Annotated in this window: 65 protein-coding genes, 5 tRNA genes and 1 other RNA gene (1 of these 71 cut by a window edge); 32 read left to right on the forward strand and 39 right to left on the reverse strand. The window is 56.4% G+C overall.

The genetic code is table 11. The features are described 5' to 3' along the window. Window positions 1–2,577: MEMAR_RS02690 family S-layer glycoprotein (locus tag M0R30_RS11170; RefSeq protein ID WP_292546886.1), on the reverse strand; the 2,577-nt coding region annotated here is incomplete at its 3' end. 574 nt (window positions 2,578–3,151) lie between these two features. Here M0R30_RS11170 and M0R30_RS11175 point away from each other — a divergent pair. Next, window positions 3,152–3,877, forward strand: coding sequence for a thymidylate synthase (locus M0R30_RS11175; RefSeq protein ID WP_292546888.1), 726 nt, complete (start codon window positions 3,152–3,154; stop codon window positions 3,875–3,877). A 77-nt stretch (window positions 3,878–3,954) separates the two neighbouring features. Then, window positions 3,955–4,027 (forward strand) — tRNA-Gln (locus tag M0R30_RS11180). Between the two features lie 74 nt (window positions 4,028–4,101). On the opposite strand, the gene M0R30_RS11185 is transcribed toward M0R30_RS11180, so the two are convergent. From M0R30_RS11185 to M0R30_RS11200, 4 genes are all read right to left on the reverse strand, one after another. After that, window positions 4,102–4,818 (reverse strand): DUF1614 domain-containing protein, encoded by a 717-nt coding sequence (locus M0R30_RS11185; RefSeq protein ID WP_292546890.1) that lies wholly within the window; start codon window positions 4,816–4,818, stop codon window positions 4,102–4,104. Then, entirely contained in the window at window positions 4,811–5,434 is a 624-nt protein-coding gene (locus tag M0R30_RS11190) for a fibrillarin-like rRNA/tRNA 2'-O-methyltransferase (protein ID WP_292546892.1), read from the reverse strand. Before M0R30_RS11190 ends, M0R30_RS11185 begins: the two co-directional genes overlap by 8 nt. Continuing rightward, entirely contained in the window at window positions 5,431–6,294 is an 864-nt protein-coding gene (locus M0R30_RS11195) for an NOP5/NOP56 family protein (protein ID WP_292546894.1), read from the reverse strand. The genes M0R30_RS11190 and M0R30_RS11195 overlap by 4 nt, the downstream gene beginning before the upstream one ends. A gap of 61 nt (window positions 6,295–6,355) precedes the next feature. Then, entirely contained in the window at window positions 6,356–7,570 is a 1,215-nt protein-coding gene (locus M0R30_RS11200; RefSeq protein ID WP_292546896.1) for a tripartite tricarboxylate transporter permease, read from the reverse strand. Window positions 7,571–7,657: 87 nt separating this feature from the next. Here M0R30_RS11200 and M0R30_RS11205 point away from each other — a divergent pair, with 87 nt between their 5' ends. The 3 genes from M0R30_RS11205 to M0R30_RS11215 all read left to right on the forward strand — a co-directional run bounded on the left by M0R30_RS11205 (window position 7,658) and on the right by M0R30_RS11215 (window position 9,553). Next, window positions 7,658–8,347 carry a uroporphyrinogen-III synthase gene (locus M0R30_RS11205; protein WP_292546898.1) on the forward strand — a complete coding sequence of 230 codons (690 nt, stop codon included), beginning with the start codon at window positions 7,658–7,660 and terminating at the stop codon, window positions 8,345–8,347. Window position 8,348: 1 nt separating this feature from the next. Further along, window positions 8,349–9,434: an RNA-guided pseudouridylation complex pseudouridine synthase subunit Cbf5 gene (locus M0R30_RS11210; RefSeq protein WP_292546900.1), complete on the forward strand. Its 1,086-nt coding sequence runs from the start codon at window positions 8,349–8,351 to the stop codon at window positions 9,432–9,434. A 35-nt stretch (window positions 9,435–9,469) separates the two neighbouring features. Next, window positions 9,470–9,553 (forward strand) — tRNA-Ser (locus tag M0R30_RS11215). Between the two features lie 508 nt (window positions 9,554–10,061). On the opposite strand, the gene M0R30_RS11220 is transcribed toward M0R30_RS11215, so the two are convergent. From M0R30_RS11220 to iorA, 3 genes are read right to left on the reverse strand one after another with little or no spacing between them, the layout of a single operon-like run. After that, window positions 10,062–10,778 carry a site-specific DNA-methyltransferase gene (locus M0R30_RS11220; RefSeq protein ID WP_292546902.1) on the reverse strand — a complete coding sequence of 239 codons (717 nt, stop codon included), beginning with the start codon at window positions 10,776–10,778 and terminating at the stop codon, window positions 10,062–10,064. Continuing rightward, window positions 10,779–11,363 carry an indolepyruvate oxidoreductase subunit beta gene (locus M0R30_RS11225; RefSeq protein WP_292546904.1) on the reverse strand — a complete coding sequence of 195 codons (585 nt, stop codon included), beginning with the start codon at window positions 11,361–11,363 and terminating at the stop codon, window positions 10,779–10,781. Continuing rightward, complete coding sequence (iorA, locus tag M0R30_RS11230) at window positions 11,360–13,129, reverse strand: indolepyruvate ferredoxin oxidoreductase subunit alpha (RefSeq protein ID WP_292546906.1); 1,770 nt, start codon at window positions 13,127–13,129, stop codon at window positions 11,360–11,362. Before iorA ends, M0R30_RS11225 begins: the two co-directional genes overlap by 4 nt. Before the next feature lie 134 nt (window positions 13,130–13,263). Between iorA and M0R30_RS11235 the strand changes: the two genes are divergently transcribed. Further along, window positions 13,264–13,337 (forward strand) — tRNA-Ile (locus M0R30_RS11235). Between the two features lie 141 nt (window positions 13,338–13,478). Here the strand turns inward: M0R30_RS11235 and M0R30_RS11240 are convergent. Beyond that, window positions 13,479–14,009, reverse strand: coding sequence for a hypothetical protein (locus M0R30_RS11240; protein WP_292546908.1), 531 nt, complete (start codon window positions 14,007–14,009; stop codon window positions 13,479–13,481). A 170-nt stretch (window positions 14,010–14,179) separates the two neighbouring features. Here M0R30_RS11240 and M0R30_RS11245 point away from each other — a divergent pair, with 170 nt between their 5' ends. From M0R30_RS11245 to M0R30_RS11265, 5 genes are all read left to right on the forward strand, one after another. Further along, window positions 14,180–14,635, forward strand: a complete 456-nt coding sequence (locus M0R30_RS11245; RefSeq protein ID WP_292546910.1) for a metal-dependent transcriptional regulator — start codon at window positions 14,180–14,182, stop codon at window positions 14,633–14,635. A 34-nt stretch (window positions 14,636–14,669) separates the two neighbouring features. Continuing rightward, window positions 14,670–15,476 (forward strand): CbiQ family ECF transporter T component, encoded by an 807-nt coding sequence (locus tag M0R30_RS11250; RefSeq protein ID WP_292546911.1) that lies wholly within the window; start codon window positions 14,670–14,672, stop codon window positions 15,474–15,476. A gap of 3 nt (window positions 15,477–15,479) precedes the next feature. Further along, on the forward strand, window positions 15,480–16,391 hold the full coding sequence (locus M0R30_RS11255; RefSeq protein WP_292546913.1) for an ATP-binding cassette domain-containing protein: 912 nt from the start codon (window positions 15,480–15,482) through the stop codon (window positions 16,389–16,391). 87 nt (window positions 16,392–16,478) lie between these two features. After that, complete coding sequence (locus M0R30_RS11260; protein WP_292546915.1) at window positions 16,479–17,129, forward strand: energy-coupling factor ABC transporter permease; 651 nt, start codon at window positions 16,479–16,481, stop codon at window positions 17,127–17,129. Further along, window positions 17,126–17,407, forward strand: a complete 282-nt coding sequence (locus M0R30_RS11265) for a hypothetical protein (RefSeq protein WP_292546917.1) — start codon at window positions 17,126–17,128, stop codon at window positions 17,405–17,407. The genes M0R30_RS11260 and M0R30_RS11265 overlap by 4 nt, the downstream gene beginning before the upstream one ends. Before the next feature lie 27 nt (window positions 17,408–17,434). On the opposite strand, the gene M0R30_RS11270 is transcribed toward M0R30_RS11265, so the two are convergent. Further along, window positions 17,435–18,736, reverse strand: coding sequence for a MiaB/RimO family radical SAM methylthiotransferase (locus M0R30_RS11270; protein ID WP_292546919.1), 1,302 nt, complete (start codon window positions 18,734–18,736; stop codon window positions 17,435–17,437). Between the two features lie 94 nt (window positions 18,737–18,830). Here M0R30_RS11270 and nadX point away from each other — a divergent pair, with 94 nt between their 5' ends. The 3 genes from nadX to M0R30_RS11285 all read left to right on the forward strand — a co-directional run bounded on the left by nadX (window position 18,831) and on the right by M0R30_RS11285 (window position 21,158). Next, complete coding sequence (gene nadX, locus M0R30_RS11275) at window positions 18,831–19,589, forward strand: aspartate dehydrogenase (RefSeq protein WP_292546921.1); 759 nt, start codon at window positions 18,831–18,833, stop codon at window positions 19,587–19,589. A 21-nt stretch (window positions 19,590–19,610) separates the two neighbouring features. Beyond that, on the forward strand, window positions 19,611–20,459 hold the full coding sequence (gene nadC, locus M0R30_RS11280) for a carboxylating nicotinate-nucleotide diphosphorylase (RefSeq protein ID WP_366513130.1): 849 nt from the start codon (window positions 19,611–19,613) through the stop codon (window positions 20,457–20,459). A 123-nt stretch (window positions 20,460–20,582) separates the two neighbouring features. Then, window positions 20,583–21,158, forward strand: a complete 576-nt coding sequence (locus M0R30_RS11285; protein WP_292546922.1) for a HEAT repeat domain-containing protein — start codon at window positions 20,583–20,585, stop codon at window positions 21,156–21,158. Between the two features lie 97 nt (window positions 21,159–21,255). Here M0R30_RS11285 and M0R30_RS11290 read toward each other — a convergent pair whose 3' ends face one another. Continuing rightward, entirely contained in the window at window positions 21,256–21,627 is a 372-nt protein-coding gene (locus M0R30_RS11290) for a hypothetical protein (RefSeq protein ID WP_292546924.1), read from the reverse strand. A 71-nt stretch (window positions 21,628–21,698) separates the two neighbouring features. On the opposite strand from M0R30_RS11290, the gene M0R30_RS11295 reads away from it, so the two are divergent. Next, on the forward strand, window positions 21,699–21,944 hold the full coding sequence (locus tag M0R30_RS11295; protein ID WP_292546926.1) for a winged helix-turn-helix transcriptional regulator: 246 nt from the start codon (window positions 21,699–21,701) through the stop codon (window positions 21,942–21,944). Then, window positions 21,941–22,249 carry a helix-turn-helix domain-containing protein gene (locus M0R30_RS11300; RefSeq protein WP_292546928.1) on the forward strand — a complete coding sequence of 103 codons (309 nt, stop codon included), beginning with the start codon at window positions 21,941–21,943 and terminating at the stop codon, window positions 22,247–22,249. The genes M0R30_RS11295 and M0R30_RS11300 overlap by 4 nt, the downstream gene beginning before the upstream one ends. Window positions 22,250–22,311: 62 nt before the next feature. Here M0R30_RS11300 and M0R30_RS11305 read toward each other — a convergent pair whose 3' ends face one another. Next, window positions 22,312–23,985 (reverse strand): phospholipase D-like domain-containing protein, encoded by a 1,674-nt coding sequence (locus M0R30_RS11305; RefSeq protein WP_292546930.1) that lies wholly within the window; start codon window positions 23,983–23,985, stop codon window positions 22,312–22,314. Window positions 23,986–24,047: 62 nt separating this feature from the next. On the opposite strand from M0R30_RS11305, the gene M0R30_RS11310 reads away from it, so the two are divergent. From M0R30_RS11310 to M0R30_RS11320, 3 genes are read left to right on the forward strand one after another with little or no spacing between them, the layout of a single operon-like run. Further along, window positions 24,048–24,665, forward strand: a complete 618-nt coding sequence (locus M0R30_RS11310; protein ID WP_292546932.1) for a uridylate kinase — start codon at window positions 24,048–24,050, stop codon at window positions 24,663–24,665. A gap of 42 nt (window positions 24,666–24,707) precedes the next feature. After that, window positions 24,708–24,869, forward strand: coding sequence for a zinc finger domain-containing protein (locus M0R30_RS11315; RefSeq protein WP_292546934.1), 162 nt, complete (start codon window positions 24,708–24,710; stop codon window positions 24,867–24,869). A 3-nt stretch (window positions 24,870–24,872) separates the two neighbouring features. Then, on the forward strand, window positions 24,873–25,130 hold the full coding sequence (locus tag M0R30_RS11320) for an elongation factor 1-beta (RefSeq protein WP_292546936.1): 258 nt from the start codon (window positions 24,873–24,875) through the stop codon (window positions 25,128–25,130). A 57-nt stretch (window positions 25,131–25,187) separates the two neighbouring features. Here the strand turns inward: M0R30_RS11320 and M0R30_RS11325 are convergent, their stop codons facing one another. The 7 genes from M0R30_RS11325 to M0R30_RS11355 form a co-directional block, all read right to left on the reverse strand. After that, window positions 25,188–26,147, reverse strand: coding sequence for a malate dehydrogenase (locus M0R30_RS11325; protein ID WP_292546938.1), 960 nt, complete (start codon window positions 26,145–26,147; stop codon window positions 25,188–25,190). An 11-nt stretch (window positions 26,148–26,158) separates the two neighbouring features. Next, an RNA gene (ffs, locus tag M0R30_RS11330) (signal recognition particle sRNA) lies at window positions 26,159–26,469 on the reverse strand. An 86-nt stretch (window positions 26,470–26,555) separates the two neighbouring features. Continuing rightward, a complete protein-coding gene (locus M0R30_RS11335; protein WP_292546940.1) occupies window positions 26,556–27,587 on the reverse strand; it encodes a hypothetical protein in 1,032 nt (343 codons plus the stop codon). A gap of 106 nt (window positions 27,588–27,693) precedes the next feature. Beyond that, a tRNA-Ile gene (locus M0R30_RS11340) sits at window positions 27,694–27,768 on the reverse strand. Window positions 27,769–27,773: 5 nt separating this feature from the next. Beyond that, a tRNA-Asn gene (locus M0R30_RS11345) sits at window positions 27,774–27,846 on the reverse strand. Between the two features lie 101 nt (window positions 27,847–27,947). Then, complete coding sequence (locus M0R30_RS11350; protein ID WP_292546942.1) at window positions 27,948–28,235, reverse strand: hypothetical protein; 288 nt, start codon at window positions 28,233–28,235, stop codon at window positions 27,948–27,950. Window positions 28,236–28,262: 27 nt separating this feature from the next. Next, window positions 28,263–28,529, reverse strand: a complete 267-nt coding sequence (locus M0R30_RS11355) for a hypothetical protein (RefSeq protein WP_292546944.1) — start codon at window positions 28,527–28,529, stop codon at window positions 28,263–28,265. Window positions 28,530–28,590: 61 nt separating this feature from the next. Between M0R30_RS11355 and M0R30_RS11360 the strand changes: the two genes are divergently transcribed. The 5 genes from M0R30_RS11360 to M0R30_RS11380 all read left to right on the forward strand — a co-directional run bounded on the left by M0R30_RS11360 (window position 28,591) and on the right by M0R30_RS11380 (window position 32,995). After that, entirely contained in the window at window positions 28,591–29,718 is a 1,128-nt protein-coding gene (locus M0R30_RS11360) for a Xaa-Pro peptidase family protein (RefSeq protein ID WP_292546945.1), read from the forward strand. Beyond that, window positions 29,715–30,590: a type II methionyl aminopeptidase gene (gene map / locus M0R30_RS11365; RefSeq protein ID WP_292546947.1), complete on the forward strand. Its 876-nt coding sequence runs from the start codon at window positions 29,715–29,717 to the stop codon at window positions 30,588–30,590. Before M0R30_RS11360 ends, map begins: the two co-directional genes overlap by 4 nt. Window positions 30,591–30,633: 43 nt before the next feature. After that, window positions 30,634–31,908, forward strand: a complete 1,275-nt coding sequence (locus tag M0R30_RS11370) for an ATP-binding protein (RefSeq protein WP_292546949.1) — start codon at window positions 30,634–30,636, stop codon at window positions 31,906–31,908. Between the two features lies 1 nt (window position 31,909). Beyond that, on the forward strand, window positions 31,910–32,632 hold the full coding sequence (locus M0R30_RS11375) for an MBL fold metallo-hydrolase (protein ID WP_292546951.1): 723 nt from the start codon (window positions 31,910–31,912) through the stop codon (window positions 32,630–32,632). 87 nt (window positions 32,633–32,719) lie between these two features. Further along, window positions 32,720–32,995 (forward strand): DNA-directed RNA polymerase subunit L, encoded by a 276-nt coding sequence (locus M0R30_RS11380; protein ID WP_292546953.1) that lies wholly within the window; start codon window positions 32,720–32,722, stop codon window positions 32,993–32,995. 162 nt (window positions 32,996–33,157) lie between these two features. On the opposite strand, the gene M0R30_RS11385 is transcribed toward M0R30_RS11380, so the two are convergent. From M0R30_RS11385 to ilvC, 3 genes are all read right to left on the reverse strand, one after another. Then, window positions 33,158–33,772, reverse strand: a complete 615-nt coding sequence (locus M0R30_RS11385) for a translation initiation factor IF-2 subunit beta (RefSeq protein ID WP_292546955.1) — start codon at window positions 33,770–33,772, stop codon at window positions 33,158–33,160. Window positions 33,773–33,898: 126 nt separating this feature from the next. Continuing rightward, window positions 33,899–34,384 carry an NAD(P)H-dependent oxidoreductase gene (locus M0R30_RS11390; protein ID WP_292546957.1) on the reverse strand — a complete coding sequence of 162 codons (486 nt, stop codon included), beginning with the start codon at window positions 34,382–34,384 and terminating at the stop codon, window positions 33,899–33,901. Window positions 34,385–34,543: 159 nt separating this feature from the next. Further along, window positions 34,544–35,533: a ketol-acid reductoisomerase gene (ilvC, locus tag M0R30_RS11395; protein WP_292546959.1), complete on the reverse strand. Its 990-nt coding sequence runs from the start codon at window positions 35,531–35,533 to the stop codon at window positions 34,544–34,546. 92 nt (window positions 35,534–35,625) lie between these two features. Between ilvC and mptA the strand changes: the two genes are divergently transcribed. The 5 genes from mptA to frhB all read left to right on the forward strand — a co-directional run bounded on the left by mptA (window position 35,626) and on the right by frhB (window position 40,576). After that, window positions 35,626–36,621: a GTP cyclohydrolase MptA gene (mptA, locus tag M0R30_RS11400; protein ID WP_292547084.1), complete on the forward strand. Its 996-nt coding sequence runs from the start codon at window positions 35,626–35,628 to the stop codon at window positions 36,619–36,621. Window positions 36,622–36,921: 300 nt separating this feature from the next. Next, the gene (gene frhA, locus M0R30_RS11405) at window positions 36,922–38,289 is read left to right on the forward strand and encodes a coenzyme F420 hydrogenase subunit alpha (protein ID WP_292546961.1); all 1,368 of its coding nucleotides are present in this window, start codon (window positions 36,922–36,924) and stop codon (window positions 38,287–38,289) included. A gap of 10 nt (window positions 38,290–38,299) precedes the next feature. Next, complete coding sequence (frhD, locus tag M0R30_RS11410) at window positions 38,300–38,836, forward strand: coenzyme F420-reducing hydrogenase, FrhD protein (protein WP_292546963.1); 537 nt, start codon at window positions 38,300–38,302, stop codon at window positions 38,834–38,836. A gap of 43 nt (window positions 38,837–38,879) precedes the next feature. Next, the gene (gene frhG / locus M0R30_RS11415) at window positions 38,880–39,638 is read left to right on the forward strand and encodes a coenzyme F420 hydrogenase subunit gamma (protein ID WP_292547086.1); all 759 of its coding nucleotides are present in this window, start codon (window positions 38,880–38,882) and stop codon (window positions 39,636–39,638) included. Between the two features lie 11 nt (window positions 39,639–39,649). Further along, window positions 39,650–40,576, forward strand: coding sequence for a coenzyme F420 hydrogenase subunit beta (frhB, locus tag M0R30_RS11420; protein WP_292546964.1), 927 nt, complete (start codon window positions 39,650–39,652; stop codon window positions 40,574–40,576). Between the two features lie 550 nt (window positions 40,577–41,126). On the opposite strand, the gene M0R30_RS11425 is transcribed toward frhB, so the two are convergent. From M0R30_RS11425 to M0R30_RS11460, 8 genes are all read right to left on the reverse strand, one after another. Beyond that, the gene (locus tag M0R30_RS11425; protein ID WP_292546966.1) at window positions 41,127–41,561 is read right to left on the reverse strand and encodes a hypothetical protein; all 435 of its coding nucleotides are present in this window, start codon (window positions 41,559–41,561) and stop codon (window positions 41,127–41,129) included. Further along, window positions 41,551–41,871, reverse strand: a complete 321-nt coding sequence (locus M0R30_RS11430; RefSeq protein WP_292546968.1) for a hypothetical protein — start codon at window positions 41,869–41,871, stop codon at window positions 41,551–41,553. The genes M0R30_RS11425 and M0R30_RS11430 overlap by 11 nt, the downstream gene beginning before the upstream one ends. Before the next feature lie 82 nt (window positions 41,872–41,953). Then, window positions 41,954–42,352, reverse strand: a complete 399-nt coding sequence (locus tag M0R30_RS11435) for a NifB/NifX family molybdenum-iron cluster-binding protein (RefSeq protein ID WP_292546970.1) — start codon at window positions 42,350–42,352, stop codon at window positions 41,954–41,956. Between the two features lie 353 nt (window positions 42,353–42,705). Beyond that, complete coding sequence (locus M0R30_RS11440) at window positions 42,706–42,849, reverse strand: hypothetical protein (RefSeq protein WP_292546972.1); 144 nt, start codon at window positions 42,847–42,849, stop codon at window positions 42,706–42,708. Between the two features lie 2 nt (window positions 42,850–42,851). Further along, window positions 42,852–43,280 (reverse strand): DUF134 domain-containing protein, encoded by a 429-nt coding sequence (locus tag M0R30_RS11445; protein WP_292546974.1) that lies wholly within the window; start codon window positions 43,278–43,280, stop codon window positions 42,852–42,854. Beyond that, window positions 43,264–44,148 carry an ATP-binding protein gene (locus tag M0R30_RS11450; protein ID WP_292546976.1) on the reverse strand — a complete coding sequence of 295 codons (885 nt, stop codon included), beginning with the start codon at window positions 44,146–44,148 and terminating at the stop codon, window positions 43,264–43,266. The genes M0R30_RS11445 and M0R30_RS11450 overlap by 17 nt, the downstream gene beginning before the upstream one ends. Continuing rightward, window positions 44,145–44,996: an ATP-binding protein gene (locus M0R30_RS11455; RefSeq protein WP_292546979.1), complete on the reverse strand. Its 852-nt coding sequence runs from the start codon at window positions 44,994–44,996 to the stop codon at window positions 44,145–44,147. The genes M0R30_RS11450 and M0R30_RS11455 overlap by 4 nt, the downstream gene beginning before the upstream one ends. Before the next feature lie 61 nt (window positions 44,997–45,057). Further along, on the reverse strand, window positions 45,058–45,393 hold the full coding sequence (locus M0R30_RS11460) for a NifB/NifX family molybdenum-iron cluster-binding protein (RefSeq protein WP_292546981.1): 336 nt from the start codon (window positions 45,391–45,393) through the stop codon (window positions 45,058–45,060). A gap of 148 nt (window positions 45,394–45,541) precedes the next feature. On the opposite strand from M0R30_RS11460, the gene tsaA reads away from it, so the two are divergent. Further along, a complete protein-coding gene (gene tsaA / locus M0R30_RS11465; RefSeq protein WP_292546983.1) occupies window positions 45,542–46,045 on the forward strand; it encodes a tRNA (N6-threonylcarbamoyladenosine(37)-N6)-methyltransferase TrmO in 504 nt (167 codons plus the stop codon). A 4-nt stretch (window positions 46,046–46,049) separates the two neighbouring features. Here tsaA and M0R30_RS11470 read toward each other — a convergent pair whose 3' ends face one another. Beyond that, entirely contained in the window at window positions 46,050–46,376 is a 327-nt protein-coding gene (locus tag M0R30_RS11470; protein WP_292546985.1) for a NifB/NifX family molybdenum-iron cluster-binding protein, read from the reverse strand. A 236-nt stretch (window positions 46,377–46,612) separates the two neighbouring features. On the opposite strand from M0R30_RS11470, the gene M0R30_RS11475 reads away from it, so the two are divergent. Then, a complete protein-coding gene (locus tag M0R30_RS11475; RefSeq protein ID WP_292546988.1) occupies window positions 46,613–47,095 on the forward strand; it encodes a DUF2124 domain-containing protein in 483 nt (160 codons plus the stop codon). 466 nt (window positions 47,096–47,561) lie between these two features. On the opposite strand, the gene M0R30_RS11480 is transcribed toward M0R30_RS11475, so the two are convergent. From M0R30_RS11480 to M0R30_RS11510, 7 genes are all read right to left on the reverse strand, one after another. Then, a complete protein-coding gene (locus M0R30_RS11480) occupies window positions 47,562–47,909 on the reverse strand; it encodes a hypothetical protein (RefSeq protein WP_292546990.1) in 348 nt (115 codons plus the stop codon). Window positions 47,910–47,944: 35 nt separating this feature from the next. After that, window positions 47,945–48,838, reverse strand: a complete 894-nt coding sequence (locus tag M0R30_RS11485) for an Mrp/NBP35 family ATP-binding protein (RefSeq protein WP_292546993.1) — start codon at window positions 48,836–48,838, stop codon at window positions 47,945–47,947. Window positions 48,839–48,883: 45 nt separating this feature from the next. Next, window positions 48,884–50,479 carry a methyl coenzyme M reductase system, component A2 gene (gene atwA / locus M0R30_RS11490; protein ID WP_292546995.1) on the reverse strand — a complete coding sequence of 532 codons (1,596 nt, stop codon included), beginning with the start codon at window positions 50,477–50,479 and terminating at the stop codon, window positions 48,884–48,886. 8 nt (window positions 50,480–50,487) lie between these two features. After that, on the reverse strand, window positions 50,488–50,646 hold the full coding sequence (locus M0R30_RS11495; RefSeq protein ID WP_292546998.1) for a DUF5320 domain-containing protein: 159 nt from the start codon (window positions 50,644–50,646) through the stop codon (window positions 50,488–50,490). A gap of 162 nt (window positions 50,647–50,808) precedes the next feature. Continuing rightward, complete coding sequence (locus M0R30_RS11500; protein WP_292547000.1) at window positions 50,809–51,183, reverse strand: DUF134 domain-containing protein; 375 nt, start codon at window positions 51,181–51,183, stop codon at window positions 50,809–50,811. A gap of 79 nt (window positions 51,184–51,262) precedes the next feature. Next, on the reverse strand, window positions 51,263–51,547 hold the full coding sequence (locus M0R30_RS11505) for a hypothetical protein (RefSeq protein ID WP_292547003.1): 285 nt from the start codon (window positions 51,545–51,547) through the stop codon (window positions 51,263–51,265). Window positions 51,548–51,588: 41 nt separating this feature from the next. After that, the gene (locus tag M0R30_RS11510) at window positions 51,589–51,825 is read right to left on the reverse strand and encodes a hypothetical protein (RefSeq protein WP_292547005.1); all 237 of its coding nucleotides are present in this window, start codon (window positions 51,823–51,825) and stop codon (window positions 51,589–51,591) included. A 174-nt stretch (window positions 51,826–51,999) separates the two neighbouring features. On the opposite strand from M0R30_RS11510, the gene M0R30_RS11515 reads away from it, so the two are divergent. After that, window positions 52,000–52,851: an MBL fold metallo-hydrolase gene (locus M0R30_RS11515; protein WP_292547007.1), complete on the forward strand. Its 852-nt coding sequence runs from the start codon at window positions 52,000–52,002 to the stop codon at window positions 52,849–52,851. Window positions 52,852–52,893: 42 nt separating this feature from the next. On the opposite strand, the gene M0R30_RS11520 is transcribed toward M0R30_RS11515, so the two are convergent. Next, a protein-coding gene (locus M0R30_RS11520) for an RNase J family beta-CASP ribonuclease (protein ID WP_292547009.1) crosses the window boundary here: on the reverse strand, window positions 52,894–53,965 show its 3' portion. The gene runs 266 nt beyond the window's last position; only the last 1,072 of its 1,338 coding nucleotides appear in the window; its start codon lies beyond the right edge, outside the window; the stop codon is at window positions 52,894–52,896.

Below are 53,965 nucleotides of genomic sequence, written 5' to 3' on the forward strand. Positions count from 1 at the left end.
AACTGCATCGACGTTGATTTGGGGTTCCTCGATAAGGAACTGGAGCTTGGTGTAGGTATCGTCGACGTTTGCGTCGTTGATGCCCTGTGCAAGTGCTTCAGCTGCATCGGAGCCCTGGAGGCTGTTTTGTCCGAGGAGCTTGAAGATCGTAGTTGTGGATGTCGTGTCGCCGCTGTTGATGAGCTGCTTGTTGTAGACGTAGCCCGGGTTTGGCGTGGTGTCAAGTGCGTGGAGAGCGACATCGAATTCGCCGTTCTGCATCGGGTGCTGGACAACCACGAAGTACTGGCCGCTTGAAAGAGTCTTGGTGTCTTCCTGCTTGACTTCGTACTTGAACGAGGCGTCGGAGTTGACGGATGCAGACTTCAGGACTGCATAGTTCTTACCCATGATCCAGATCTGGACACTTGATGGGTCACCCTGTGCGGTACCTGAAATGTAGATCCTGTCACCCTTGGCAACCGTGGACTGGGATGCGGTCGCGGAGACGAAAGGCTTCTTGAGGATAACGGAAACAGTGCCGTATGCCGCATTTGCAAGGTTCTTCTTGTTGTACGGCTGGCTCACTGCGTAGACCGTGTAGGTGCCTGAATCGAGTGCGAAACTGGCGGTTCCCCACTTCCATGACCAGGTGTTGTCACCGTTGACTTCGACTTCCTTGAAGTCTGCCTTCACGTTGGTGGCGACACCGGGGTCCAGGGATCCTGCGTTCCTCGGGTCCTTATCCGCGGGATCAATCATTGCACCGTCTTCGGGAAGGTTCGGTGCGATCATGAACAGGTAGGTCTTGTAGGTCTCGGTGTTGGTACCGGAGAACTTGATCTCTTCGCCGAGGTAGTAGGACTGGTCGCCTGCTGCCACGATGGTGACTGCGCCCTTTTCGACGTTGATATCAACTTCGTCGCTCTTGTAGGCGGTACCGAAGAGGTTTTCAACACGGATCGTGTACTTCTGTGCCTTGGTCCAGTTGTTGGTGGTCCATTCTACAGTCCGTGTCCCTGAGTTCGAGGTCTTGATGTATGCGTAATACCGGGTCCTGTTATAGGAATTAACGGTGGTCTTGTTCCTTGCAACATCGTCCCAGATGGTCTTAGTTGCGCCATTCTCGTAGGCGTAGTCACCATACGTGTGCGTACCCTGAGATGCTAATACTGCATCATCGAAGTTGACGTCAGCCTGGTTGTTGACGACCTGCGGGGGCATGTCATCATAGCCGCCGGTCATTGCACTGGTACCCTTGACCCACATGTAGTAGTCGGTAGATGGCTTACCGGTGACCGTCACGGAGAACGCCTTGGAACGGACGACTGAGTCCTTGTTGGCCTCGATCTTGACCGTGTCAGAGACGAGACTAACGGTACCGGTTGCCGAGATTGTCTTGCCGGTGTAGTCAGCGCCTGCGTTCTTGTAGTTGTCCTTCATGCTGTTGAGCAGGGATTCTGCCCAGATGCTGTAAGTGCCAACCGGGTAACTGTACTGGCCGTTGTTGTCGACTGCATCGGTAACCCAGTAGTTGTCCTTGTCCCCGAATCTCCATGGCTGTTGGTTGACAAACTGCTTGGTAATGCTGGTTGCATTGTACAGTCCATCCTGCGCACCAACGATCAAGCTGCTGTACGTGGCACCTGCCTCGTCCTTCACCTTGATGGTGATGTATCCGTCAGTTGCGGTGGGGCCGTTTACGGGTGCTGCACCAGTATGCAGATAAGCAGTCCAATCGGTTGTACTCATCATTACTATACCATCGTCGTCTGCCGTGTAGTTCCCAGCGGTGAACGGATAGTTTTCGCTGTCGGGTCCTACGGTAGATGCGTTATAGTAGTACGCATAGTATGAGGTAGTAAAGTTCCAACCGTAAGTCATCTTGTTGAAGACAGTACCGTTGTATACTTTGTACATATTACCTGAAATTAATTCAGAATACGAAGCGTTGGCATAACCCGTGGAGTTCTTGTTCCAGCTGGAAGAGGAGCCGTCAGGCATATAACCACTACCGCTCGTGGAATCCGCGACACCATCGACAAGGGACGAGATCGTGTTGTTCCTCTGGGAAGCCAGCGTTGCCGGGTGCATGTTGGTGTTGACCTGAACGGTCAGGTGCTGACCCTGCGGGACCTGCAGACCGGTTACATCCTTGGACTGTACCCAGTCCCAGACGGCGACTGAAAGGGTCGGGTCCTGGACGTTGAACAGCGCGTTGTCGGACGGAGTCTTGCCATCTGCTGCGAGCACATACCAGTTTCCGGTGTACCCTACAAAGTCCGTGTCAGCGACCTCGAAGTCCTTGTACGTGTTGTCAAGAACGAGGGTCTTGGTCGGTGATGAGGTCGTCAGCCCTGCTGCCGATGCCCACCAGCCAATGGACTTTAACACCGGGGCATTATCAAGCCCATAGTTGGTTTGTACTGAGTTCAGTGCGTGAGTCAGGTTGAGACTGTCCTCACCGATAAATACGGTTGCACCAGCTTGAATAATCGTTCCGTTCGCGTTGGTTGAAGTTACTGCCGAGACCGGCATAACTGCAAGAAGTACGAACAGAGCGACTGCAACGAGTGCAATAGATAATCGCTTAGTCATGTGTTCAATTCCTCCAAAGTTTACATCATACATTGCAAGCCGAGAACCGCGTTCGACAAATGCCGAATAACGATTCTGCGAGCCCCATACTCCGTTTAGACGGAATATGAAACAGTATTTGTAAAAGTGCCAATATATCCTTTGTGGTTGTTTTTACAGGGTAATCGGGGCATGAAAAAGCGCTGTTTTCCAATTCTGAGCCCTCAATCCGGGTTTTTTGTCCTGCATTCAACCCCTTTTCACACATGAAGCACTGCAATACCTGCTATGCCACCGGTATATATCACGCGCATGACCCTATAATATTCTGTAATACTATTATACACATTACTGTACATACTTACGCATTGGTTTTTTAAGCATTGCTTTTATTGGGATTTGCCTATTTGAATGGACAGAGCCATTGGACCGTTATCGATCCATACTTTGTCACATTCCACATATATCGCATTGCTCAATCTCAGCATTCTAAGTAACCCAACATTCCAAGTAGTAGGTTTATGAACCTGCTATAGATTCAGGTTCATGACCACATTTCAACAGTTATACAATCTGTTATAACAAATACTTGGATATGAGAGTGATCCGTGCACCAAGCATCGGGAAGGCACACGAGCAGGTCATCCAGATGATCCTGGAGAAAGGCTGGGTGCTCACCACGGAAGATGCCGAAGCAACCGTCGAATTCGAAGAGATTGCCATGCAGGTTGATACCCCCCTTGCAGAACCGATGGTGAGCCCGCACTCCCGGTTCCAGCAGAAGTTCGTGGAGCAGTACGCAAAGGACCTGCTGAACGGCTCGCATGCCTCATTTGAGTATGACTACCACGGCCGGCTCTTCGACTGGGGCGAACGGCTCTCCGTCGATGGGCAACCGGTTCATGTCGACCAGATCGCGTACATCGTGGAAAAACTCCGCTCGTCATCAGTGTCGCGGCGGGCGATCGCGATCACGTGGAACCCGGTCATCGATGAAAAACTCGATGATTGCCCCTGCCTCCAGCTTGTCCAGTGCGTGCTGCGGGACGGGAAACTGGGCATGCGGGTGATCTTCAGATCGAATGACATGCTGACGGCTGCCGGTGCAAACATGTACGCCCTCGTCCAGCTCCAGAAATCCATAGCTGACCAGCTTGGCGTCCCGTGCGGGACCTACACCCACATCTCGCTCATCCCCCATATCTATTTCATCCGCGACATGCACGACATCGAACCGTTCTGCGACCGGGGCAAGCGTATCCGGCCAGTGAAAGAGGTCTGCAGGGCCTGCCAGGGCTGTGACCGGGCAAAGTCCGTATAACCATAATCCAATTGGGTTGGGGCGGCGTTTGTCCGTCACCTTAATTAAGCAACAGCGGCAAAAAATATGGGTCACATAGCCCGGTAGTGTAGCGGTCAATCATGGGGGACTCTGGATCCCCCGACAGCAGTTCGAATCTGCTCCGGGCTACTTCTTTTCGCAGAGTTTTGTATTACGGTGATTCCTGCATTGATACCGACAGGCATAACCCTCGGAAATTCGCATCATGCAATAAGGGCTGAAAGGATACATGCAAGGAATATCGCACCGAACATCCCCGAACCGCCAATGCTGACCTCGGGTATTTCCATATCCCGGATACGGGGGATCTGTGCGATACCCGCACCTATCAGCGTACCCGCAGTACCAGCCACAAATGCCGTCACTCCCGCAGAAAGCCCTGCCCCACCGGCCAGCAGGAGCCCGCAGAGAATCGCGACAAGCCCGGGGATAAACAGGGGCGCACGGAGGCCGTAACCGGGTATCGAACGCGTGGCCAGCCACGCAACAACGGCAACGATAACGATACCGATTGCAACGGGCTGGAGGATTGCCATACCCAGAACGGAGGTCGCACGATAGAGCAGGTAAACCGATACTGCAACGGGGATCAGTGCCCCTCCGAGGTTAAGCGAGACCACGGTCTCCCAAGCCGACTGGTGTGCAAAAGGGTTCGCTGCATCCGCAAATGGCAGTGCCGCATTATCGACCCGGATCATATCACGCCTGATCCGGTACAGGGGAATATTCACGAAACTCCCAAACAGCATCAACAGGACTACGGCAAGCGCCGCGATCCACGAGAACCCGAGACGGGTGAATGCCACACCCACGAGCCCGAGGAAGAGGAGCGGGATCATGAGAATGACCAGCCCGATAAGAAGGATCAGGGCAATGACCGAGAGCGGCCCGGCCGAGTACATCCGGACGCCATTACTCATGACTCATCACCCTTCCAGGTTTTGTGCAGACAATGGCCGCATGGTCCTTGTGGTACGGGGAGAGCCAGACACTCTCCACAACCTCAAGCCCGGCTGTTGCGAGGTCTGCGATCGTATCGTGGAACACCTCTTCAGGAGTCTTACGGATATCCACGCTCCGGGTCTTGAGCATGAGAATCGCATGCCCTCCCGGCCGGAGGAATGCGCAGTTCCTCGCGAGGATTGCCGCTTGGTCCGGCTGTGCCACATCCTGGTAGAGCAGGTCAACTCCTTCGACAAGCGGGGCATACTGCTCCGGCCGCGACGCGTCCGCCATGATCGGCACGAGATTCTTTCGCCGGCGTGCCACTTCCAGCAGGTCCTGCATCGGCCTTGGGGCAAACTCGACTGCGTAGACCACCTCCACGTAGTCGGCCACGTGCGAGACCGTGGTCCCGTTCGCCGCACCGAGGTACAGCACCCGCATATCCGCGGTCAGTTCCACCCCTTTGCCCGCGTAATAGAGCGCCGCAAGCTTGCTCCGGAACGGGTCCCAGACCCGGGCGCCGGCGAGCATCCGTTCGCTGTACACCCCTCCTTCACCCTGCGATACCAGTACATCCCCAATCCGGATCATGGTTTATCTCCTGCGCCCAATCGATCGATGCGTGCCTGTGCGCCGTCGAGGAACTCTGGCACCAGCACGCCACGGAAGTAATCGAGCCGGGCGGCAATCGCCAGTTTCCCGGCAAGCGCACGGGCAACCTTTCCCCGCAGTTCCTTTGGCGCATTATGCACCCGCCGGTGCTGGAAGATGATCCCGTGCTTGGGGGAGGGGGACTTTGTCCTCAGGTGGGTAAAGAGGGCGGTCCGGGCCCCGAGCACCTGGATTGCACTTGCCGGAAGACGGGAGAGCGGGAGGAGCCCGCCCGCGTTGGACAGGAGCCGGGCAGCGACCAGTCCCCCAATCAGCGCACTGGTATTGGGCATCACCTGGTTTGCCCGTGACGAGACCTCCCGGGCAAGATCGGTCCTCGCTGCTGCCAGCTGCTCAACCTGCTGGGCAACCCTCCCGAGTGCCCCCCGTTGTTTCTGGGAGATGCTTTTCACCAGCACGTGCGCCGGTGTCCGGTGATACTTGCGGGAGAAGGCCGGGTGCCGGACCTGGTGCCACTCCGCCACCCGCTCCGACAGCAGGTTGATCATCTCATCCATCCCGTCGAGCGTCCGCACCATCTGGAGCAGCTCGGTATCCTTGCCCGCATACTGCTCACGGATATCCTGCTCGGCAGCAGCAAAACAGAGATCGCGGAGTGCCGAGAAGTACCCGGAACGGTCGCTGCACACACCGCATGCGACGGCATCCTTCCATGCCAGGGGGATGAACCCGTCCATCGTGGCCCGGAGGGTGCGTATGCGCCGGGCGCGGGCAGCAGCATCACCGGTAAACGGCGTGCATACCTCCCCGTCAACGTCCCCGAACCAGTAGGATTGCATGAAAAAAGATGGACGCCGGCGGCAATAAAGATCGCATATCACGGGGGTATCCCGACACCCGTCATACCCATGCAATACCAAAAGAATACACTATGACGGGGACCATGATCGCGCCCATGCAATAAACCCTCGGCAGGTTTATGAAATGGGGCACGAGTCCAAGCGCCGTTGCAAGGACGAGGACAACAAGGCCGAACGGGCCGGTGAGAACTATGCAGAGGATGACAACAAAGAAAATCACCGCCCGGTTTAAAGCGAAGCTGTCGATGTTGCCGATCCGGCAGGCAGAGCGGGAGAACCAGATCGTAATGCCGTACGCTGCGCACGCGGCAAGTACTCCGGCAACCATCAGCTCGCTCATAGAGGGGAGGGTAAGTTCAGAGAGCGCTGCCATCACCCCGTTCCGCATCCGGGACAGGGCAAAGAGGGCCGCAAGCCCGATGAACGCGTTCGCCGTGTTTGCTGCATTGGTCGCAAGGATGTATGCCCGCCGGTCCTTCTCATATCCGATAACAGATGCAAGTACACCGTTGGCCGATGCCGTCGACAGCCCGGGAAGCCATCCTACGGCAACACCGGCAACCGTTCCGAGCAGTGATGATTTCACCATGGTCCGGTCATCCATCCGTATTCCCTGGAACTGCTGAGCCGGAACAATCCCCCGCGATGCCGTCAGGAGCACCGAGATCCCGAAGAGCCCGGTGAGGAGCGGCATCAGGATCGCGCTGCCTCCCGCAAGGGTGTGCCACCCGAGGAAGGCATACCGCAGGGCAAACAGCCCGAGAATACCTGAAACGAAGAAGATTACAAGTCCCCAGCCGGGCGCCTCGCTCGTGGCGACCATATAGCCCACCGTTGCGATCAGCAGGATGCCGATCCACCAGTCGAAGTAGGGCTGGAGTGCAGGCAGAAGGAGAAAGCAGAGGATCGAGAGCGGGACTGCGATGATCATCGCACAGGCACTCCCGAGCGCCGCGATCCGCACTGCTTCCTCGCCATTGCCTTCGAGGCAGAGGGCATGTGCCGGCAGGACGGCAAGGGAGGTGTCTGCGTCAGGAATCCCAAGGAATGTCGAGGGGACCGCATCGACAAACGTATGCGTGATCAGGGCGGCAAACAGGGTGCACGCAAGTGCGACCGGTCCGAGCACTGCAATGAGGGCGAGCTGAAGGCCCAGGAGGATGCCGGCAAGGGTGTTTGCATGCACGCCGGGGATGATCCCGCTGATGGTACCGAGGATTATGCCGAGGATAGTGCCAAGCAGGATCTCAATCATTGGTTAAATATATGAAACTGCGGATATAAGTCAACCGAAATGCATACCATCATCATATCGCGAATACTATCACGAAGCAGCATCCCCATGAAGATTGCAGTTACCCGCCTGAAAGGAAAGGAGAAGAGCGATGCCTCGCGCTGCAGCGAGTACGGCCATTCGTGCTACAGCGTCCACCCGCTCCGCTCAGAGATCCATGAGGACGAGATCGCGCGATTCATCGAAGAGGCAGAGAGCGGAACGTTCGACTGCATCTTCTTTACGAGCGCCCTTCCGGCAAAGATCATTGCCCCCCGCCTTACCTCCCGTTCGCGGGTAATCGCGATCGGCCCCCAGACGGCAAAGGAACTTCAGGAACACGACATCACATGCGAAACCCTGCCGGGTTTCTATTCGCGGGACTTCGTGCCGTACCTGGGCGACTGGATCAAGGGAAAACACATCGGCATCCCACGGGCAGACGTGCCCAATCCAAAACTCCTCGGTGCAATCACGGCAGCGGAGGGGATCGTGCACGAGTTCCGGTGTTACGGGCTTGAACCGACCGGGGAACCGCTCGATCTCGGGCAGGCCGGCGCGGCCCTGTTCACGAGTGCGATGTCCTATACCAAAGCCCGCTGGACTCCCCGCAGCGGCCTCCTCGTGATGGCTATTGGCGACATCACCGCCGCAGCCATGCGGGCAGGAGGAACGGTTCCCACGGTTGTGGGGGATGGATCGCTCGAGGGATCATTAAAGGCACTGAATGATTATCTCGCACGATTGGGAGGACACTGATATGGAGCTCCATACCGCACTTCAGGGACAGGAACCAGTCCACCTCTGGAACAAGGCGGGGATCATCGTTATTGATAAACCCCGGGGCCCTTCCAGCCACGAGGTTGCTGCATGGGTGGGGAAGATGCTCGGGTGCCAGGTAGGTCACTCGGGCACACTCGACCCTGCCGTATCCGGCGTGCTGCTCATCATGCTCGGCAACGCCGTCCGTCTCGCCCCGCTCCTCCTCCAGCACGACAAGGAGTACATCTGCCTGATGCGGCTGCACGGCGATGTTGACCGGGAACGGATCGGGAAACTCGCAGAGGAGTTCACCGGCAGGCTGTACCAGCGCCCGCCCCGGAAGAGCGCGGTCAAGCGGAACCTCCGCATCCGGGAGATCCAGGAGCTCGAGATCCTCGATGTTGACGGCCGCCTCGTCCTCTTCCGCGCCCGGTGCGAGGCCGGCACCTATATCCGGTCGCTCTGCCACCACATGGGGCTCGCACTGGGCGTTGGTGGGCATATGCAGGAGCTGCGGCGCACGCGGTCGGGGACATTCACCGAAGAGTCGATGTACACACTCTACGATGTGCAGGACGCGGCAGTCGCTGCCCGCGATGGCGACCGTTCTGCCCTCGAAGCCATGGTTGTGTCCGTCGATGCAGCGGTCCCGGAGCTGCCGATCGTGGTTGTCCGCGACGCAGCGATCGATGCGCTCTGCCATGGTGCCTCGCTTGCAGGAGTCGGCGTGGTCAGCTGCATGGAGTTTGGCAAGGGCCAGACTGTTGCCGTCCTTTCGGAGAAGAAGGAGTTTGTCTGCCTCGGGCAGACACTGGTGCCCTCCGTTTCGTTCAAGCCCGGTGACACCGGGCTCGTCATCGCACCAACCGCGGTCTTCATGGCACCCGGCACCTACCCCCGCGGATGGACCAAGTCTGACAAGGTCTACCCACCAAAGTCGGATAAGAAGAAAGCCAAGAATAAAACGGGAGGGATACAGGGCCCGCGTCCAGCGGGAAGGCAGGAGCGGCGTTCGGACCGAAAACCGTTCGGTAAACCCGGGCTAAAACCTGATGACCGGGGCCAGAAGAAGAGATACCATTAAAAAAAGCCCCGGCTAACAAATAGGATACACTTTTTGCTGAGGTAGTCTAGCGGTAGGGCGCAGGCCTGGAAAGCCTGTGGTGCGAAAGTGCCTCGGGGGTTCAATTCCCCCCCTCAGCGTTTTGTTGTTTTCTGGTACTGGAAGGGGGGGTACCCCCTCCCCCCACACCTTTGCCATAACCAGGCATGGTGTTTCCCACCCCATTCCGTCGGAGAACGTACACACTTGTGCATCATGGAGGGGGGAGGGTAGTCACCCCTCCCTTAGTGGTAGGGATCCCCCCTGCCCCCACGTTAAAATCCGGAGGGGGGTCTCCCTACCCACCCCTCATGCTCCGGAGGGGTACCCACCCCCCCTTGGTTGCACGCACACGGGCAGCGGTTCTCCCGGAACTTCAGACGGAGAGGCAATTTTCCTGCGGAAATGAGTTCGCAGACACGGGGGGTAGTCCCCCCTCCCATACCCAGGGGGGTGGGTACCCCTCCCCTCAGTGGCGGGGGGATCCCTGGCGCCGGATCCGGCCCGGGATCCCGGAAGGGGTGGGTACCCCCCCTTTTGCGTTCAGACCAAAAAAAGGCACATTTCGGAACCGGATCCATAACATCCGGTGAATCGTTACCGCTGCATTCAGCGTTTTTGGAGGCACTCGTTGGCAAATGCAAGATAGTCCGGCACGATCTCGAACCCGAGGAAATGCCGGCCTTCCTGCTGCGCCACGACGGCCACCGTTCCGGAACCGAGGAACGGGTCAAGGACGAGGTCGTCGGGGTTGCTGGAGTACATCAGGATCTTCCTGACCAGTTCCGGGGGGAGTTTTGTCGGGGTCTTCTTCCTGCCCTTCCAGTACTCCCGGTTGATCACCCAGACGTCCTCAGGATAGTGATCCATCTTGTTGAAGGTGTACTGCTTCGGATCCTTCACCACGAAGAGAATATGGTAATGGCTGGTCACGTACTTCTTCTTCGTGAAGACACCGAACTGGTATTTCCAGATCAGGTGGTTGATCGTGGTCAGCCCTGCTGCATCAATTCCTTCAAGGATATCCCGGAGCCGGTTCCAGCCGGAGAAGAGGTACATGCTGCCGGTCGGGGCAAGCACCCGGGCCGCTTCCACCATCCACGCACGGGTGAACTCCCCATACTCTTCCTCCGGAATTTCCCTATACCCTTCGATGACGTTCGACCCTTTCCGGTTGTAGTTGAGCCGCTGGGCCCGGAAGTCGATGGCAAACGGGGGATCGGTGACGATCAGGTCAATGGAACCTTCGGGAATCTTCGGGAGAAGTGCGAGCGCATCACCCTGGTACAGGGTGTCCTCCCGGAATGCGCCCAGCTTCTTCCTCATTCAGTTCTTCCCGCCGGCAGCCCGTCCCATCCCGAATGCCTTCGCGTTGATCTCGATCGTCTTTTTGGGGACAAGCCGTTTCACCGATTCAAGGAGCGTCTCTGGTTTGAGGGGTATCCACTTGGATGCCGCCCCGAGCATCACCACATTCTGGGAGAGGGGGCTCCCTGCTTCGGTTGCGATCCGGTCTGCATCGAGGAGACAGAGTGCGTGGTTCTTCAGCGCAGCAATGATCTCCTCTTCCGTGGGGGCCGCAAGCTTCTGGGTATAGACCGATGTCGGGAGCACGAGGTGCCGGTTCACGACAATCTTCCCGTCTTTTTTCAGGAAGTGGGAATAACGGAGCGCTTCGAGCAGGTCGAACGAGATGAGCAGGTCAGCCTGCCCGGGCGTGATGAGGGGGCCGTACTGGCCGTCGATGCGGATGTGGCTCTCCACCGAACCACCGCGCTGGGCCATGCCGTGGGTCTCCGCGCCCCTGACCTGCCGGCCCTCGATGAGGCAGGACTCCCCGAGGATGTTGGATGCAAGGATCGTGCCCTGGCCGCCGATACCGACAATCAGGATGTCGTAACTGCCGGTCATTTCTTCCCCTCCCGTATGATCGCCCCGACAGGACAGAGCTGGGCACAGACCGCACAGCCGCTGCAGAGCTCGTTGATCCGGGCTTTTTCGTCCGCAAATTCGATTGCGGGGCAGCCGAACCGCACACAGGTACCGCACCCGGTACAGGCATCGGGGTCAACGGTATACCTCCCACGCTTTACACCGGCGCGACGGGCGGAGATCACGCACATCTGCCTGGCAATGATCACTTTCACACCAGTGCGTTTCTTCGCCTCCTGAAGTACGTTCACCATATCGGTGAGATCGTATGAGTCTACGGTCTCCACGAACCTGACCCCGCAGGCGCGGCAGACCGCGTCAAGTGAGACAGGGGGTGTCTCCACGCCGCATGCGGTAAGACCGGTATTCGGGTTTGGCTGGTGGCCGGTCATTGCCGTGATCCGGTTGTCGAGGATGACCACGGTCATGTTTGCCCCGTTGTAGACCGCGTTCATCAGTCCCTGTATGCCGGTGTGCAGGAACGTGGAGTCGCCGATCGTGCAGACTACGTCACGGGTCTCGCCGGAATGGGCGATACCGCTCGCGACCGTTATAGACGCACCCATGCATATGGTAGTATCGACGACACCAAGCTGGAGTCCGAGCGTATAGCACCCGATGTCGCTTGGGTAGATTGCATCCTTGAACACTTTCCTGATCGCGTAGAATGCCCCGCGGTGCAGGCAACCTGCACAGAGGATCGGGGGCCGCACCGGCAGGTTCTGGACCGGCACGGATGGCACGAACGGGTTCTTCTTCAGGAATCCTGCCTTCTCCATGATCATTGCAACGGCAGCCGGGGATAACTCTCCCTCGTAGGGCGCGTATCCGTTCTTCTTCCCGAAGACCGGGACACCGCCCGCGACCTGCCGGACGGTCTCCTCGACCTCCGGAGCAAGTTCCTCAATCACCAGTACCTTCTCGTGCTTCCGGACAAACTCCCCGAGCCATTCCTCATCGAGGGGGTAAGCTCCGATCTTCATGAAGGAGACCCCTTCAGGCAGGAGTTCCTGTACGTAGGACGATGCGATACCGCTCGCGATGATCGCCATCTTGCCCCGGATTTCGTACCGGTTAAACCCCTTCTCGACCAGCCGCTTCCGGATCGCCGGCTGCTTTTCGTTGAGTTTCTTGTGGAGGACGCGGGTGTGGGCCGGGATCACCACATACTGCCGCGGGTCCTTGTGGAACTCGCCTTTGCGCGAGCCTGCAACAACAGGCCCCAGTTCAACATCGCCTTTCGAGTGGCAGATGCGGGTCGTGGGCCGGAAGATCACAAGAAGGCCGAACTCCTCGGAAAGTTCGAATGCCGACCGGATCATATCATGGGCTTCCTGCACGCTCCCGGGGTCGAGGCATGGCACCCGCGCAAAATGCGCATAACAGCGGGTGTCCTGCTCGTTCTGGGAACTGTGGGCGAAGGGGTCGTCCGCGCTCATGATGACGACGCCCCCGGTCACCCCGGTATAGGCGCTCGTCATCAGCGGATCGGCCGCCACGTTCAGCCCCACGTGCTTCATAGTGCAGAGTGCGCGGACCCCGCACCAGGCCGCGGCGAGGGCGTTTTCCAGCGCCACCTTTTCGTTTACTGACCATTCGAGATAGTACGACCGTTCCGGCTGTGCCCGCAGGGTGTCGATGACTTCGGATGACGGCGTGCCGGGGTAGCCGCAGACAAAGTCCACACCCGATTCCAGGCAGGCATGCGCTATTGCTTCATTCCCGAGGAGATATTTTCGTTCCATGATCCCAGTTCCGTGTACTTACCGTGATTTTTTTACACATATCCCTATCTAAAGGTGTTTGTAGTTCGCTTGTGGATTCACAACCTATAAAAACTCTGATGGAGTAGTAATTAGGGTAAAATCAGGCAACAATCGGGCCCGTAGCATAGCCAGGTGGTGCGCCCGGCTGATAACCGGGAGGTCATGTGTTCGAATCACATCGGGCCCATCTTCGTTTTTCGCATTTTTAATAAGAATGCCACTTCCCGCATCTGGAATGATTCGTGTCCTGATACGACGCATTCAGGTTTCCAGTAGGACTACGTAACGAAAGAAGAGCAAAAAAGGAGATACCGGTTGCCGGTTCAACTCACGCTTTTTTTGCAAACACGTACCCGATCACGGTCTCAAGGGAGTCGAGGAGTTTCTCTTCTCCCTGGAGATAGTCCTTCATTGCCCGGTAAAGCATGAACATGACATCATACCCGTACTGATCCAGCGCCTTTCTTGCATCGATCGGGTTGAGATAGGAATCGGTCAGGAACCCGTCGAAGCTGTACATCAGCTCGAAGAAGTCCCCCTCCGACGAGAGGACGCAGAACTGGTCGGTGACGGTCTTTGACGGGTTGTCAGGACGGAAGGCGACAGGCTCGGATTTCCCGAGGATGATCATCTTCTGGGGATAATACGCAGGGTCGTAGATCTCTCCCTTGGTATCCTGTTTTCCCATCTTCAGCATGTTGAGACCCACGATCTTCACGACGGACAAAGAAGAAACAGCCATCTTTTTCAGGAGATTCGCATCGTTCTCTTTCAGTTGCACGGTCAACGCCTTCTCGTTCTCGTGCGATTTTTCGATCTTCTTCATCAGGGCCTCAAACCCTTTCTCAATTTCGTCCATTATCGTTCACCATGTTCCGTGACATATATGCCGGGAGATAAGAAGTGTTCATGCGGCGGCTATTAAATCACTCGTTTCCGGTTTTTCCGCATTATCCGGTGATGATCCCGGACAGGACAGAATTTGGGGCGAGGCCAAACTTTATTCTGGATGCCATCAAATCCACGTACATGAAAGCCGAGGAGGGACTCGAACTTACACCGAGGAAGGTGGAATACCTCAAGTTCCTGTCCGAACAGGGAGGTGCCGTCCGGACAACCGCGATCGCTTCGCACTTCGGCGTCGATCCCTCCACGATCACCAAGACCATCGGGGAGCTTGCAGACGCCGGGTACCTGTTGCATACACCTTACCATGGTGTCACCCTTACCGACAATGGAAAGACATACGCAGGATTCCTCGTCAAGCGCCACCGCATCTTAAGCCTCATATTCGTAAGGAACGGCCTCTCCCACGAACAGGCCTGCTGCGAGGTGTCGCGCTTCGAGAGCTTCATCTCCCGGGACGCCGTCGACACCATGTGCCGGGCAATGGGCCATCCACAACAGGGCATCTGCGGTGAGATCACCCACGATGACGGGTGCATGGCCACCGTAAAACACCACAAAGGGGGAAGGGACCAATGAAGAACGCAACCGGGGGCCTGTCATGAGTGCGGCAATGATCTCTGAACATATCCCTGACATCGATCTCATCACGACATATGGGGAACGACAGGACTCCGCGGTCTCCCGGGCGAGCCCGTGGACGAAGTTTATCCTGCTTATCCTTATCGTCATGATGATCACGCTTACCAGCAATCTGGTGATCCTCATCGCCATGTATGCTGCGATCCTCATCGCCTGTTTCATGACCGGCCTCCCCATGAGAAAGATCCTTGCATGGTATGCCATGCCGGTTGTTTTTGTACTCTCGCTCGTGGGGATTATGGCATGGAACCAGCCGGGGGTCCCGGTGCTTTCGTTTACAATAGGGGGTTTTGTCCTCACGCTCACAGACCTGGGCATCCTGCTCGTCATCACCCTGCTCATCAAAGCCCTGATCTCGGTCACCTTCTCGCTCTTCTTCCTGATGACAACGAAGTACGCCCACTTCTCCGCCATGATCTCCCGGATCTTCCCATCCCCGCTCGACCAGATCTTTCTCCTCGCGTACCGGTTCCTGTTCCTGACCCTCGCCATGGCCGCATCCATACTCAAGGCAGTGCGGTCCCGGGGCGGGGGCCTCGTCCGATCCATTCGCGTCCAGGGGGGCCTCTTTGCCGGGGTGTTCGGCCTCGTCTTCATACGCTCTTTCGAGCAGGCGGAGCGGGTCCAGAAAGCGATGACATCGCGGGGATATAACGGCACATTTGCGGCACATACCGCCATCCCGAAACCCCGTATTGCAGAATACGGCCTGCTCTGCATATCCGGCCTTGCCGTGATTATGATGATGTGGCTGGTACCACACGCCGGGGGGTGGTGAGCAATGACGATCATGCGCCATGACCCGAACCACCAGCACTGCAACCATGTCGATCCCGGACGGGAACTGATCCACGTTGACTGTGCAAGCCACATCTATCCCGACGGGAGTGTCGGGATCCACGAGATGTGTTTCCATGTCATGAAAGATGAGATCGTCGCCTTGTGCGGGCCGAACGGGTCGGGAAAATCCACGCTGATCGAGCACCTGAACGGTCTCCTCCTCCCTTCAGAGGGGGACATCGTGATCAACGGCCGCTCGATTGCCCGGGGTGAACGTGCCGACCTCTGGAAAGAGGTAGGAGTCGTGTTCCAGCGCTCGGAAGACCAGCTCTTTGCCCCCACGGTCCTTGATGATGTGATGTTCGGGCCACTGAACCTGGGATTATCACCGGAAGAGGCAAAAGCGGAAGCCATGAAAGCGCTCGAAGCGGTCGGAGCAGCGGACCTTGTCCACAAGTTGCCCAACTACCTGAGCGGGGGGCAGAAACGACTGGTCTCCATTGCCGGCATCCTCGCCATGAAACCGCGGATCATAGCGCTGGACGAACCTACATCTGACCTCGACCCGGTCCACAGCGCGATGATCGAGCGGTTGATCATCGAGTTCAAGAGACGGTTTGGCATTAGTGTGGTGATTGCGACCCACGACCTCGAACTCGCAGCCCGTATTGCCGACAGGGTCTGCCTTGTCAGGAACGGCGCCATCTATGCAGAAGGTAGCCCGCGGGAAGTCTTTTACGATACCGCGCTCATCGAAGAGGCGGGGCTGAAACTGCCGGATACGGTGATGACCTGGCTCGAATACTGCCGGGGGATAGGGATGGTCTCAAATGAACAACCCCTCACGAGAACGGAACTGGTCACGCTGCTGGAGAAGTCTGCAGGTAATGGAAACGGGAAAAGTTTGGGATGAGCCCAAATTTTTCATTACGTTTTTATGCTCCCCTCAATAATGGATGAACATACAACCCGGTACGGGTTTTATGGGTAGAGATTCATCATGGCACACATTCATCTTGAAGACGGATCGTTCACGCTCGTATGGGTGCTGATCTGGTGGATCATTGCCCTTGCATGCATCGGGGCAGCGCTCTGGTTCCTGCGATCGCCTGGCCGGAATAACCAGAAACTGATCACCATCGCCGCGTTCATCACTGCAGCTGCATTTGCCGTATTCCAGATCAATATCCCCCTCTTTGGCGGCGTGCACCTGAACCTGACACCGCTAATCGGTATCCTCGCAGGGCCGGTCCTTGGCACCCTTGTTGTCCTCGTCATTAATATCCTCTCCGCGGCGATCGGTCACGGGGGATGGGGGCTTGTCGGGGCAAACGTGCTGGTAAACCTGAGTGAAGTAATCGTTGCATACATCATCTTCCGGGGGATAAGAAGGCTTATCCCGGACCTCTTTTCCCGGGCGGGGATTGCCACCTTTGCCGGGCTCTTCTGCGGCAACCTCATGATGGTGGCGATCATCCTCATCTCCGGTATCCAGGGGGTCACCCAGTCGTCCTCCCAAATCCTGGCCGGCCTCACCCTGATCATGGCCGTGAACATGGGTGTCGCCGTTATCGAGGCACTCATCACCGGCCTTGTTGTGCGATACATCGGAAAAATCCGGCCCGATATCCTGGGGGAAAACCATCCATGAAGGATGTATTGCAGGAGAAGAAAGGACTCATCATTTTCTGCCTGATTGCTCTCATCGTACTCATCAGCGCTTTCGCCGCATATGCTGCAACGGGGCCGATGGGTATCGAGGAGCGTTTTAATGCGGCTGCCGGTATTACCCCGGGCGAAGCCGAAGAAGAGGAGGAAGACGGAGGCCTCGCAGGGTTTGCCGTCGAAGGCAACATGATGCTGTACATGCTGGTGCTCGCGGTACTTGCGGCACTATGTATTGCAGCATACCGGCATTATCACCTGTAAATCGGCACTCGTTTTTTTATCCGGGATTCAGGAGACCCGTTCCCCGATGAAAAAATACTTCCGGTCCTTTTTAAGGACGGCTCGTCCCTCGTATCCGCACGGCAGGTCTTCGTTGATGACAATGCCCTGGTACATGGGAGAGCGGGCCATAACCGATCCTTTCCTGACCGTTTCGGTGACGATAAACGGGACCTCTTTTCCAAGACATGCCGAGTTTACGTCAGCATACACTTCTTCGGCACAGGCAAGCAGGAGCCGCGACCGGTCCTTCTTGACCGAGTCGGGGAAGTCTTTCTCTTTTAACAGGGAGGTGAACGGGCGGCAGGAATACCGGGTCACATTCACCTTGTTTGGCCGGATACGGCGGACGAGGCCGAGCGAGGCCGCGAAGTCCTCATCGGTTTCACCGCAGAAACCAACGATCATGTCGGTCGCAACGGTGATATCCGGGAACCTTTTCCGGAACGCGGCAACGATTTCACAGAAGTCTTCCACGGAATACCGTCTCCCCATCCGTTCCAGTACCTCGTCTGATCCGGACTGGACCGGCAGGTGGATGAACCTGAATATCCTGTCCCCGGAAAAGGCGTCAACAATCGCGTCGAGGTCCTTCATCACGGTTGCCGGGTTCATCATACCGACCCGTATACGATAATTCCCAGACACATCTCCTGCACGGGTGAGCAGGCTGGCAAGCGAATACCCGGTATCCTGTCCGTACGAACTCACATCCTGCGCAGTGAACTGGATCTCCACTGTTCCGGCAGCGGCAAAAGCCCGGACCTGCTGCAGGATCTCTACCTGGGGAAAGCTGCGCAACGGCCCGCGGGCAAAGCGGGTGATGCAGTATGTGCAGGCGCCGTTACACCCCTGAGCAATCTGGACAATCCCCACGCTCCCTCCCGATACGGTCCCGACGTCACGATACCATTCCCGGATGGCACCCGGCGCGATAATGACGGGATCGCAGACGGAAAGGATCGCCTCCCGCTGGACCGCCGGCATACAGCCGGTGACATAGAGTTCACGGTCACCCAGCGCAGAGAGCCGGCGCAGCATCCTCCGTTCTGTTGGCCCGACAACAGTACAGGTGTTCACAATGACCGCATCGGCCCCGTCCGGTGAATCCACCAGCGTGCATCCCCGGTGTTTGAGAACCTCAGACAATTTAGCAGAATCCCCAAAGTTATACCGGCACCCGTAGGTCTCGATGAACACCCGCTTGTTGCAGAGTGCGGCCAGCACTCCCCCCGCGGGGACGCCATCGCAACCGGGGTCTCTGCCGGGCAGGAGTTTGCGCTCGATCGTTTCAGGTGGATTCTGGTTCATGGGTTATGCTACTCGCTGATGCTATATTCACGGCAGGTACACTAGATATTTCCGAACACAACACTTAACCGATTGCACCCATAACCTGTTTACCATGATGAGGATCGGGCTGCTTGGCTGCGGCAATATCGGGCATATCATTGCACGTCATGCCGGGAGTTTCACGATCTCCGCAGTTTTCGACCAGGTTTTTGCACGGGCGGGCGAGATCGCCTCTATCTCGGGCGCAACCGTATACGAGGATTTTGATTCCTTTATCAATGCCGACTTCGACATCGTTGTCGAAGCGGCCTCGGTCAGCGCGGTAAAACGGTACGCCCCCGAAGTCCTCTCCCACCGTAAGGACATGGTGGTCATGAGTGTCGGGGCCCTGACCGATGCGGGATTCAGGGAAACAATCCGTACGAAAGCACGGGAGAACGGCAGGAAGATCTATATCCCAAGCGGCGCGATCTTCGGCCTCGACAATCTCAAGATCGGCCGGATTTCAACGATTAAGAAACTGCTGCTCCGGACCACGAAGAGCCCGGCATCACTTGGCATCGAGGCAAAAGAACGCAAGCAGATCTTTTTCGGCAAGGCCAACGAGTGCATCAAGTCTTACCCCAAGAATGTGAATGTGTCTGTTGCGATGAGCCTCGCAGCAGGGATGGACACCGATGTCGAGCTCATTGTCGACCCGGCAGTAGACCAGAACGTGCACGAGCTCTTTATCGAAGGCGATTTTGGTGAGACCTATATCCGCGTGACCAACATGCCCAGCCCGGACAATCCTGCAACCAGTTACCTTGCCGCCCTCTCCGTCCTCTCGCTGCTGGAAGAGATAGAAGACCCGATCATTGTCGGGACATGAGGGCCAATCGGGGGAATACGTGTGACAGACCTTGACGAACTGTTGCAATATCTCAAAGAAGATACTCCTGCTGGCGATGTCACCTCCGATGCGATCATCCCCGACGTCCACTGCACTGCAGTGATCCGGACTGAGCAGGACGGGATCCTTGCCGGTGTCGAAGAAGCAGTCGCACTCTTCACCCATTTCGGTGTCACCATTACCTTCCGGAAAAACGACGGAGATACCGTGAAGAGCGGAGACGTGGTCCTTTCACTTACCGGCAGGGCCAAGAAGGTCCTCCTCGTGGAACGGACCGCCCTCAATATCCTCGGCAGAATGAGCGGCATCGCCACCCGGACCGCGAAGATGGTGGCGATCGTCCGGGCAGAAAATGCCTCCTGCCGGGTGGCGGGGACCCGCAAAACCAGCCCCGGGTTCCGCAGGCTCGACAAGAAGGCCGTGCAGATCGGGGGCGGCGACCCCCACCGCATGAACCTGAGCGACGGCATCCTGATCAAGGACAACCACCTCGCCCTCGTGCCGCTGGATGAAGCCCTGCGTGCGGCCCGGGACCATTCAGCGTACAAAAAGATTGAAGTCGAAGTCGAGTCTGCCGAGGACGCAGTGAATGCCGCAGATGCCGGTGCAGACATCATCATGCTCGACAATATGACACCCGCACAGGTTCAGGAGACCATCGCAGTCCTGAACGGGAAAGCGCTCCGGGACCGGGTCACCATTGAAATTTCCGGGGGGATTACTGAGGACTCGCTCCGCAGGTATGCAGCCTGCGGGGTCGATGTGATCAGCATGGGTGCACTTACGCACACCGTGAAAAATTTTTCACTGAGCCTTGAGATCCAGCCGGTAAAAGCAGGTAAAGAATAATCTCTTTTAATAAGGGGCTCTTTACGAGTTCATCTATTTCTGAATATTGTCATGGCCGGGCAAAAACACCAGTGAAAAAGTTAATGACAGGGTATCCCCAATGGGAGGCTACGGGGAACTGGAATGACGGATGCGGAGATACCCTTTCCGGCAGCGGACGAGTCACCTGAACGTATCGAACCTGATCCGGCGATAATCGAAGAGAAGCGGAAGCGCCGCGTCCGTGGCCTGATCGCCCTGCTGAAAGACAAGACCCTCCATTTCCGCTGGCATGCGGCAGAGATGCTGGGGACGGAACGCGACACCGAGGCGGTCGGTCCGCTCATCGAAGCCCTGAAAGATCCGTATGTGGACGTCCAGTGGCTCGCCGCCAAATCACTCGGGCAGATTGGCGACATACGGGCGCTCGAGCCCCTTCTCGATGCAACGACATCGGACGACAAATGGCTGAGGGCCGGAGCCGCCTGGGGTCTCGGGAAACTCAAAGACCCGCGGGCGGTAGACCAGCTTCTCGTTCTCTTAAAAGACGGGAAAAAACGAGTGCGGAAAGAAGCGGCATGGGCCCTTGGTTCGATTGGTGACTGTCGGGCAGTTGCCGGCCTGACTGATGCGCTCAATGATCCTGACGGAAATGTCAGGGACGCCGCAGAGAAAGCACTGTCGCAGATTAAAGCTGTGCCGGTAAAAACCGCACAATAAACGACCGCAAAACCTGCTGATATCCAGGTATACTATAAATCCCTGTTTTTCTGCCCGCATCCGAAGAGGGGTTCAGAGAAAGGCAGATGATACGTGATCATGGGATTGTTGTGATGCAGATATCCTCAGCAGAACTGATGACAATCTCCTTCTTTCCGCGATAGGTCTGGACAATCCCATACGCCAGAATCGTATCGCCCTTATGCACGATTAGGTCCTGCGCTGCGGTTGCCGGGACGAAGAGCGTGATGTTGTTTACTATGAGGGCAAGGTGCCCGCCGTTCTCTATGAGCGTTGCCCGGCCAACCATCCCTTCCACGGCCACCAGCTCGCCATCCATGGAATTTTCCGAGAACGGCCGGGCAAATGGTTGCTTGCCGATCATGCTGATGACCGCATGAGCTGCGATAACCGTTACGGCAACTCCCACCAGCAGGACCAGGGCAATGCGTTCCTGTCGCCAGAGCATACCAGATTGTATAAAAGCAGAAGTATAAATGATCGATAGGTTGATATGTTAACGCTGTTAACATTATTACCATGCAAACGTTAACTCTCCCCCCCTCATCGAGGACGGTATTCCAGATACTGGAGACGGGCGGTGCGATGACCCACAAGGATCTCGTCCAGAAAAGCCACCTCGCTCCAAGGACCGTGCGTTATGCCCTGAAGAAACTTAAGGAGCGCGGACTCATTATCGAGAAGTTCAACTTCCGCGATGCACGCCAGATCATCTACCAGAACAAGACTGCCCAGACAACGAAGCCCCAGACAGCATCCGCATGACGAAACATTGCTGTACCCTGATGCACTGCGATACCATGGTCAGGAACCTCCTGCCGCCTATGAGGGCCGAGATGGTCGTCCGGCTGGTGCAGAAGCAGGGACTGAGCCAGAGCGATGCGGCAAAACGGCTTGGCGTTACCCGGGCAGCAGTCTCCCAGTACATGAGCAGGAAGCGGGGTGCAGGAGAGGTCGAGATTTCAACAGAAATGGACCTCATGATCGACAGGTGGGCACTTGCCGTAGTGACCGGAGAGAGCGACATCAACCTCTGCGATGTATGCCAGTGCGCAAAAAAGAACCATTGAATTCCTGACTCTTTTCTCACGATCGCGTTTTCCGGTTGGTTTCTCAGGAGCTCAGCAGAGGCTCACCGTTTCCGGCGATACCACCAGTACCCCACCAGCAATAAAATGACCAGCACAGCGACTGCGATCTTCAAAACGTCCGTCCCTGTTCCCGGTGACCTGACCGCGGGGTCCCAGTCGTCCTCGAACACCGCGAGGAAATATCCGGCAACCCCGGGATGGTCGATTATGACACCTGCCTCCCGGTTGAAATGGGGGGAATTGCTGTTCCAGTTGATGCTACTGACAAGGACCCGTTTTCCGTCAACGATCACCCCCTTGTTATGGATCTTCTCGATCTGGTTTGTCCTGAGATCCGCACAGCGCGCTTCGAGCGGGAGGTGTTCCGTTGATGCGATGGTGTTGATCAGGGCGACCATCTCATCGTTGTCATTCTTCCCCTCAACGTTATACCAGTATGAGTCCAGCAGGACGCGGACCCGGACCCCGTGCCGGGAAGCATTGATCGCCTCGGAGAGATACGGGTTCAGCGTGAGCCGGGTCTCGTTCGTGATGTACGCTTCCTCAATATCGATGCTGGTTGTCGCGGAGCGGATCAGATCAGATACCTCACTACTGGTATCCGGCGCCAGGACCGGGCGGATCACCGCTCCCTCAAACGTCTGCGGAGAAAATTCCGTTGCACGTTTTTCCACTGGCAGTGTCTCATTCCCGCCCGGTTCGCCATAGTAGGGCACGACCGAAGGACTCTGCATATCGGTGGTAAACACGGTCGCAAAATAGGATGCCGTAGCAGGGTCTGACAGGACAACGCCCCACCCACGGTTGCCGGTCATCCCCTCCGGAGCAAACCCGCTGTACTTGAAATTTTCACTCACCACGAGGACGGCCCTGCGGTCAACCACCACGTACTTCGCATGGTCGTAGCGGTAAGGGGCGTGTGCGGACTCTGACGATACCATCGCGTATACAGGAATACCGCTCCGGTTCACCTGCCACAGCGCCGCCTTCTCATCCTCCCCGATTCCCCCCACCGGCCCACCTTCAATTAACACCAATACCCCAACACCCCGGGCCCGGGCACGGGCAAGCGAGTCTGCCATTGACGGGCTTGAAAATTCATAGACATTGAGCAGGATCTCCTGCGAGGCGTTGCCAATCACTGCAGCAAACACATCATCTGAACAGTCGGGAGACACAAACGCTGTCACGGTCACATCCTTAAATTCCGCGGGCCCGAAACGTGACTGCCCGAGCATAAGAGGGCGCGGGTCCCACACATCGCCTTTGAGGATATGCACCTGCCCTTCGCGCGCCCTGACGGTACCGGGCCACGTGATGGTCTGGACGAGCTGCCCGTCCTGATACAGCATAAGCGAGTCGCCGGTATTGGCCATGCGGAGGGGTTTGCCATTGACCACATCCGGTATGTCAGGAGAGGTATCCAGCGATTCGTAATCCGGGGACCTCCCGTGGCTCTGCGCAAATGCGGTCCCGCTCCGGGCAATCGTGAGATTCCCGTATATGGCCGCACCGGGCGGGAACCGGAACCCGCCCTTCCCGTCCGTTACCGCGATCCCGTCCAGCGGACCCTCCCCGGAAAGGACAATATACTCGTCAGCATCATCATGAAGATAAGGATCCGGGCAGAACTCGGTGATCCGTACCGGGGAAGCCGCCCCCGTATGCACCACAACGAGTACCAGGAGGACGACCAGGACCGGGAGCCTTTGCATGGAAAAAATGTTTGTTCCCGTACTGTATATAATATATGAAATATTTTCATAATGATATGATCATGAAAAAACATGACTCCCCAGGACCATGTTGTACTCCCCTTGTAGTGAAACTCGGGGGGAGCCTGTACAGCAGCGTGCCTGACATCGTCCCGCTCCTCAGGTCATCCGATCGCCCCCTGCTCATCGTCCCCGGAGGGGGTCCCTTTGCCAATGCCGTGCGGCAGGCCGGGCTTGACGATGAGACCGCACACTGGGAAGCGATCGTGGCAATGGACATGTATGGCCGGTATGTTGCCTCTTTCGGACTTCCCGTCACAGACCAGCTCGCGGTTCCTGACCAGACCGTTATCGTTCTCCCGGGCCGCACCCTGCGGGAGCGGGACCCCCTCCCCCACTCGTGGGATGTCACCTCCGATACCATTGCGGCATGGGTGGCAGCGGAACTGCACCTCGACCTCCTTCTCCTCAAATCCGTGGACGGCATACGCGATGGAGCCATCTTAAAAAAACAGGTGACTGCCCCTAGTGAGACAGATGTCGTTGACCCGTTGCTGATCCCTTACGTCCTTGAAAAAAAGGTGGATACCTTTATTCTCAACGGGTCGCGCCCGGAATTTCTTGCCGGATACCTCCATGGCGACCCGGTCCCGGGCACGCGCATCAGTACAACCTTTTAAAGGTACCAAAAGAGATACTATAGGAATCCTTGGAGGAGCCAAATGACAGATAAAAAGTGTACGTCCTGCAACGCTCCGCTTGCAGATGAGGGCGCAACGGAATTCGGTTGCCCCGCGTGCGGTGTTGAGATCAGCCGGTGCTACCGGTGCCGTGAGCAGAGTATCCCCTATACCTGCCCCAAGTGCGGATTCGGGGGACCGTAAAACATGGGAAGTGTCGCAGTCATCATGAGGGTCATGCCCGAGTCACCTGAGGTGAACCTCGAGCAGCTGAAATCAGCACTCAAAGAGAAATTGCCCGGCATTCAGGATATCCAGGAAGAGCCAATCGGCTTTGGCCTCAAGGCGATCAAGTTCGCCGCCATCGTCAACGATGCCGGTGGCGAGACGGATACGCTCGAAAAGACAATCGGTGCAATACCCGGTGTCGAGCGGGCAGAGATTGTAGAAGTGACCCTGACATAAATCCTGTCAGGCCGTTTCTTTTTTCTGATTCTTTCAGATTTTCTTATCCGATCCGGATTACTGCTGCCGTTCTTTTTCCAGCGCCTTGATTACCGCATCGGTACTGTTACGGATCTTTTCTACGGATTCGCGGAACGCGATCACTTCCGACTCATCAAGCCTGATGGTGATCGGGAAGATGCCGTCATGGTTGATGCGGGCTGGTACCCCGATGCAGACATTACCGATACTATGCACTTCCTCATGGATGAATGCAGACACGGTCAGGATACGGTTTTCGTCGGACAGGACGGTCCGTACGAGAGTTGCAATAGCTTCACCGGGGCCGTATATCGTAGAGCCTTTGTTCTGGATAATCCGGTGGCCACTGCACTTCACAGATTCGATGAACTCCTTGACCGGTAAGTGCGCAAATTCCGGCAGGTTCGAGATCTTGATACCCCCAATCGTTGTTGCAGACCAGAGCGGCACGAGACTGTCGCCATGTTCCCCGATAATACGGGTATGTACCTCGCTGACATGGACATGGAAGTAAGAAGCAATTAAGGATTTAAGGCGCATCGAGTCCAGGTGCGTCCCGAGACCAAAGACCCGGCTTGGTTTCATTTTCGAGTATCTCAGGGCAACGCTGGTCATGACATCGACAGGGTTTGTGACAACAAATATCTTGGAATCAGGTGCAATCCTGCCAATTGTTTCGGCAATCGGGGCAACGATGCGTGCATTTTCGAGCGCCAGATCAAGACGGTCCTGTCCTGCTTTGCGCGATACCCCTGCTATGATAATGAAAATATCCGAGCCGACACCATCGTTCAGGTCGGTCGTCCAGTTGACCCGGGTATCGGTTCCCCGCGCAGCAAAAGAGTCGCCAAGGTCCTGGGTAATACCCTGGAGGATCGATTCCCGACCTTCCCGCCCATAGAGGAGGATCTCATTCACGTGCGGAATATCCGAAATTGCGTGGGCGGCAAACATGCCGACATTGCCCGTTGCACCGATAATGGTCACTTTTGCCATAGTAATCGTAAATGGGGACGTGTTCTCGGTCGACTGTACGTTTCTCTGTTCACCAAAGCATTCATCCTCCGCCCCGTTACCCCATGGGCGCCGGATGTCTGCGGTAAGTCTGCTCCCTTCCGGGCCTGAACCGGTCCCCGCAGCAACAGATCGCCATTCCCTCCGGAATTTTGATTTCTGTCCATCGACCTCATGGGACGAGGTTTCAACGTCAGAACGCACAGGATCCCAAAGGCCGTTGCAGCCTCGGTCAAACTTCGCCCCCCGCGTACCGACGGTTTCGGGTTACAAGTGACGCCGAGCCACCCGGGCTAGTCCCCATATACTTTTGTACACCGGTCAATAAAGGCTTGTTACCCTGCGCAGGAAAAAGCGAGCCTGTTTGGATCACTATCAAAAAGAGGGCGTTCACGGGATAAACACCTCGCCACCAACCCGTTCCTGCCATTCCCTCTGGATCTTCCCGGCCGCAACCTTGTCCTTCTTTTCAAAAATATCAAGGGCCGTCAGCGGGGACGATCCTGGCCGGAGGACGGACGCGAGTTCACGGAAATCACCCTGGTACACCTCGATGACCTGCGCCCCTTCGGTCTCCGCGATCTTCACGGGTTCCCGGACCACCGGGTGTTTTGCCATGTCATGGAGCTGCTCGAAGATCCTCACGCGGCTGATGGACAGGTACTCCCGGTTCACTTCAAGATTGAAGGCGGACCAGAACGCCGAGGCATACCAGGCATCGTTCATCACCACCCGGGGGACACCAAGGCATGCGGCAGTAAGGCCCAGCGTGCCCACGCCGGAACAGGCATCGATGAAGTATGGCACCGGGGGTGTTCCCACGTGCTGCTGCACGGACCGGATCTTCGGGTAGCCGGCCCGGGGGAACTCGATATGGACGAGCGACTGTTGCTTGTACATCACCAGCGGGCCGGTGGCAAGCGGAAACACATCTGCCCGTACGTCGCAACCGGCAAGGAGCTCGTACACCTTCGGGACCGAGTCAAGGCCGGCCGTGGCAATCCCCGGGACAAAATCGCCGGTCCTGACCACCCCCCGCAGCTCGGGGATCTCACGCACGAGACGTTCCGCGGTCTTTTTTGTTACCCGCGGGGAGAGGAGGACAAGGGATTTTTCCGGCAGGAACGGGGGCCTGTCCATCGCAAACCCGGGGTGAATGAGGGGAGATCCCGCCGCGATCAGCGGGTCCGTCGCTTTCAAGTCCCCTTCTTCGACCATGACCACCCAGATGTGGGCGAACACTTCATCGATGAACCGTTTGCCGCAGGAACAGGGCTCCCCGTACGCGGGCGACGGCAGGGGCATGCGCTTGTCCAGTGTCCGCATGCTGCACTCTGCGCACGGCAGGAACATGGTGGGCAGCGTGGCAAGGATGTCCTTTGCGGACTTCACGCAGTCCATTGCACACACGGGACACTTCATGTTGCTTCCTATGAAAGTCCCCCGATACAAAGGTTTTCAAATCGTGCTGCACGGAGACGGGCGACGGAAACGACGACCTGTGGGAAAAAGAATCAAAAACAGGCAGTGGGCCCGAAGGGATTCGAACCCATGACCGCCCGGTTATGAGCCGGGCGCTCTAACCGGACTGAGCTACGGGCCCCTAAACGCCCCCCACAGGGCTCGAACCTGTGACATTCGGATTAACAGTCCGACACTCTACCAACTGAGTTAGGGAGGCACGCGTCTTCGCGTCCTAATAGATTCTTTCTGAGTACTTTTAAAGGTAACTATGAGGTCGTGAAGGCGGAGGAGATTCTTCCCTTACGAAAAACCGCCGTTCTATTCGTCCCGCTTCATCGTTTCGAGCATCCGGATAAGTTCGTCCAGATCCTCGTTCTGGTGGGCAAACAGTTCAACGGTCCGGGTGGTCGCCACGGCACCATCGGGAGAGGCACGGATATAGCCCAGCTGCTCCAGCACGTGGAGGGAATACCGTATGCGGTGGGAGGGCAGGTCAAGCAGCTCGGAGAGTTTCATAATCCCGATTGGCTGGTGGTCAGCCACGGCACGTGCCACCTCAAGGTGGCGGATGACCAGTTCAATCTCGTCCTTCATCTTTTCGAGCATGCGCTTCCCCTCCCGTTCCGAGCGGTATTACCCCACGGTTTCCTCATCATCACTTTTATCCGGTTGCTCATGAAGCCATGCCTTTGTCTGAGTGTACCGTTTCCGGAAATCAAGAGAGAGGATACCGGCAACGATCAGCATGACCGCAATGAGAGGAATCCGGTAACTCTCCAGCCGCCCCGGCAGGATAAAAAATATGAGGACGGATACGGCGACAAGCAGGATGATGATATTCAGCTCCACAGCGAGGTGGTAGAATTTCCACCGGAACTGGTCTTTGGCATTTGCGTCCATTGCTTCAATGTCACCTCCGGAATAAAAGTACTTGACGTTTCACCGCATATAGTATGGACAGATGGATCCACTTTCCGATGCGATAAAGGAGAACGGGGCGGATGCCTACGTTATGTATGCCTCCTCGCGTGACGCCGATATGCGGTACCTGACGAGGTTTACCACGAGCGACCCGTTCGTCTATTTCAGGAAGCCGGGTGAAAAAGGCACGATCATCATCTCCCAGATGGAGGTGCTGCGCGCGTCCCGCGAGTCACCGGCAGCAGTCATGACCCGGACCGGGGCGGGTCTTCCGGATATCCTGAAAAAGGAGAAAGACCCCCTCCGGGCAACCGCGAAGATGATCGCAGGGCAGGCAGGAAAGAAGATCCTCGTCCCGCCCCAGTTCCCGACCGGGCTCACCCGTGCACTCGAAAAGTACTGCACGGTCCTGGTTGACAACGGGACGGTCATGTCCATGCGGGCGAAGAAGACAAAGGCGGAGATCGTGGCAATGCGGCGCGTCCAGAACGTGACCGAGACTGCGCTCGGGCTCGGCGTTGCGCTGATCAAAAAATCTACCGTAAGGAAAGGGATCCTTTACAGCAAAGGCACGCCCCTGACTGCAGAGCAGGTGAAGTTCACGATGCACAGCCACCTGCTCTCCTGTGGCTGCACCGCGGTCGACACGATCGTCTCGTGCGGAAAGGAGACGGCAATTCCCCACATGACCGGTACAGGCCCCCTCCACGCGGACGAACCGATCATCATCGACCTCTTCCCGGTTGAAGAGGCGAGCGGGTATTATGCCGACATGACCCGCACGGTGGTCAAAGGTGAACCGACGGATGAGATCCGCGAGATGTATGATACCCTGCGCAATGCAAAACAGCTCGCGATCTCACTCATCAAACCAAAAGTTACGGGAGCGGAGGTGTACCAGGCCGTTGTCGATTTTTTTGCCGGGCAGGGGTACGAGAGCGACACACGGGGATTTGTCCACAACCTCGGGCACGGTGTAGGTCTGCAGATCCACGAGCTCCCGACCGTGGGACCGGCGGGTAAAGCGCTCGTTGCCGGCAACGTGATCACGGTCGAACCGGGACTCTACTATCCCGGCACCGGCGGGGTCCGGCTCGAAGATATCGGGGCGGTCACCGCACGGGGCTTTGACAATTTTACGACATACCCTGAGGAGCTGGTCCTGTGAAGGACGATGTGTTTGACAAGTACCGCACGGCAGGCACCCTTGCCTCACGGATCCTGAAAGACGGGGCAAAGGAGATTCGTGTCGGGGTTTCTTACCTCGAACTGGTCGAGTCGATTGAAACCCGCGTGAAAGACGAGGGAGCAGCCCTTGCATTCCCGCTCAACCTTTCCTTAAACGAGGACGCTGCACACGACACCGCAGCTCCGGGGGACGAGCGGGTCTTCCGGAAGGGTGACGTCGCCAAGCTCGACCTCGGCGTGCAGATCGACGGGTACATCGCGGACACGGCAACCACCGTTGACCTCGGGAACAACTCCCTGCTCCTCGATGCCTCCTCAGAAGCACTGGAGGCCGCCATACGGGCAGTAAAGCCTGGTGTTAACGCAGGAGCGCTCGGGGCCGCTGTCCAGAAAGAGATCGAGAGCCGGGGGTACCGCCCGATCGCCAACCTCACCGGCCACGGGCTGGGCCAGTACCTCCAGCACGGCCCGCCAACCATCCCCAATATCGGTACGGGAGGGGGGGCCGTGATTGAAGAAGGGATGGTCTTTGCCATCGAACCATTCGCAACAACGGGGTGTGGTCGCGTAGGGGAGAAATCACGGATGGAGATCTACTCCCAGATCTCGGACCGCCCCGTCCGCATTCCGGCGGGCCGCACGATCCTTGAGAAGATCCGCGACCGCCAGGGACTGCCGTTCTCCCGCCGCTGGCTCGGCGAGCGAAAACTCGACCTCGCACTCCCGGCACTGGTCAGGTCCGGTACCCTGCATGCCTACCCGGTCCTCTCCGATATTGCAGGTTCCCTCGTCTCCCAGCACGAGCACACCCTCATCGTAACAGGCGATGGCTGCATCGTCACCACACGATGAGAAGCCTTATGCATTCCGGGGGAGATTAATTAAGGTTACAGCCATGTCTGGAGATTCTGATACCCTGCGCATAATGGAGATCGTTCTGACCGCCGAAATATTCAATCAGAACCCAGAGCTCGACATCAATGACCTGACGCCACCGTGCCGCGAGATCTTCGGTTCAACCGGCACCGCCGATGCCAAGCGCCCGGTCTTTGTCAGCGACGGACTGATCAAACGGACCCTCTCGATTGCCGATGCCCACACGAAACTTGCTTCCAACCCGTTCATCGCCTACGAGGAGTTCGGGCAGCGGATACGGATCACTGCCCTTGACCCGGCAGCGCAATGGTTCCTCAAGCAGGGCGGCAAACCGCTCGTAGAGAAGAACCCGGCGCTCGCCTTTTATTTCGAGAAGACCGGCTCGAACGGAGGCACGTACGCAACAGTCCGTAAGGCCAACCCCCCGTATGAGGACACCAAGGCGTACCTCGATGCAAAGATCTCGAAACTGGTCAGCGAGGACGAGAAACTCAGGGGGGCACTGGACCTTGTCATCGTCAGCGCTCCGGAAGAGATCGAGCAGCATATCGACGACCTTGTCTGCACGCCCGACCAGCTGGCGCTCATCGGCAAGCTCCAGCATGCCCTCGACCACCGCGAGTTCCTGCACCGCCACCGGATCTACGAGATCGGCAAGCTCCTTTTCGTTGGCCCGCCCGGCACAGGGAAGACCTCGCTCGCCCTTGCGATGTCCCGCACCATGCACATGCCGGTCCTCGAAGTCCGCCTCTCGATGGTCACATCCCAGTACCTCGGTGAGACCTCCAAGAACATCGACCGCATCTTTGACCTGGCGAAGCAGCTCTCGCCCGCGATCCTGTTCGTGGACGAATTCGATTTCGTGGCAAAGAGCCGCACTGCCGACGACCATGGCGCAATGAAACGGGCGGTCAACTCGCTCTTAAAGAACATCGACCGGATCAACATGGTCAAGAACGGCGTACTGATGATCGGTGCCACCAACCACCCGCAGCTGCTCGATGAAGCGGCATGGCGACGGTTCGACGAAGTGGTGGAGTTCTCCCTCCCGGACGAAGAGATGCGGAAGAACATCCTCAAGAAGGTGACGTCGACACTCCACTGCTCTGTCGACTACCAGGCCCTGGCGAAAAAGACCGAAGGGTTCTCCGGCTCTGACCTTCGCATGATGATCAAGGAGGCGATCCTCTCGGCGCTCATGGACAAGCGGCAGGAGATCACCGAGGCCGATATCAAGAAGGGCGTCACCATGGTCCGTAACCGGGAAGCAATCCGGCACCAGAACTGGTTGTAACATGAAGATCACGCTGCTCGGCACCGGCGATGCAGTCGGAACACCCCGGATCGGGTGCGACTGCCCCCAGTGCACGCACGCGAAATCGACCGGTGCCACCCGGCTGCGGACCTCGCTCCTGATCGAGAATGAAGGAAAACATCTCCTCATCGATTCGTCACCGGACCTGCGGCAGCAGATCCTCCGGATCGGTTCGCCCCATATTGATGCGGTAATCTGGACCCACGGGCACTACGACCACTTCATCGGATTTGGCGAGTTCTACCGGGTCCAGAACATTCCTCCGGTTTTTGCGGCAGCACCGGTTCTCAACTATTGCGTGGATTACTTCCGTTTCCTCAATTTTGACAAGATTGTAATCGAACCCTATATGCCGTTCAATATCTTCGGCATCAAGGTCACACTCTTTGTCGTAAGACACCCGCCGGCCTTCACCTGCGGCATACTGTTCGAGACGAAGGAGTCACGGGTCGGGTTCACTTCCGATACCAACATCGACATCCCACAGGAAAGCCTCGACCTTCTCGGAGACCTCGACCTCCTCCTGCTCGATGCGATCGTACCATCGAGCATCAGGATCGCCAAGCACATGAACTACCTTGACGCCTGCAGCCTGGCCGCGCAACTCGCCCCTGCCGATTTCCGGTGCGTGCACATGAGCCACATGATGCCCTGGGACCTCCCCCATACCGGAAAGGACGGGGATACCTTCGAATTTCCCTGACCTGTTTCCGGGCCACGGGTCCGGCGGGCGGTAGCAGCACAGGGCGACCCATACCTTAATACTTTTCAGGTGCCCAAACATAGGTGCATGATTGTAAAAGTACTCGAGCTCGAGAAAGACAAGGTGCGGCTCATCGTCCAGGGAGAGGGGCACACGTTCATGAACGCCCTTGTTGAAGAGATCTTAAGCGACAAGGACGTCGATGTCGCACGATACAACATCGAGTTCCAGTTCTCGGACCCGGAACTCCTCGTCACCACCAAGAACAAGAAGAACCCCCTGCCCATCATCAAGAAGGCCTGCAAGCGGATCACCAGCAACTGTGACGAGCTCATCAAGGGGATTAAGAAGGCCAAGGCCTGATCCCCGGGCCATTTCTCTCCCAAATACTTTTTTCATCACCCTTACATTACCATCATTCTTCCGGACTGCCGTCCGTGGGAATGCATGATAAAACCCGGTACGGTTCACGAATTGCGAGAACCATTCAACAGAGATAAAAAAACTATAAAAAACGAGGCGGGGTTATTCCGCCCGCTCGGTAAAGACGATGGACCCGGAGATGCGGGAGATCTTGATCTTCACCTGCTGGCCGGGTTTGGAATTGGCCACGTACATGATATACCGGCCCATCTTGACAACCCCGTCGCCCCGCTTTGAGATCGACTGGATCTCGACATCCATGACCTGGCCTTCCTCGAGGTTCTCCGATACCGGCTCTGTCCGGGCCTTCCGCTTCCGGACCGGGCGGTGACTCCCGCAGGCATCGCAGCGGAGGATCATGACCCGGTCATCCTTCACGAGCCGCGTGTCGGGCTTGCCGCATTCCGAGCAGATCACGTAGTCATCGACATAGCTCTTGATGATCGCCTTGATGAGCGGGATCTCGAACTTCCCGTTGAAGATCGCACGGTTCCCGTCGATCTTGCCGCTGGTGCCCAGTTCGCCGAGCAGGAACTTCATCAGGTGGTCAGGTTCGCGGCGGACCTTCCCCACGATATCGGTAAAGTTTTCAAGGACGGTCGTCTTACCTTCGACATAGGCCTTTGCCTCGGGAACTACAAAACGTTCCGAGGACTCGGTCCTTTCCGTGATATTGGAATATGCCTGTTTGAGGAGTTTTTCATACGGGTCCGTCATAATTGTATACAATAATGGCGCCGGCTGACAAAAAGGCTTTCCCCGGTACAACCGGGAGCCAGCGGGAGCCAGGAACTGTTTTTTCAGGGATGATTACGGGTCAGCACAACCAGGCATAGAACGGGGTTACACGGGGGGTAAATCCTTGACAACGACAGAGACAAGCTCCTTGGTCTTCTTCTCGTTCTCGATATCGTTCTGGTGAATATTTGCATTCCCCACGCATTTCATGCCACGTGCCTCGATCCATTTCTGGAAGAGCTCCGCTGTCTGACCGGGCTTGCCCCCGTGCGTACAGAACGCCGTTGCTTTTTTCCCCTCGCACCCATTCAGAGCGTCGATCGCAGCATGGATCGCAGGAGTTGGTTTAAACGCCCAGACCGGTGAACCGAAGATCAACTGGTCGTAACCGGATACATCGATCGATGCCGGTTCAATCTCGGTCTTCTCCTCCATTTGTGCCTTTTTGCACCAGACAAGGAACCGGGTCAGACGGTTATAGCCGGCCCGGTCCGTGATATCGATCAACTTCCCGTCACATGCCGTTGCGATGTGCTGGGCCACTTTTCGGGTGTTGCCGGTCTCGCTGTGGTAGATGATGCAGACGTTCATTGTGGTAGTATAGGCAACAGGGATTAAAAAACTATGAATATAGTAATGCCGGTTTACAGAGGGAATAGCAGATCATTAATCAGAAAGAAAAAGGGGGTTTATTACTTGTACCGTGAGGGGTCCATCCCCGAACGGTGAAGGGCAGTAATCCCAAAGGAATTACTGACGGAACTGCGGCATCATGCCGCGGACTTCCCTGCCCACTTCCTCGATGAGGTGATCCTCATCAGCATTTGTCAGCGCAGTGAACATCGGGCGGTTCACCATGTTCTCAAGCATCCATTCCCGGGCAAACTTCCCGCTCTGGATCTCCTCGAGGATCTCCGCCATCGCCTCGTAGGCTTCCGGTCCGATGACCCGGGGCCCGCGGGTGAGGTCGCCGTACTGCGCCGTGTTACTGATGTACTTGCGCATGTTGGTGAGACCTCCCTCGTAGATGAGGTCAACGATCAGCTTCAGCTCGTGGAGTACCTCGAGATAGGCCATCTCCGGCTCATACCCGGCATCGACGAGAGTCTCGAACCCGGCCTTGACAAGGGATGTACAGCCCCCGCAGAGCACGGCCTGCTCACCGAACAGGTCGGTCTCGGTCTCCTCGCGGAACGAGGTCTCGAGAACGACGGCCCGGGTTGCACCGATCCCCTTTGCATAGGCAAGGGCGATCTTGTGGGCATTGCCACTCGCGTCCTGGTGGATGGCGATGAGGGCCGGGACTCCCTTGCCCTCCTCGTACTGCCGGCGGACCATGAACCCTGGACCCTTGGGCGCCACCATGATCACATCCACATTTGCCGGGGGTATGATCTGCCCGAAGTGGATGTTGAAGCCGTGCGAGAACATGAGGCACTTGTTCCCGGTGAGGTTGGGCTGGATATCATTCTTGTACACCGAACCCTGCAGCTCATCGGGAACAAGGATCTGTACGACATCGGCGCTCCTGACCGCATCCGCAACCTTCATCACGCTCATGCCGTCCTTGACGGCGGCATCCCAGCTCTTCCCGGGGCGCAGACCGATGACGACATCAAGCCCGCTGTCCCGTAAGTTCAGCGACTGGCCCCTGCCCTGTGACCCAAAACCGATCACGGCGATCTTCTTACCCTTCAGCACGCCGAGATCCGCATCTGCCTCATAATATTTCTTTAACATAGATGATCCCTTTGATATCAGCAACAAAGCACATAAATATTATATAAAAAAACTAAAGAGTCACACGAAAACCCCATTGGATGCGATGACCTATTACCCGCACACCATCTGATCAGATAGCCGATAAATCATTCAACAGGGAACTGCCGGACATCCAGGCCTCATCTCCCGATGTCCGTATCAACCTCACGCGGGTCGGCGTGAAAAACGTCAAGAAGCTCGTTGAAGTCCACAGGAACGGGAAGCGCCCGGTCATCTTCATATCGAACTTCGATGTCTATGTCGACCTGCCTGGCAGCCTCAAGGGCGCGAACCTCTCGCGCAATTTCGAAGTGATCGACGAAGTCCTTCAGCAGGCGATCGACGGCGATGTCAGCCAGATCGAGCAGCTCTGCAGCGTAGTCGCCCGGAAACTCCTCGACCGCCACGAGTATGCCGACCGGACCGAAGTGCTGATGCGCAGCGAGTTCATGGTCAAACGCGAGACCCCCATCAGCCACACTACCTGCCACGAGGTTGTGAAGGTACATGCTCGGGCGATTGCCCGACGGACGTTCCGTTCCCCGATCGTGCGGAAGAGCATCGGCGCAGAGGTCACGGGTATGACCGCCTGCCCCTGTGCCCAGAATATCATGAAGGAGCGCGCCAGCCGGGTCCTTGAAGGGCTCGATCTTAGCAAGGACAAGATCGACGAGTTCTTCGATGCGGTTCCCATGGCCACCCACAACCAGCGCGGCAAGGGGTTCCTCTGCATCGAAACTGACGACGACCAGCACGTGGATCTTGAGAAGGTCATATGGATCCTCAAGGAATCGATGAGCAGCGGGATCTACGAACTCCTGAAGCGTGGCGACGAAGGTGCCGTGGTGCTCGCCGCGCACAAAAATCCGCGGTTTGTTGAAGACTGCGTACGGGAGATGGCGAAAAAAGTACTGGCCGAATTCGAGTACCTGTCCGGTGATTCCATGGTCACGATCAAACAGACCAACGAGGAGAGCATCCACCAGCACGATGCGTATGCCGAACGAAAAGCCACGATTGCCGAATTGGTCGATGAACTGAACGGGGATAAGCATAATTCCGACTGAATTGTGTTTCAAAACCCGGATAAATAATTAAGAACTTAAAAAAATTACCTTTTATTTTATGAAGCCGGCGCCGGTTTGCGCCGAATATTCCGGAACGGGCGATTCTGGCTCCGGGGACTTAAAATAACCTTAATTTATGGCGTTTCCCGCCGTGAAATCATTTCATAAAGATTATAAAACGGATGGTACAAGATAGAGATGAACGTACTTTGTACGCTCACCTATCTCTAGAGATGAGAGATGTATAGAGTAATTTTGTATTGTAGTTCGAACAACTCAACATAAAATGAGGCGATAATATTGTCGAAAGTTGTAGAGATTTCCCCAACCACAAGACATGAGGGACACTCCAAGCTGACGCTCAAGGTCAACGACCAGGGCATCATCGAGACCGGTAACTGGTGTTCCATTACACCGGTCCGTGGAGTTGAGAAGCTTGCCGTGGGCAAAACCCCCGAGCAGGTACCCAAGATCGCGTCCCGCGTCTGTGGTATCTGTCCGATAGCCCACAACCTCGCGGGCACTGAAGCAATGGAAGCATCGATCAAGTGCGAGATCCCCCGGGACGCACTGCTGCTCCGCCACATCCTTCAGCTCGCGAACCGCTGTCACAGCATTGCACTGCACGACATCCTGATCCTGCCCGACTTCTATATCCCGGGTACCGAGACCAAGATCAACCCGTTCACGGCAGAAGAGCCGGTCCGGACTGTTGCAAAGCGGATCCAGAGACTCCGTGAGATCAGCCAGACCATCGGCCAGATCGCCGGCGGCGACTGCATCCACCCGCGGAACACCCGTATCGGGGGTATGTACCGCAATGTCTCCGAGCAGGCCAAGACCAAGATGTACGACCTGGCAAAGGAAGGACTTGTCCTTTCCCACGCCCAGTCAGAGTTCATGATCGCGGTCATCCGCAACTACCACAAGAGAGACTTCGTTGACGTCGGCGGCATGAAGGTCCCGATGCCCAAGGATCTCGGTTTCCACGACCAGGGCTACCTTGCAACCCACTCGTTCTATGGCTCCTCAAGCCTTGACGAATGCCCCAGCTGGGACATCCGCCGGTTCAAGGAAGCACGGCCATGGGACTGGTACATGGGTGAGATGGAGATTTCCCTCGAAGAGCCCCGTTACCCGATTGGCGGGACCACCAAGATGGGAACCAAGGTCAACCCGCAGATGGAAGCCTGCACCGGTATCCCGATGTACGACGGCCAGCCCGTTGAAGTCGGTCCCCGCGCCCGCCTCGTCACTTACAAGAACTTTGACGAGAAGGGAACACAGGGCCAGAACATTGCCCGTGAGATGGAATACCAGGACTGCTTCTACGAGATGATCGACTGCCTCGACGAGCTCAACACGAGCGGAAAGGTCGTTGCAGACTACATCCCCGACGGCGACGGATCCCTCGGCTGGGCATCCAACGAAGCCCCCCGCGGTACCGATGTCCACATTGCACGCGTCAAGGACTGGAAGGTCCAGTACTTCAGCATGCTCGTTCCGACCACCTGGAACTTCGCGACCTGCAGCAAGGCACTCACCGGTGCACCCTGGCAGCTCGCCGAAGTTATCATGCGCGGATACGACCCCTGTGTATCATGTGCAACCCACATGATCGTAGTGGACGAGGCCAACAAGGTAGTGGCTCAGAAGCTCATCCAGTGAGTGTAACCTGATGCTGTATCCGGAGATCGTGATAGCAGGGTGTGGAAACCCCCTGTTTGCCGATGACGGCTTTGGCCCGGCAGTAATCGAAGAGATGGAGAAACTCTCGCTTCCCGACAACGTAATGGTAGTCGATGCGGGCCTTGGAGGCCCGCACTTTATTTTTACGCTGCTCGACCCGGAAGTGACGAAGAAACTCGTTATCGTCGATATTGCCGATTACGGGGCAGAGCCGGGGTCCATTACCAAACTCCGCGTCGAGGACCTGCCGCCAGGTGCGTATCGTGACGCCCATTCATGGGATCTCACCGAACCGCTCCAGCGTATCAAGGACCGGGTTGACGTAACGGTCATCGGGTGCCAGCCGGCAAAGGTTACAGCGCCTGAATTCGAGATCGGCCTTTCTGACGAAGTTCAGGGAGCAATTCCGAAAGCGATTCGGGTGATACTGGAAACAATAGGAGTGGATTATGGGACTACTATCAATCTTCAAGAAGAAGGACGCCAGCGTGGAACCGCAGAAACCTGCAGCTCCAAAGACCGCTAGCGCAGCACCAACAGCAGCAGTAACTAAAAAGGAGGTTAAGCCTGTGGCAGACAAAATTACATTGGGCTACACCCACCTCAGTGGGTGCACCGGTTGTACTGTAGCATTAGCAGACAACTATGCCGGATTATTAACGCTCCTCGACAAATACGTCGACCTTAAGTATATGCCAACACTTGCAGACGCAAGGCACGTCCAGAAGGTAGATGTATCGTTCGTCGAGGGTTCAGTCTGTATTAACGACAAACTCGCAGTTCAGGAACTCAAGGAGACCCGTGAGAAGTCAACAATCGTCGTCGCCCTCGGCGGCTGCGCCTGTTACGGCAACATCACCCGGTTCTCCCGCGGTGGCCAGCAGAACCAGCCGGCCCACGAGGCATACCTGCCGATCGGCGACCTGATCAAGGTGGACGTGTTCATCCCCGGATGCGCACCGACCCCCCAGATGATCAGGAACGTCGCGGTCATGGCATACCTGCTCCTCAAGGGAACCAAGGAACAAAAGGACCTCGCAACTGCATTCCTCACTCCGCTGATGAAACTCACGGAGAAGAACGAGGCATGCTTCTGCGAACTGATGACCCAGGTCATCAACCAGGGCCTGTGCATGGGTTGCGGAACCTGTGTGGCAGCATGCCCGGTCAATGCAATCACGATGGAGTACGGCAAGCCCAACGGCGAGCGCGACCTGTGCATCAAGTGCGGCGCGTGCTACAGCCAGTGCCCACGGAGCTGGTTCAGCTTTGACGTGGTTGAGAACTATGAGGCGATCAACGAGGCCATAATGGCGGCACTCCAGTGAAGGTGATTGAAATGGGAGCAGAACTCGGTAAATACAAATCATGCGTCTCAGCCCGAAGCACCGACAAGGAGCTTCTCAAGTGCGCCCAGGATGGCGGTATTGTTTCCTCGCTCTTTGCATTTGCACTCGACGAGGGCATCATCGACGGAGCAATCGTTGCAGCAACCAAGGAGTTTGCAGCAAAGAACCCGTCCAAGGTCATTCTCGACAGCACGAACTTTGACATGATCGAACCCTGGAGACCAATCCCGGCGATCGTCAACACCAAGGCTGAGCTGCTTGCAGCAGCCGGAACCAAGTACAACATCAGCCCGAACGTTGCACTCTTAAAGGAAGCAACCCGGAGCTTCGGCCTGGACAAGGTCGGTATCGTCGGCACCCCGTGCCAGATGCAGGCTGTCCGCAAGGCACAGTTGTACCCGATCGGCATGAGGGATGTCGGCGCGAGCATTGCGCTTGCAGTCGGTATCTTCTGCATGGAGAATTTCCCCTACCAGAGCATCCTCCAGCTCGTGGAAGACCACGCGGCTATGAAGCTCGAGTCCGTCAAGAAGATGGAGATCGGCAAGGGCAAGTTCTGGGTATACGGCAAGCGCGGACAGGTCGTCCAGCTGCCCCTCAAGGTGACCCACAAGTACGAGCAGCCCGGCTGCCACGTCTGCCTTGACTATGTTGCAAACCTGGGTGACATCTCCACCGGCTCTGTCGGCAGCCCCGATGGATGGAGCACCGTCTTTGTCAGGTCCAAGATCGGAGACTCCGTCTGGGCAAAGGCAATGGCAGCAGGTGTCTTCGAGACCCAGCCCATCGAAAAGGTCAAGCCCGGTCTTGAACTCGTGTCCAAGCTCGCAAACGAGAAGATCACGAAGAACAAGGCAACCCTCGAGGCCCGCAAGACCTTCGGTGTCGGCAAGGCTCTTCGGAACCCCTACATCTAAATTTTTTACACTTTTTTCAACGAGATTTTCCGCTGGGATAGAATCCCCTAGCGTTTGCTATGCCCGCAGCATCTGCGGGCGCGTGGGGGTTTTAATTCTTATTCCTGACAGACAATCTCCGTCGTGGACACTTCGTTGGTGAGAAGGTTTCTGACCTGAAAACCTCTCAATTATTATCTTCCAGTAAATTGCCCCGTTTGCCAATCGGAGCCCTATTTGAAAAACCGGCTTTCTGATAGTCGCGTTTTTTTACGAATTATAGCATAGTGTTTTTAAAAGGCGGTTGAATTGAGGGTATTTTGCCTATCTATGCGTGTTTAAGGCCCTAAAATCCGTCCAATTGTTACCTTTTGGATGAGCGACTACTGCCGGAACAGCAGTAGGAACTTGAGAAGAATGCCGGGGGCATTCTTCGAATGATCCTCTGGAACTGGATTTCTTGGGAAAACGCCGTCCGGACAAATGGCGGGGGGATGAAATTGAACGGCTAAGTCCCGAGGGCAGGTGCTAATTTTTAAATGGAGTGCATGAGCCATTTATGGTAATCATTTCAGGACGAGTCTGTCGATCTCTGATTGCCACGGACACTATAGTTTCCATCGCACTTTTCACGTAACACCCGGTCAAAGTGTTCGATCGCATCATAGTCCGTAAAAAAACCGTGAGTAGATGTATCGGATAACAGGGTACTAACACCGGCTGGATTTTTCTGACGCCCCTGAGGTCTCTTTGTAACCAGATACCTCTTGATGGTTCTGCGCTGCGGGTTCTGAACAACAACCTTTTCGATCCGTTGCACCCGGTATTGGCAGGAGAAGAAAGGTCCGTGGTAAATCCGGCGTAAAAAACCGGATATCGCTGGTGCAGAGCATTCATCCAGATCGAAATAGGTCCGGAATTCGTTGACTGTGACCCAGTGCTGCGTTTTTCCCGACTCTTCCATAAACCTTTCAAGGAGGAGGGGAACATCTTTATTACGTGCCATAAGCAGGTTCCGGTTGTCTTGTTTGTTTCTGTTTTACAGCGGAACCCCTCCGCAGAGTCACTAGGTATCGGCACTTTCTCGGATCGGAGGGGTTTTCACCTTCTTCACGGGTGATACTTACAACAATGAAGGGGAAACACGCAAATGGGCCGGCCTTCAACCGGCGCAAAAACCCGGAGACCGTGTTACACTGGTACCGCGTCAGCCCGAACCGGTCACGGAGTTCCTGTACGGTAACCCACCGTTCCTCCGTTGCGTTCTCTTCCATGTACGTCTCAAGCAGTTCGGGAATGCCCGTATATCTTCTCATGTTTGGAGGTCCTTTTTTTGCCAGAAGTCGCTGTCACGACCCAATCCGGTTTACCAGGTTTTCCATCACGGGGTCTACGGCCTTAATGCATACACTCATGATCGGGACCGTGAGTGCAGCTGCTCTGTCCCGGGATGATCTTTCCCGAGAGGAAGTCCCGGATAACGGTATCGATCGCTCCGGAGATCCCCAGGAAAACTTCGATATTGTTGGCGCAGAACAGTTCCACTGCCTTTGGCCCCATTCCCCCGGCAAGGACATGGGTGATCTCATGTTCGGAGAGGAATACCGGGAGCCTGCCCGGCTCATGACCGGGGCTCTGTAAAATATTGGAACTGCTGATCTTCCCGTTTTCGATGGTGAAGACCGCATATTCGCTGCAGTGTCCGAAATGTTCAGACACATCGTTCCCTTCTTTAGCAATAGCGACTTTCATGATCATTCCTTTCCCCGGGTCAATGCCAGCGGCGCCCTCCAGCAAAGACCCTCCCCTTTCCGTATCCGCACGGTATTCCGCCCCGCCCTGCACCATACCATGATGCCTGTGAGGGGAGCTGATCCGGTTTTTCTCCTGAGGTTACTGCACCTTCTGGTGCTTGCATCGGTGACGGTACGGCTTTAGGCTGCACCGGTCCAAACCGGCATCTTCCAAAGCCCCGCCCGGCCATCTGCCTCATTCCACGGGGCCCGGTTCCATCCATTCCTGGCATATGATTCATCTCCCGGTACCGTTGCAGGTACCATATTTACTCATATGCGCATAAATACTTAAAAGAGTAGGTTGAGGAATATTTTTATTCACGGGAGGAATGACGGAACCAGCTTGATGAATAACTAATCGTATGCAAGCCGGGTCATCTCATCCGTGAGCGTTGGCGCGATCATCTCGTTCCTTGCTACTGAATCCCACGAGCCGAGTTTCTGGTGTGTCAGGTAATATTTCTGGGGAATCGGGTGCGTGCCGACAACGACATCCATGACTAGCCGGCAGGATCGCCCGTTCCTGTTCCGGTCACTCTGGGACAACGCCCGCCTCCGCTTTTCGGGCAAAGGGTCTCATCCCGTTTCGGGCAGTTCCCTTTAAGCTTGCGCGTACATCCTTCCATCTGGATAGCTTTCCCATTGATGATGGCATCCGCAATCTTATGGCGTGCCTCATGGATATCCCTCCAGATGGTCTTCCTTGAAACGCCGAGAACGACTGCTGCCTCTTCCTGTTCAAGATCCTGGTAGTCGATCAGGTTCAGTGCTGCAATCTCTTCCGGCAGGAGCAGGACCGCCTCGTTCCCTTCATTCGAGTTACACTGCGGCGCATAACATTGCCCGGATGGACCGCCTTCGAGTGACCGGTTCATTCGGGGCCGGCCCCTCCGCCGGCAGCATTCTTTGTTCTCACCGGTTGTTGTCAAGGTTCGTCAGCTCCCATTCAAGTTTGGCTGCCAGTATTTGAATGGATTGCGTTGCCGGGGATGCACCGGCATCCGTCACGGGAATCCCTGCCCGCACCGCTTCGATGACCGCATGATCAAAGGGGATTGTCCCGACAAGGGCAATCTTCTCTTCGCAGCAATATTCCAGGATATCCTTCGTGAGTGCGGGATCCAGATCGTAGCGGTTGACCGCGACAAAGATCCGGGGCCGGAACTGGCGGCAGACGGTTACGACCCGTTTGAGGTCGTGGAGTCCAGAGACACTCGGTTCGGTCACCACCAGTACCGCATCCACACCACTGATGGTTGAGATGAGCGGGCAGCCGGTTCCGGGCGGGCCGTCGATCAGGAAGAGGTCGCAGGCCCGGTCCTGTTCCATGGCCATTTTCTTGACGGCGTGGACGAGCAGCCCGGAATTGCCCGCACCCGGCACGAGCCGGGCGTGCACAAGGTGTCCCCTCGAGGTCTCCGAATAGAGGATCTCACCAGTCTGCCGCGGCTGCATGGCGACAGCCTTGACCGGACAGACAAACATACAGACGGCGCACCCCTCGCAGCGGAACGTATTCACCCGGAAGGTATTACGAACCCAGTCAACTGCATCGAACCTGCAGTGCGCCTCGCACTCCGTGCACTTCACGCAGGCTACGGGGTCGATGAACGCAGATTTCATGCCAAAGAACGGCTCCTTCCGGATCAGGTGCGGGCTTATAACAAGTTCGAGGTTCGCCGCGTCCACGTCGCAGTCGGCAAGAACAAGGGTTCCTTTCAGCAGCCGGGAGAGCGCGGCGGTTATCATCGTCTTGCCTGTGCCGCCTTTTCCGCTGATGACCGCAAGCCGGATCATCCATCCACCCCGGTAAGCGCCCTGCATTTTGCGAAGAGGGCCCAGAAATCCTTCTGCCATTCCGGCTTGACCCTGCAGAGAAGATCGCCCCTGCTCTGGATGGCGGCGATCTCGCGGTCAAAGGGGACCGTCATCATGACCTCGAGATCATGGTCGGTGCAGAACCGCAGGGTCTCACGGTCGTTCCCGTCGCTACGGTTGATGACGATGCCGGCGGGTATGCCCAGCCGGGCAGCAACATCCACGGCAAGCTGCAAATCATGCAACCCGAACGGCGTGGATTCCGTGACAAGGATACAGGCATCACAGCCTTCCAGTGCCTCGACCACCGGACATGAGGTGCCCGGTGCCGTATCGAGGATCACCACAGGACCCCGTGCGGCGTGTTTCTTTGCGTCCCGGATAACCGGCACCGCGTGCGGGCTGCCCTCATCCAGTGTTCCCGAGACCAGCGTCAGGCCGGGCATCGGTGCAGAGGTGGAAAGTGTCCCGATCTTTTTTGGTTCTTCGCGAATCGCGTTCTTCGGGCAGACGAGCCTGCACCCGCCGCAGGAGTGGCAGAGCTCGGGAAAGAAGAGGACGCGGTCGGGCAGCACGGTGAGCGCACCATACTGGCAGAACTTCCCGCACTTCCCGCAGTGGTCGCAGAGAGACTCGTTGACCACGGGTACCGGCATGGTGACATCACGTGTCGTGGCAGGTGCCGGGAAGAAGAGATGGAGATTTGGCTCCTCGACATCGCAGTCAACAAGGGTGACCTGCCCGGTCCAGGCAAGCGTGAAGGCGAGGTTTGTCGCCATCATGCTCTTGCCGGTACCGCCTTTCCCGCTGGCAACTGCAAGTTTCATTGTTTCCCTTCAGGAAATTTTCCGGACAATTCCATGATCGTTTATCCCGCCGTTCATCATGTCATGCAAATTGTTCAAGGGTTTTTTTTGTGAATTGATCGAATGCATCCCGGACCGATGTACCGGTGCTGTAGATATACATGGTAATCCCTGCTGCTGCAAGGACTTCCCGTGCGTTCCCGCCAACCTGTCCGGTGACCAGTGCCTTGACGTTGTTCGCGATGAGAACCTGGGCGGCCCGGGGGCCAACGCCTCCCCCGCCATCGGCGAACGGGTTCTGGATTGCCTCAAAGGATCCGTTCTCGCTCTCGACAAGGATAAAATACGGTGCACGCCCGAACCTCTCTTCTGTCTGAGAGTCCAGCGTCGTCCCTTTTGCGGTGAAACATATCTTCATGATTGCTCCTTATTTTTACTCATATGCGCATAAATAATTTAAACTATCACATCATACACAAAATTCCCAAAAACACTGATGACTTCGAATATTCCCAGGTCCCGGTCTATTCGTGCGTCTTGTTTTAGTATCAGGAGTTACGTTGACAATGCCAGACCCCATTGATAATCCTGAATCGTGTACTTATATTCCGGTTGGAATCATTCATTCCCCGTTTTCCGATATTGCCGGTATGCCTATCCAGCCAAGCGGGGCACGGGGAATCCGGGGCACCATCGAGATCCGTCCGGAATTTGTCGCAGGTCTCACGGATCTGGAAGAATTTTCCCACGTTATTCTCATCTATGCACTCCACCGGTGCAGCGGGTATTCCCTGGAAGTAAAACCCTTCCTTGATCCGCAGCCCCACGGTATTTTTGCAACGCGGTCGCCCAAGAGGCCGAATGCCATCGGGTTGTCGATTGTCCGGCTCGCTGGTATCCAGGGATCCACGCTGGAGATTAAGGGGGTGGACATCCTTGACGGGACGCCGCTCCTAGACATCAAACCGTATGTGCCCGCGTTCGACTCGTACTGCGAGGCGAAGGCTGGCTGGTTCGACGCGGTTTCCCATAATGCGACCACGGTCAGGTCGGATGACCGGTTCCGGTAGGCCCTCATTCCACTGGAGTCGTTATGACAGTATCAATCGCGTCTTTCACCCTGCCCGGGCCCGTGTACATATGGAGCAGGATACCAGCACCTTTCAGGAGAGTCCTCGCGTTATCGCCGATCTCTCCGGTGATGACGGCTTCAAGCCCGTTCATTTTCAGTAACTGTACCGTATTCCGGCCAACCCTGGCATCACTGATAACAAACCCGTTCCGGATCGCTTCCGATGTGCCCGTCCGGGTATTATAGAGAATAAAGTAGGGTGCCCGTGCAAAATGGCGTTCGAAAGTACTTTCCAGTGTAGGGCCCCGGGCCGTGATACAGACTTTCATGATTGTTTCCTTATTTTTACTCATATGCGCATAATTGGATAAAGGTATAGATACCGGCAGATACAGGAGGGAGTGTGTCTTCAGATCCTCCGGATCTGTATACTAACCAACTGCACTCTACCTGCCGACAAGGGTGGAGAAAACCGGCAGGGATCCCCGGTTCAATTCCGGTCCGGGTAACGATTCGGCGCGAATACGATGTTATAATAATCTTCCCGCAGGACTGTTGATCTATTATGACCCAGAAAGAGACATTCCACGGGGTCCCAGGCATCCTGCGCCCGTTCAAGGAATTTGTTGAGAAGAACGGGTTGAAGAAGGGCGACCAGATCGTCTATTACGGCGTCCCGGGAACATGCATGCCGTTTGTCGAGCTCCTGGCGTTTGCTCTCCGTTCACTTGAACTGGAACAGGTCTTCGTACCCTTCGTGGACGAACACCGGGCAACAAGGATCTGTCATGTCGACAATGTGGGCATGCAGGCCCGCTGGGGTGCTGTGACGTTCAAACCAAAAGCCATCGTCATCATGGGCGGGCTCTCGATGCCCAATGTACCTGTGAAGGCGGAGCAGGTAAAAGCGGTGATTGGCAAACATGCCGGTGCACGGGTAATCGGCGTCTGCTTCATGCACATGTTCGAGAAAGCCGGGTGGCTGAACACGGTCTCCTTCGATTGCCTGATCGATGCAAACATCGATCCCGTGGAAGTTACGATATAACAGTGGTCGGGTTGACGCCCACATCAGGGTCGGGAGATCTCCAACATGAACCCTCTTTTTCCCGTGGTATTTCTGACCTGCAAACCCCTCAAATAAAATCTCTTCTAAAAACGCTCCGTTTGCCAATCGGAGCTCAATTTGTAAAACCAGTTTTCTGATAGTCGCGTTTTTTTGCGAATTATAGAATAATGGTTTTGAAATATCGTTGTATTGGTCTTATTTTCCTTATAAGGAGGTCATTTTGGGCTCTAAAAAACGACTAATTGTTGCCTTTTGGATGAGCAACTACTGCCGGAACAGCAGTGGGAACTTGAGAAGAATGCCGGGGGCATTCTTCGAATGATCCTCTGGAACTGGATTTCTGTGGAAAAGGCTGGCCGGGGTAACCGACTTGACATCAGTCTAAGAGGTCGAGAAAATTTCCACAGAAATCTTCGAGTTTGGCAGGGGGTCGGATCCGGGGTCCCTACCCGGATTCATCACCATCTGCTTTGCAACGTGTATGTATAATGGCAGGATGTATCACTCCAGGAACCAGGGCATCATACCCATCTTTCCGCTTCACGAGATACCGGCACTTCAGCGGATCCGATGGATTAAGCCGCACTTCGTGTTCGATCCTGATCACGATATACGGGAACCGGCCGAACGATCCGTGCTCAAGACGCCGTAAAAAACCGGAGACGGTGTTGCACTGGTACCGGGTCAGCCCGAACCGGTCGCGGAGTTCCTGTACGGTAACCCACCGATCATTTGCTCCCTGCTCCTCCATGAACTGCTCCAGCAGTTCCGGTATCCCGGGATATTTTCTCATGGTGGGGAGATCTTTCTTATAGACCTGTCAGGATTTTATTCCGGTTCAGACTCGATCTCTGCAACAAGGCGCTCCATCACGGAGTCCACTGCTTTCCAGGTCGGGGAATCCGCGTGCCGGAGGATATAGGGCCGGCCCTCATCGCCGGCTTTTACCATCTCCGGGTCCAGCGGGATTGCCCCGAGGAACGGGACGCCGAGGTCCTCCGCTGCCTTCTTCCCGCCACCAACACTGAAGAGGTTGACGATTTCACCGCAGTGGGGGCAGACCATCCCGCTCATGTTCTCAATGACGCCGATGACCGGCAGCTCCAGTTTCTCGATGAACTTTGCTGCCTTGGTCGCGTCCATGACCGCCACATCCTGTGGGGTTGTGACGATGACCGCTCCCCGCACGTTCGGGGCGAGCTGCGCGATCGTGAGCGCCTCGTCCCCCGTACCGGGGGGGAGGTCAACAACAAGATAGTCAAGTGCTCCCCAGTTCACTTCCGCAAGGAACTGCTGGATTGCGATCATCTTCATCGGGCCGCGCCAGACTACCGGGGAGCTTGTATCGGGAAGCAGGAACGCCATCGAGATGACTCCCAGATTTCCGGTTACATGGACCGGTTCAATAGCGTTTGCAAGAACCGCCGGCCGCTGGTCCTCGATCCCGAGCATCTTGGGGATGTTGGGGCCGTGGAAGTCGAGGTCGAGCAGGCCAACCATTTTACCATGGTTTGCAAGGGCAAATGCAAGGTTCACGGAGACCGTGGATTTGCCTACCCCGCCCTTCCCGCTCAACACGAGGATGACGTGCTTCACATCGATTTTTGCTTTCGGGGGCAGCCCTTTGGGTGCCGCATTCGGCTGTGCAGACGGGCAGGTCTCGCAGTTATCAGTGCAGTTCTCATCGCAGCTATTCTCTTGTTTCGCGGGTTTTTTTGTCATGATATCAATATCTCAAAAAATGTGCAGGGATCGTTTGTCCCCGTATCAGTTCCTCTTCTCTTCCTCGGTCACCTGCGCCAGGATCGCCGCGGTCGGGCCGATATCAATGATCTTCCCGCCCCGCATGAGTGCCAGCCGGTCGCAGATATCGCGGACGAAGTCCATGTCATGCGAAACAACAATAAACGTCTCGTCCATCTCGTCACGGGCATTCAGGATCGAGTGCTTCACGTCCTGCTTGGTTATCGGATCCATCGTGCCGGTCGGCTCATCGAGGATCACGAGGCGCGGCTCCCGGATGAGCACCTGAGCTAAGGCGACCCGGTGCCGCTCGCCATCGGACAGTTCTCCCGGCAACCGGTTCAGGATCTCCTTTGATTTTTCTTCCGTGAACCCCGCCATCCGGAGCGTAACAACCGCTTTCCGGATTGCCAGCTCCTTGGGGAAATCCAGCCCGATCGAGTCGGTGAGATTATCAAGCACCGTGCGGTGGGGGAAAAGGTCGTACTCCTGGTGCAGGAGGCCGATGTACTCCTTGGCCCTGCCCCGCTGGTCGATGCCGGGTTTCGTCATGTCCACCCAGTCGTCTCCGATAAGAATGTTCATCTCACCGCTCGTGGGCTCGATGATGCCGGACATGATCTGCGCGAGTGTGGTCTTGCCCGCCCCACTCTTCCCGATGATGCCGAAGATCTCTTTCTTTGCCACATCGAACGTGACCATATTCACCGCTTTGACAACGCCACGGTCTACCGAGACATAGCGCTTGGTTACATCCCGGGCTGATAGGATCTTCTCTCCCAGTTCCACGGGCTCTGAAGATTCGATCTCATGGTAGTCTTTTGCAAACGAGCGGATCACGATCTTTGGCGAACCGATGGTGGCGATTTCGCCATCGACAAGCAGCATTGCACGGTTCGCCATGTCCTCGATTACCTGCGAGAAGTGCGAGGTGACGACCATGCCCATCGTGTTCTTCTTTGCCGCCTGAAGGAGCATCCCGTGTACCAGCCGGGCTGTCTCCGGGTCGAGAGTTCCCGTGGGCTCATCAGCAAAGAGCATGGCCGGGTTCTTCGCCAGCTGCCGGGCAAGAACAACCCGCTGCTTCTCGCCGCCGGAGAGGTCGCGGGCGATATGCATCATCCGGTGCGAGAGCCTGACCTGGTCGATGAGGTCGGCAGCCCGGTTAATCGCGTTCTCCTGCGGGTAATTGATGTCATCGAGCGCGTGCAGCACGTTCTCGATCACCCGGTCGTCTCCATAGAGTGCGAACGTTCGCTGGAACATGATTGCGGTCCGGCTCATGACCCGCGATTTCATGCCGTTGCTCTTCTCATCCCAGAGATTGACATCAACAGCCACGAGGTCTCCACCACACTCGGGACATTTTCCTCCTGCCCGGCTCTGCACATCCATAAAAGAACAGCGGTCGCAGGCGGCCATGTGGTAGACGATGGAGCCTTTGGTAGGTGGCTGTTCGACGCCACGGAGGAGGTGCATCAGCACGCTCTTCCCGGCCCCGCTCCTCCCGATGACGCCGATGATCTCCCCTTCGGGGATCTCGAACGAAACATTGTTTAAGACCCGCGTGTCATCGAAGTCCATACAGAGATCGTGGACACTGATGAAAGGTTGTGGCACGGTCCTGTTCACCTCGTCGCGGGTTTCGCAGCATTCAGGTTCCGGGCTGAATAATCCGGATCCTGCTCTTCCTGCAGGCAGCCTGTGGCGACCTTTTTACAGGATCCTGTACCCCTCCCGATAACCCGGCCCCGTTTCAATGGCCCGGTCCCGTCATAGTTCGGCATAGTATTCCCTCACTTCACAGGGAATTATTACACATATGAGCATAAAGATTTAAGGATCGGGATCACAGGAACGTATGTGGAGCGGGCGCCGTCATGCATCTCCCGGTCACCACCAGTGTCCCGGCATGCCGGGCACCCGGCCCGTGAAAAAAGAAGTCTTTCTTAATGCTGGCCCGCGTTATCCTTCGGGCATTTCGGGCACCGGCCTTCAGCAGGTTTTGTACAGCCAGCCATCTCAATACCCTTGCCATTGACGAGTGCATCGGCTATTTTCCGGCGTGCTTCGTGGAGATCGCGCCACGCGGTCTTGCGCGAGACTCCAAGTTTCTCCGCTGCCTCTTCCTGTTCGAGCCCTTCGAGATCAATGAGCCGGATCAGCTCGATCTCTTCAGGCTGGAGCGAGATCCCCTGCCCTTCCTCCGCATGGCAGCAGGGCTTATAGCACCGCGACTCGGATGCCGTGGCAATGATACGCCTCACGCGTGGCCGTCCCCGCCGCGGGCATTCATTCACATCAATGCTCTCATCCGCTGTCATGGATTGTTCCTGAATACTAGTGTGTGTGCGAATAGTATAATTTGATTACCGGATTGCCGGTTAACTATTCCGAATCGGCTTATCTATGGTTTTTCTGTGCCGGCCGTTCCTGCACAAGATATTTTTTAATGATCCGGTATGGAGGGGCCGTATCCCGGAACTTTTCCATCCGGGCTACCTTATACGGGCAGGAGATGAACGGGCCGTGGTGGATCTTCTGTAAAAAACCTGATAATGCCGGCCCTGCCGATTCGTCCAGCTGGAAAAACAACCGGATTTCCCTGACCGTAACCCAGCGTTCGGCCGAACCGGTTGCCTCCATGTACTGCTCCAGCAGATCGGGGACTTCCGGATGTCGGATCATGACGGGTCGTTGTGTGCGATTCTTAAAAAAAAGATGCGTCCTTAATGACACCGTGGGCCATGGCCGCAACGGTGGCGGGCTTCTTTTGCGGCCTCACCGGAACCGCAGCAGCAGGAATCTCCGAATTTCAGGTCAGACGTGCAGGTATCCCGGTGGCTGGGGGAACCCGGAACTTCTTCGTGCTGCTCGCCGCAGGCACAGGTGTGCAGGATAGTGGATTTGTTCTCGTTGCTGGATTTTCTGGCATCAGTGGATTCTGGTTGTGTATTGTCTGGCATTGGTTCACCAACCGTACGGTGGCCGTACGATAATTACTCATATGCGCATAAATCATTTAAACCATTGGAACCTGACAGCGTGTGGACAGAGAGTCTCTCTCCCCTCACCAGGCTGGTCAATACTCCTTGAAAAAAGGAAAAGGCTCATCCCCTTCCCTTGCGAGATATTCTTCCATGACCCCGCAGCTCATCCTCACTGTCCTTGTCGATAATACCACACTTACAGACCATGAGTTCATGGGGGAAGCCGGGCTCTCATTCCACATTGAGACGGGGGGCAAGAAAATCCTGTTTGATACCGGGCTCTCCGGCCTTTTTCTTACCAATGCGGAAAAGAGGGGGATATTCCTGTACGACATGGACTTCCTCATCCTCTCGCATGGACATATCGATCACACGGGGGGTGTACCCACGTTTTCCTGTTACCTGGCAGGGGCAGATCCATCTGACAGGAAATCCCGGGTGCCACACCTCATCGCCCATCCCCGCTGCTTCTGGCCTAAAGAAAAAGATGGCAGGAAAAATGGTTCACCGGTAAGTGAAGCAGAGATACGACAGCAGTTTTCGGTAAACCTCTCTGACAAACCTGTCTGGATTACCGATGACCTTGTCTTCCTCGGTGAGATCCCGAAAAGGTTTGCCTTTGAGCAGGGTGATCCAGGCAAGCGGACGATTCACACCCCCAACGGGAAAATTGAACCGGATTCCCTGCTTGACGATTCCTCGCTTGCGTTCCGCTCAGCAAAAGGACTCATCATCATCACCGGATGCTCCCACGCGGGGATCTGCAATATCACGGAATACGCCCGGGAGATCTGCGGGGAGAAGCGGGTTGTAGATATCATCGGCGGGCTTCACCTGCTTTCACCGGAACCAAAACGGCTCGTAAAAACAGGAAAATACTTAAATCGTCTTCATCTCAATGCGCTGCATGCCTGCCACTGCACATCGCTCCCGGCAAAACTCGCCCTTGCAGACTATTGTCCCATGCAGGAGGTAGGCGTGGGGATGAAATTTGAGTGGTAAAGGTACCACTGCCATTTCCCGCTCCCCACTATCGCTGTCTCTTTATTTGAGCCTGAGCCGCTGCCCATTTCTCATCGGGTGGACATCTTTGTTTACCGTGTATCCCAGGTCACCGGCAAACTCGGCATAGCCTGCCGTCATCTTCAGGTCCGCGTGGGCAGGGATGATATGCTGGGGCTGGAGCATCTGGATGAACTCGTAGTGGTCTTCCCGGTAGGCATGGCCGCTCACGTGCAGATCCTCAAAGACCCGCGCACCGGTCTTTTTGAGCAGTTGCTCTACCACGTACCGCTGCCCATAGTTCATCGGGTTCGGGATCACGTTCGCCGAGAAGAGCACCTTGTCACCCTTGTTCAGCTGGTATGGAGTGTCGCCGTGCGCAATACGAGTCAGGATCGACCCGGGCTCTCCCTGGTGACCGGTGACAATGGGCAGGAACTTTTCCTTTCCCTCCTTCATCATCCGGCGCATCACGCGGTCAACGGTCCGCCGGTCGCCAAAGACGCTCGCGGTCGGGGGGAACGAGACGAATTTCATCTGTTCTGCGGTTGTCGAATATTTCTGCATCGAGCGCCCGAGAAAGACCGGCCTTCGGCCGATCTCGTGGGCACATTCCGCGATGGTCTTCACGCGGGAGATGTGGGACGAGAACGTGGATACGAGAATCGAACTCTTGTCGTCCTCGAAACTGGTGATGACATCCCGCACGAGGTCCCGGGCGATCCGCTCGCTGGGGCACCGCCCGGGGCGGTGGATGTAGGTGCTTTCCACGATAAGGGCGAGCACCCCTTCCTTGCCGAGCTGGCGGAACCGGGCGAAATCCGGAGGCTTGCCGATGACCGGCGTCCGGTCGAACTTGAAATCGCAGGCATAGACGATCGCACCGTGAGGTGTGTGGAGCACGGGGGTCACGGTATCGATGATCGAGTGCTGCGTGTGCACGAATTCAAGGACAATGTTCGGCGAGATCGTGTACTTCTGTCCTGCGCTGAGCGCGAAGAGCCGGTTGCCCACGCCGAATTTCTTCTCGCCCGAGATCTGCTGGCGGATCAATTCGGTTGCATAGGGTGTCGCAATGATCGGTGCCTTGTACCGGTGCGCCAGTTTCGGGATC

It is taken from the genome of Methanoregula sp. (genome assembly GCF_023227875.1).
Classification (GTDB): Archaea; Halobacteriota; Methanomicrobia; order Methanomicrobiales; family Methanospirillaceae; genus Methanoregula.

Excerpts from the sequence above, each read along its gene's own strand:
- M0R30_RS11250 (WP_292546911.1), top strand. The coding sequence starts at position 14,670 with ATGATCTCTGAACATATCCCTGACATCGATCTCATCACGACATATGGG.
- M0R30_RS11430 (WP_292546968.1), bottom strand. The coding sequence starts at position 41,871 with ATGAGAAGATATACGGGCATTCCCGAACTGCTTGAGACGTACATGGAA.
- M0R30_RS11495 (WP_292546998.1), bottom strand. The coding sequence starts at position 50,646 with ATGCCGAACTATGACGGGACCGGGCCATTGAAACGGGGCCGGGTTATC.
- M0R30_RS11300 (WP_292546928.1), top strand. The coding sequence starts at position 21,941 with ATGACGAAACATTGCTGTACCCTGATGCACTGCGATACCATGGTCAGG.
- M0R30_RS11505 (WP_292547003.1), bottom strand. The coding sequence starts at position 51,547 with ATGATCCGACATCCGGAAGTCCCCGATCTGCTGGAGCAGTACATGGAG.
- M0R30_RS11190 (WP_292546892.1), bottom strand. The coding sequence starts at position 5,434 with ATGATCCGGATTGGGGATGTACTGGTATCGCAGGGTGAAGGAGGGGTG.
- M0R30_RS11375 (WP_292546951.1), top strand. The coding sequence starts at position 31,910 with ATGAAGATCACGCTGCTCGGCACCGGCGATGCAGTCGGAACACCCCGG.
- nadX (WP_292546921.1), top strand. The coding sequence starts at position 18,831 with ATGATGAGGATCGGGCTGCTTGGCTGCGGCAATATCGGGCATATCATT.
- M0R30_RS11270 (WP_292546919.1), bottom strand. The coding sequence starts at position 18,736 with ATGAACCAGAATCCACCTGAAACGATCGAGCGCAAACTCCTGCCCGGC.
- M0R30_RS11510 (WP_292547005.1), bottom strand. The coding sequence starts at position 51,825 with ATGCCAGACAATACACAACCAGAATCCACTGATGCCAGAAAATCCAGC.
- M0R30_RS11455 (WP_292546979.1), bottom strand. The coding sequence starts at position 44,996 with ATGAAACTTGCAGTTGCCAGCGGGAAAGGCGGTACCGGCAAGAGCATG.
- M0R30_RS11390 (WP_292546957.1), bottom strand. The coding sequence starts at position 34,384 with ATGAACGTCTGCATCATCTACCACAGCGAGACCGGCAACACCCGAAAA.
- M0R30_RS11370 (WP_292546949.1), top strand. The coding sequence starts at position 30,634 with ATGTCTGGAGATTCTGATACCCTGCGCATAATGGAGATCGTTCTGACC.
- M0R30_RS11220 (WP_292546902.1), bottom strand. The coding sequence starts at position 10,778 with ATGAGGAAGAAGCTGGGCGCATTCCGGGAGGACACCCTGTACCAGGGT.
- M0R30_RS11315 (WP_292546934.1), top strand. The coding sequence starts at position 24,708 with ATGACAGATAAAAAGTGTACGTCCTGCAACGCTCCGCTTGCAGATGAG.
- iorA (WP_292546906.1), bottom strand. The coding sequence starts at position 13,129 with ATGGAACGAAAATATCTCCTCGGGAATGAAGCAATAGCGCATGCCTGC.
- M0R30_RS11380 (WP_292546953.1), top strand. The coding sequence starts at position 32,720 with ATGATTGTAAAAGTACTCGAGCTCGAGAAAGACAAGGTGCGGCTCATC.
- M0R30_RS11260 (WP_292546915.1), top strand. The coding sequence starts at position 16,479 with ATGGCACACATTCATCTTGAAGACGGATCGTTCACGCTCGTATGGGTG.
- frhB (WP_292546964.1), top strand. The coding sequence starts at position 39,650 with ATGGGAGCAGAACTCGGTAAATACAAATCATGCGTCTCAGCCCGAAGC.
- M0R30_RS11335 (WP_292546940.1), bottom strand. The coding sequence starts at position 27,587 with ATGAAGTGTCCCGTGTGTGCAATGGACTGCGTGAAGTCCGCAAAGGAC.
- M0R30_RS11305 (WP_292546930.1), bottom strand. The coding sequence starts at position 23,985 with ATGCAAAGGCTCCCGGTCCTGGTCGTCCTCCTGGTACTCGTTGTGGTG.
- M0R30_RS11355 (WP_292546944.1), bottom strand. The coding sequence starts at position 28,529 with ATGGACGCAAATGCCAAAGACCAGTTCCGGTGGAAATTCTACCACCTC.
- M0R30_RS11200 (WP_292546896.1), bottom strand. The coding sequence starts at position 7,570 with ATGATTGAGATCCTGCTTGGCACTATCCTCGGCATAATCCTCGGTACC.
- M0R30_RS11185 (WP_292546890.1), bottom strand. The coding sequence starts at position 4,818 with ATGAGTAATGGCGTCCGGATGTACTCGGCCGGGCCGCTCTCGGTCATT.
- ilvC (WP_292546959.1), bottom strand. The coding sequence starts at position 35,533 with ATGTTAAAGAAATATTATGAGGCAGATGCGGATCTCGGCGTGCTGAAG.
- M0R30_RS11205 (WP_292546898.1), top strand. The coding sequence starts at position 7,658 with ATGAAGATTGCAGTTACCCGCCTGAAAGGAAAGGAGAAGAGCGATGCC.
- M0R30_RS11240 (WP_292546908.1), bottom strand. The coding sequence starts at position 14,009 with ATGGACGAAATTGAGAAAGGGTTTGAGGCCCTGATGAAGAAGATCGAA.
- M0R30_RS11255 (WP_292546913.1), top strand. The coding sequence starts at position 15,480 with ATGACGATCATGCGCCATGACCCGAACCACCAGCACTGCAACCATGTC.
- M0R30_RS11310 (WP_292546932.1), top strand. The coding sequence starts at position 24,048 with ATGAAAAAACATGACTCCCCAGGACCATGTTGTACTCCCCTTGTAGTG.
- M0R30_RS11425 (WP_292546966.1), bottom strand. The coding sequence starts at position 41,561 with ATGGCACGTAATAAAGATGTTCCCCTCCTCCTTGAAAGGTTTATGGAA.
- M0R30_RS11515 (WP_292547007.1), top strand. The coding sequence starts at position 52,000 with ATGACCCCGCAGCTCATCCTCACTGTCCTTGTCGATAATACCACACTT.
- M0R30_RS11485 (WP_292546993.1), bottom strand. The coding sequence starts at position 48,838 with ATGACAAAAAAACCCGCGAAACAAGAGAATAGCTGCGATGAGAACTGC.
- M0R30_RS11470 (WP_292546985.1), bottom strand. The coding sequence starts at position 46,376 with ATGAAAGTCTGTATCACGGCCCGGGGCCCTACACTGGAAAGTACTTTC.
- M0R30_RS11360 (WP_292546945.1), top strand. The coding sequence starts at position 28,591 with ATGGATCCACTTTCCGATGCGATAAAGGAGAACGGGGCGGATGCCTAC.
- M0R30_RS11450 (WP_292546976.1), bottom strand. The coding sequence starts at position 44,148 with ATGATCCGGCTTGCGGTCATCAGCGGAAAAGGCGGCACAGGCAAGACG.
- M0R30_RS11290 (WP_292546924.1), bottom strand. The coding sequence starts at position 21,627 with ATGCTCTGGCGACAGGAACGCATTGCCCTGGTCCTGCTGGTGGGAGTT.
- M0R30_RS11295 (WP_292546926.1), top strand. The coding sequence starts at position 21,699 with ATGCAAACGTTAACTCTCCCCCCCTCATCGAGGACGGTATTCCAGATA.
- frhD (WP_292546963.1), top strand. The coding sequence starts at position 38,300 with ATGCTGTATCCGGAGATCGTGATAGCAGGGTGTGGAAACCCCCTGTTT.
- M0R30_RS11440 (WP_292546972.1), bottom strand. The coding sequence starts at position 42,849 with ATGGATGTCGTTGTCGGCACGCACCCGATTCCCCAGAAATATTACCTG.
- M0R30_RS11285 (WP_292546922.1), top strand. The coding sequence starts at position 20,583 with ATGACGGATGCGGAGATACCCTTTCCGGCAGCGGACGAGTCACCTGAA.
- M0R30_RS11245 (WP_292546910.1), top strand. The coding sequence starts at position 14,180 with ATGAAAGCCGAGGAGGGACTCGAACTTACACCGAGGAAGGTGGAATAC.
- M0R30_RS11480 (WP_292546990.1), bottom strand. The coding sequence starts at position 47,909 with ATGAGAAAATATCCCGGGATACCGGAACTGCTGGAGCAGTTCATGGAG.
- tsaA (WP_292546983.1), top strand. The coding sequence starts at position 45,542 with ATGCCAGACCCCATTGATAATCCTGAATCGTGTACTTATATTCCGGTT.
- M0R30_RS11175 (WP_292546888.1), top strand. The coding sequence starts at position 3,152 with ATGAGAGTGATCCGTGCACCAAGCATCGGGAAGGCACACGAGCAGGTC.
- M0R30_RS11350 (WP_292546942.1), bottom strand. The coding sequence starts at position 28,235 with ATGCTCGAAAAGATGAAGGACGAGATTGAACTGGTCATCCGCCACCTT.
- M0R30_RS11325 (WP_292546938.1), bottom strand. The coding sequence starts at position 26,147 with ATGGCAAAAGTGACCATTATCGGTGCAACGGGCAATGTCGGCATGTTT.
- M0R30_RS11225 (WP_292546904.1), bottom strand. The coding sequence starts at position 11,363 with ATGACCGGCAGTTACGACATCCTGATTGTCGGTATCGGCGGCCAGGGC.
- M0R30_RS11475 (WP_292546988.1), top strand. The coding sequence starts at position 46,613 with ATGACCCAGAAAGAGACATTCCACGGGGTCCCAGGCATCCTGCGCCCG.
- M0R30_RS11210 (WP_292546900.1), top strand. The coding sequence starts at position 8,349 with ATGGAGCTCCATACCGCACTTCAGGGACAGGAACCAGTCCACCTCTGG.
- M0R30_RS11500 (WP_292547000.1), bottom strand. The coding sequence starts at position 51,183 with ATGACAGCGGATGAGAGCATTGATGTGAATGAATGCCCGCGGCGGGGA.
- M0R30_RS11320 (WP_292546936.1), top strand. The coding sequence starts at position 24,873 with ATGGGAAGTGTCGCAGTCATCATGAGGGTCATGCCCGAGTCACCTGAG.
- M0R30_RS11385 (WP_292546955.1), bottom strand. The coding sequence starts at position 33,772 with ATGACGGACCCGTATGAAAAACTCCTCAAACAGGCATATTCCAATATC.
- M0R30_RS11460 (WP_292546981.1), bottom strand. The coding sequence starts at position 45,393 with ATGAAGATATGTTTCACCGCAAAAGGGACGACGCTGGACTCTCAGACA.
- M0R30_RS11265 (WP_292546917.1), top strand. The coding sequence starts at position 17,126 with ATGAAGGATGTATTGCAGGAGAAGAAAGGACTCATCATTTTCTGCCTG.
- M0R30_RS11195 (WP_292546894.1), bottom strand. The coding sequence starts at position 6,294 with ATGCAATCCTACTGGTTCGGGGACGTTGACGGGGAGGTATGCACGCCG.